The organism is Achromobacter pestifer (assembly GCF_902859625.1).
In the GTDB taxonomy this organism is placed as follows: domain Bacteria; phylum Pseudomonadota; class Gammaproteobacteria; order Burkholderiales; family Burkholderiaceae_B; genus Achromobacter; species Achromobacter pestifer.
Genome location: NZ_CADIJX010000015.1, coordinates 1 through 56,678 on the forward strand (window position 1 = coordinate 1; position 56,678 = coordinate 56,678).

Below are 56,678 nucleotides of genomic sequence, written 5' to 3' on the forward strand. Positions count from 1 at the left end.
GCCGTAGTCGCTGGGTTCTTCGGACAGGAAGTCGATGACTTCAAACGGGTGCTCCAGTTCGATGCCGTGTTCCTGCATGGTGCGCGCGACTTCGATGCCTGCCAGCACGCCGATGATGCCGTCGAAGCGGCCGCCGGCCATGACGGTGTCGCAATGCGAGCCGGTGGCGATGGGCTTGCGGGCGGGGTTGCGCCCGGCGCGGGTGCCGATCAGGTTGCCACCGGCGTCCAGCCGCGTGGCCAGGCCGGCGGCTTCAAATTCGCTGCGCAGCCAGGCGCGCGCGTCGTTGAACAGCGGCGAGAAGGCCCGGCGCGTCCAGGGCAAGTCGGGCAAGGTGAAGCGCGACAGGGTTTCGACGCGGGCCCAGAGACGTTCCGCATCAAGGGGCGGGAAGGGCTGCGAAGGGGTGGGCGAAGGGGAGAGCGAGGCGGGGGGTGTTGCGTGCGGCATGAAGATTCCTGAAGATGCGCTGGAGATTATGTCATGGCGGGCATCGGCGTCCCGGCGCATGGCGCAGTCGGCATCTTCAGGGTTTCAGCGCATCAAGAGGCCTGCCGCCAGGACGGTTCGCGCTTTTCCAGGAAAGCCGCGACCCCTTCACGGGCCTCATCCGTGCTGCGGCAAGCCGCGATGCGTTCTACGGTGTCTGCGATCAACGCGGCGTTGATCGGCTGGCCTGCAAAGTCCCGAACCAGCCGCTTGCTGGCCTGAACGGCGTCGGGGCCGTTTGCGCACAGCGTGCGGCAGATCGCGTTGGCTTCGTCATGCAGCCGTTCGGCCGGCACGACGTCATGCAACAACCCCAGACGCAGCGCCGTGGCGGCGTCGAAGCGTTCGGCCGTCAGGAAATACCGGTTGGCGGCCCGTTCTCCCATGGCCCGGATCACATAGGGGCTGATGGTGGCCGGCAGCAGGCCCAGCCGGGTTTCGGACAGGCAGAAGTGCGCTGTGTCCGCGGCGATGGCGATGTCGCAAGCCGACAGCAGGCCCATGCCCCCCGCGTAGGCATCTCCGTTCACGCAGGCCACCACGGGCTTGGGGCAGGCCCAGATTGTGTGCAGCATGTCCGCCAGCCGGCTGGCGTCCGCGCGGTTGTCGGCGTCGGTATGCGTGGCCATCTTGCGCATCCAGTTCAGGTCGCCGCCCGCGCAAAAGGCTTTGCCAGCGCCGGTCAGCAGCAGGACGCGCACGCGGGGATCCTGGGCGGCCTGCTTGACGGCGCTGGTCAACGCGGCGATCAGGGCTTCGTCGAAGGCGTTGCGCATGTCGGGGCGGTTCAAGGTCAGGCGGGCAATGGCGCCGTCGTGGGCGACGTCCAGTGGCGTTTGCAAAGTCATCCGTGATCTCCCATCGTATTGAATATTGCTCAATAAACTTGAATGGATTGTGGAACGATTCTAGGGCTATTTCTAGTATTTTGAGATTTATCTCCGACAAATATTGAGCTATCCTCAAAAAAATGGAGCGAGACATGAATCCACAAACGGGCGGCCCTGCCGCCGATCAGCGCTATGCGTCGGTATTCCGGCCCGGGCTCTACGACGGCAAGACCATTCTTGTGACGGGCGGCGGCAGCGGCCTGGGGCGGTGCACCGCGCACGAACTGGCGGCGCTGGGCGCCCGCCTGGCCCTGGTGGGCCGCAAGCGCGAGAAACTGGAAGCGGCAGGCGAGGAGATCGCCCGCGTATATCCGGAAGCCGCCGAACGCATCAGCCTGCATGCCTGCGATATCCGCGACGAAGCGGGTGTGCGCGGTGCGGTGGCGGACGTGCTGGCCCGCCATGGCGCCATTGACGGCCTGTTCAATTGCGCGGGCGGGCAGTTTCCGGCGTCCCTGGAGAACATCAGTTTCAATGGCTGGAATGCCGTCGTGCAGAACAACCTGCATGGCACCTTCCTGATGGCGCGCGAGGTCTATACACAGCACATGCGCCAGCACGGCGGGGCCATCGTCAACATGCTGGCCGACATCTGGGGCGGCATGCCGGGCATGGGGCATTCGGGCGCGGCGCGCGCCGGCGTCTGGAACCTGACGGAAACGGCAGCCTGCGAATGGGCGCACGCAGGGGTGCGGGTCAATGCGGTGGCGCCAGGCTGGATCGCCTCCAGCGGCATGGACAGCTACGACGATCAGTACCGCGCCGTGTTGCGCGAACTGAAAACCAGGGTGCCGCTGCAACGCTTCGGCACCGAGGCGGAATTGGCGGCGGCGGTGGTGTTCCTGCTGTCGCCGGCGGCGGCCTTCATCAATGGCAGCGTCATCCGCGTGGATGGCGGCGTGCCCAACGCACGGCATTCGTGGACCTTGCAGCCCGCCCAGCGCAGCGATGTGTACAACGGCTTTCCTCAGTACGTGCCGCCGTCCTTGTTTTCGGACGCTTCGGACGCCTGAAGGCGATGCAGGGCGTCGCGCACTTCACCGCGGAATCGGGCCAGCGCCAGCGCGTCCTGGCGCGGCGGTTGCAAGGCTTGCCACAGGAAGCCGACCAGTTGGTCGGCCGTGGCGGCCACGTCCACCCGCGCGCCGCGAAGAATGGCGTCCCACAGCACATGCTCCATCGGACCATAGACGGCCGAACGCAGCAGCCGCAGCGGCATGTCCCGGCGGATATCGCCGTCGGCCTGGCCTTGCGCCAGGATACGCATCAACGGCGCGGTGTAGCGGCGTTGCAGCCCGGCGTAGACTTCGCCGAAATCGTCATTGCGCGCACGTCCCTCGGACAGAATGAAGGCGCACAGCCCCGGTCCCTCGGCCAACAGATGGCGCAGGTGCGTGTGCACCAGATAGTGCAGCTGGGCACGCGCCCCTTGCACGTGCGGCAGGCTGTCTTCCACCTTGGCGATGATCTCGTCATACCAATCGCTGATGACCCGCACGCACAGTTCACGCTTGCCGCCGAAGTAGGTGAAGATCGTGGCTTCGGACACGCCCAGCCGCTGGGCGATCTCGGTGGTCGTGGCGGCCTGGAAGCCGGCTTCCGAGAACACCTGGCGGGCCATGTGCAGGATGTCGCGGATGCGCTGTTCGGACTTGGCGCTGGCCGGCGGGCGGCGAATCGGGACGGCGGCGGTTTTTTCCATGCGGATGGCAAAAGGGTCGGTAGGCGGGGCTTATTATTGAGCCAGGGTCAAGCCAGTTGAGCAACCCCTGGATGAACCATAACAACATCAGAGACAAAACCATGCTGTCCCGAGCCGAATCCTATAAGCAGCTTGTGTCCCAGTTCCAATGGCAGGTGCCGGCGGATTTCAACATTGGCGTCGATGCCTGCGATAAATGGGCCGACGGTAGCGGGCGGCTGGCCCTGATCTACGAGAAAAGCGACGGCGCGCAGACGCGCTACAGCTTTGATGACATCAAGGCGCAGTCCAACCGCCTGGCGCATAGCCTGGAGCGCCACGGTGTGCGCCGTGGCGACCGCGTGGCGGTGTATCTGCCGCAGGCGCCCGAGACTGCGGTGACGCATATCGCCGTCTACAAGATGGGTGCGGTGGCGGTGCCGCTGTTCACCCTGTTCGGCGTGGACGCCATTCAGTACCGGCTGGCCAACAGCGGTGCGGCGGCGTTGGTGACCGATGCCGAGGGCTGCCGCAAGTTGCGCGAAGTCCGCGCCAGCCTGCCCGACCTGAAGGTCATCTATTGCATAGACGGCGACGACGAGGGCGAGGCGGTGCCGTTTCACCCCGCGCTGGCCGCCGAGTCCGACGATTACACCCCGGTCCAGACGGCGGCAGACGATCCCGCCGTCATCATCTATACGTCGGGCACCACCGGCAAGCCCAAGGGCGCGCTGCACGCGCACCGCGTCCTGCTGGGGCATCTGCCCGGGGTGGAGATGTCGCACGAGTTTTTCCCGGAAAACGCCCGGCTGATGTGGACACCGGCCGACTGGGCCTGGATTGGCGGCCTGCTGGACGTGCTGCTGCCGTCCTGGCACCACGGCATCCCCGTGCTGGCACGCCGTTTCGAGAAATTCGACGGCACGTCGGCGCTGGAGCTGATGGCCCGCCATGGCGTGACGCACACCTTCCTGCCGCCCACCGCGCTGAAGATGATGCGCGGCGCGGCCTATCCCGATGCCGCCGGCCCGCTGGCGCTGCGTTCGGTGGCCAGCGGCGGTGAGTCGCTGGGGGCCGAACTGATCGACTGGGGAAGGCGCGTGCTGGGCGTCACCATCAATGAGTTCTACGGGCAGACCGAATGCAACATGCTGGTGTCGTCGTGCTCGTCGCTGTTTGACCCGAAAATCGGGTCGATCGGCCGGGCGGCCCCTGGCCACCGGGTGGCGATTGTGGATGAGCGGGGCGAGGAAGTGGCCGATGGACAAGAGGGCAACATCGGCGTATTGCGGCCGGACCCCGTCATGTTTCTGGGCTACTGGAACAACCCGCAGGCCACCGCCGAGAAATTCGTGGGCGACTACCTGCTGACGGGCGACCTGGGCGTGCGCGACGAGCAAGGCTTCATCCGCTTCGTGGGCCGCAACGACGACGTGATCACCAGCGCGGGCTACCGCATCGGCCCGGCTCCCATCGAAGACTGCCTGATCGGGCACCCCGCCGTGCGCATGGCTGCCGTGGTGGGCGTGCCGGACGAACAGCGCACCGAAATCGTGATGGCGTATGTGGTGTTGAACGACGGATTCGACGGTGACGATGCGCTGGTCAAGGCGTTGCAGGCCCATGTGCGCACCCGATTGGCGGCACATGAGTACCCGCGCGCGATCCGGTTTGTAACCAGTTTGCCGACGACCGCCACCGGCAAGATCATCCGCAGGGAGCTGCGCGACGGAAGCTATTCCTGATCCGTCTCAACCCGTGACAATCTCGTCCATGAGGATGGGTTGACGGGCTGCCCGGCGCTGCAAGTATGATGGCGCAAATTACATACGGCCCCAGAGCAATTGGGGCCGTATCACCATTTGTCTAAGTATGGAGATAGCCCCAATGAATAAGCCATTGGATGGGGGCCTTGCGGCGTTGAACGTGCCGGCCTACGTCAAGCATCGCGGCCTGATCGACTGGGTGGCCAGTTTTGTTGCGCTGGCCAAGCCGGATCGCGTCGTTTGGTGCGACGGTTCGCAAGAAGAATATGACCGCCTGTGCGAACAAATGGTGCAGTCTGGCACGATGCGCAGGCTGAATCCGGCCAAGCGCCCCAATTCCTTCCTGGCGTGTTCGGACCCGTCCGATGTCGCCCGCGTGGAAGACCGCACGTTCATCTGTTCGGATCGGCCCGAAGACGCCGGCCCCACCAACAACTGGGCAGACCCGGCCCAGATGCGCGACACGCTCAACGGCCTGTTCGATGGCGCCATGCGTGGCCGCACGCTGTATGTCGTGCCGTTCTCGATGGGCCCGCTGGGGTCGGATATTGCCCACATCGGCGTGGAACTCTCGGACAGCCCCTACGTTGCCGTGAACATGCGCATCATGACGCGCATGGGCAAGCAGGTTTACGACGTGCTGGGCACCGACGGCGATTTCGTGCCGTGCGTGCATTCCGTGGGCAGTCCCCTGGCCGACGGCGCAGCCGACGTGGCCTGGCCGTGCAATCCCACCAAGTACATCGTGCATTTCCCCAAGAGCCGCGAGATCTGGAGCTACGGCTCGGGCTATGGCGGCAATGCCCTGCTGGGCAAGAAGTGCTTCGCGCTGCGCATCGCCTCCACCATGGGGCGTGACCAGGGCTGGCTGGCTGAACACATGCTGATCCTGGGCGTGACGTCGCCCAAGGGCCGCAAGTATCACGTGGCCGCGGCGTTCCCGTCGGCCTGCGGCAAGACCAACTTCGCCATGCTGATCCCGCCGCAAGGCATGGACGGCTGGAAGGTCACCACCATTGGCGACGACATCGCCTGGATCAAGCCGGGCGCCGACGGCCGCCTGCACGCCATCAACCCGGAAGCCGGCTATTTCGGCGTGGCCCCGGGCACCAGTGAGCAAACCAATTTCAATGCCATGGCTACCCTGAAGGCCAATGTCATCTTCACCAACGTGGCGCTGACCGATGACGGCGACGTCTGGTGGGAAGGCATGACCGACACGCCGCCCGCGCACCTGATCGACTGGCAGGGCCAGGACTGGACGCCCGCCATTGCGCGCGAAACCGGCCGCAAGGCCGCGCATCCGAATGCGCGCTTCACCGCGCCGGCCGCGCAATGTCCGTCCATCGATCCTGAATGGGAAAACCCGGAAGGCGTGGTCATCGACGCCTTCATCTTCGGCGGCCGCCGCTCCACGACCGTGCCGCTGGTGACCGAAGCACGCAATTGGGTCGAAGGCGTGTACATGGCTGCCACCATGGGTTCGGAAACCACCGCCGCCGCCGTCGGGCAGCAGGGCGTGGTGCGCCGCGACCCGTTCGCCATGCTGCCGTTCTGCGGCTACAACATGAGCGACTACTTCAACCACTGGTTGAAGCTGGGCAAGCAGCTGGAAGCCACCGGCGCCACCTTGCCGCGCATCTATTGCGTCAACTGGTTCCGCAAGGGTCCGGACGGCAAGTTCGTCTGGCCTGGCTTTGGCGAAAACATGCGCGTGCTGCGCTGGATGCTGGGCCGCATCGACGGCCAATCCAAGGGCGTGGACCAGGTGTTTGGCGTGTCGCCCAGCTACCAGGACATCGACTGGACGGGGCTGGAGTTCACCCCCGACAAGTTCGATCAGGTCATGTCGGTGGACGCCGACGCCTGGCGCGACGAACTGGCGCTGCACGACGAGCTGTTCGGCCAGTTGGCCCAAGGCCTGCCGGAAGACCTGCCGGCTGCCAAGGCCAAGATTGAAGGGCGCCTGGCGGCCTGATAGCCCTTGCCCCAGGTTGAAAACCCGCATGCCGTCAATGGGATGCGGGTTTTTTATTTTTCACGGTTGACTGGCACAATCGATAGATGACACTTGATCCGGAAGACCTTGCAAAGATCACCGCGCTGACGCTCGCGCACTACGAAGAGAACGCGGAATCGTTCGAGGCCGGCACGCGCGACCATGACGTCAGCCAGAACATCTCGGCTTTGCTTCGCCATATCCAGGGCGAACCGCCCTATGACATCCTGGACTTGGGCTGTGGCCCCGGCCGCGATCTCAAGACCTTTGCCGCGTTGGGCCACCGGCCGGTGGGACTGGACGGCACGGCCAGTTTCGTGGAGATGGCGCGCGCGGCCAGCGGCTGCGAAGTCTGGCATCAGGACTTCCTGCAATTGGCCTTGCCGCCGGAGCGCTTTGACGGCATCTTCGCCAATGCGGTGCTGTTCCATGTGCCGGGTCAGGAACTCCCCCAGGTGCTGCGCGCCTTGCGCGCCACGCTCAAGCCCGGCGGCGTCTTGTTCAGTTCCAACCCGCGCGGCACCAATCAAGAAGGATGGAACCGCGGGCGTTATGGCGTCTACCACGACCTGGAAGGGTGGCAGGAATTGCTCACCGCAGCAGGCTTTGAAGCACTGGAACACTATTACCGCCCGACGGGTCTGCCACGCGATCAGCAGCCCTGGCTGGCCAGCGTCTGGCGGCGGCCGGGCTGATACCGCCCACTTGAACTGCCAGCGCCAAGGGCGGCGCCTTGGCAGAAAATGGACAGCGGCCGCGCATTCCGGCCAGCCGCTACGATCCCCCTTCATTTTCCCTCCAATAAACGCAGTCCGCGGATAGCGGTTGCCGAATCCGGCTACCGTGGTCCCGGCGCGCGGCGCCAGTATTCGCCTCACTCAGTCAGCAATGCGAGGTGATGCGATGAAGGGTCTGGAAAACAAGGTTGCCATTGTGACCGGCGGCGCCACGCTGATCGGCGCGGGCGTCGTCACGGCGCTGCGCAGCAAGGGCGTGCGTGTGGCGCTGTTCGATATCGACGCCGTCAACGGCGAACGGGTTGCGGGCGCGGATCCGGCCACCACGCGCTATTGGCAGGTGGACATCACGGACGACGCGCAACTGGCACGCGGCGTGGCTGACGTTGCGGCCCACTTCGGCCGTATCGACTACCTGGTCAATCTGGCCGCCACCTATTTGGACGACGGCGCCGCCTCGGGCCGTGCCGACTGGCTGCAAGCGCTGGACGTCAACGTGGTCAGCGCCGTGATGGCCGCCCGTGCGGTTCATCCTCATCTGGTCACCGCAGGCGGTGGCGCCATCGTCAATTTCACCAGCATCTCGTCGCGCGTCGCGCAAACGGGGCGGTGGCTGTATCCGGTTTCCAAGGCGGCGTTGTTGCAGGTGACGCGCAGCCTGGCGATGGACTACGCGCCAGACCGCATTCGCGTCAATTCCGTATCGCCGGGTTGGACGTGGTCGCGCGTCATGGACGAATTGACCCAAGGCGACCGCGCCAAGACAGACCGCGTGGCGGGTGACTACCACCTGTTGGGCCGCGCGGGCGATCCGGCGGAAGTGGCCGAGGTGGTCGCCTTCCTGCTGTCGGACCATGCCAGCTTTGTGACGGGCGCCGACTACGCGGTGGACGGCGGCTATTCCGCCATGGGCCCGGAGCAGGCGCGGCCTGCCATTCCGCGGTTGGCGGAATAGCCCTCAACACCATCTATCGGCTCGCGGCACGCGCGGCGGGCAATGCAAACGAAAGGAGAACAATCATGCGTCGAATCGCGATCGTGGGCGGCGGGCAGGCCGGACTGCCCCTGGCGTTGGGGCTGTTGGACAAAGGGTACAAGGTGACGGTGGTCACCAACCGAGATCCCGACAGCATTCGCGCTGGCAAAGTGATGTCCAGCCAATGCATGTTCGATGCGTCGCTACAGATCGAGCGTGACCTGGGCCTGAACCTGTGGGAAGCCGACTGTCCGACCGTCGACGGCATCGGCCTGGCGGTGCCGCATCCCGAGCATCCGGGACACAAGCTGATCGACTGGGTGGCCCCCCTGGACAAGTCCGCGCAGGCGGTGGACCAGCGCCTCAAGATGCCGGCGTGGATGGAATTGTTCGAGGCCCGTGGCGGCAGGCTGCTGATTCAGGACGGCGGGGTGGGTGAACTGGAACTGCTGGCCGCCTCGCACGATCTGGTGCTGTTGGCGGCCGGCAAGGGCGATGTCGTGAAACTGTTCGAGCGCGATGCCGAGCGCTCGCAATTCGACCGCCCGCAGCGGACGCTGGCCTTGACCTACGTGGCTGGCATGCGGCCCGCGCCCGACTATTCGCGGGTGGCCTTCAACCTGATTCCCGGCGTGGGCGAATACTTTGTATTCCCGGCGCTGACAACAGGCGGGCCGTGCGAAATCATGGTGTTTGAAGGCGTGCCCGGCGGGCCGATGGATTGCTGGCGCGACATCAAGACGCCGCAGGCGCATCTGGCGCAAAGCCTGGAGATCCTGCGCACCTACTTGCCTTGGGAAGCAGACCGTTGCAACGCCGTGGAACTGACGGATGCCAATGGCATCCTGGCCGGCAGCTTTGCGCCCACGGTGCGCAAGCCGGTGATGACCTTGCCGTCGGGCCGGCTGGTGTTCGGCCTGGGCGATGCGGTGGTGACCAATGATCCGATCACCGGGCAGGGGTCGAACAATGCGACCAAGGCCTGCGCGGTCTATCTGGAGGCGATCCTGGAACATGGCGATGCCGACTTCACCGCGGCCTGGATGCAGCGCACCTTCGAGCGTTTCTGGGAGTACGCCGGCGCGGTGGTGGAATGGACGAATTCGATGCTGTTGCCCCCCGCACCGCATTTGCTCAAGTTGCTGAAGGCGGCTGAAGACTCACCGGCACTGGCCAGCGCCATCGCCAACGGTTTTAATCATCCGCCTTCGTTTTTCCCCTGGTGGCGCGACGAAGTGGCTTGCGAAGCGTTCATCGCCGCCAAGGCGGCGCGGGCGGCGGCATGACGGCGCCGCTGGACTGGGGCAGCACCGACCTGCACCCCAAGGTCCTGCGCGGTGTGCTGGGCAGCTACCCGACCGGCGTGGCCATCGTGGCCACGCGCTGTCCGGATGGCCGCAAGGTCGGGCTGACCATCAATTCCTTCGCCTCGCTCTCGCTGGATCCGCCGCTGGTGTTGTGGAGCCTGGTGAACCATTCGCCCAATCTGGCGGCGTTTCGCGATTGCCGCCATTTCACCATCAGCGTGCTGGCCTGCGGCCAGGAAGCGCTGGCGCTGCGGTTTGCCAGTTCGGTGGTTCCCGACAAGTTCGACGGCACGCCGCTGCACGAGGTGCCGGAAGGCGTGCCCGCCATTGCCGGCGCGGTTGCCACGCTGGTTTGCGCCAATGACCAGCAGAACGTGGCCGGGGACCATCTGCTGCTGTTCGGCCGCGTATTGCGCGTGGCCAGCGTGGCGGCCACGCCGCTGGTCTTTCATGCCGGGCGCTTCACTGCGCTGACCGCCGCGTAGCGGCCTTTCCCGTTGGAGTGATTCATGGCCAAAGAGTCAGATGCGCAGGTCATCATCGTCGGCAGCGGGATGAACTCGTTGGTGTGTGCGGCGTTGCTGGCGCAGCGCGGCAAGTCGGTGCTGGTGCTGGAGCGCAACGATCGGCTGGGCGGCTGCATTCGCACCGAAGAACTGTTTCCGGGCTACCACCACGATGTGTTGTCCTGCTGGTATCCCTTGTTTGTCGGCAGCCCTGCGTATGCGGCGCTCAAGCCCGCCTTGGCCGAGGCGGGATTGGAATTCCTGCAAGGGGAATACGCGACCGGGCTGGTCCTGCCGGATGGCTCCGGCCTGGCGTTGAAGCAGGATTTGCAGGACACGGCAACACGGCTGGACGCCTGGGCGCCGGGTGACGGCGCGGCCGTTGGCACCATGGCTCAGCGGCTGTTCAGCGAAGACGCCGCGCTGACATTCGGCTTGCTGGGGCAGAACCCCTACGGCGTCGGCATGGCGAAGTTGCTGTTCAAGGAATGGCGCAAGCGCGGCATGGACGGCTTGGCCGCCTTTGCCGCGGATTCGATGGAGCCGTTTCGCCGCTGGGCGGAACGTGAGCTGCGATCCGATGCGGCACGTGCGCTGATCGCGCCTTGGGTGCTGCACACCGGATTGGGGCCCGATGATGCGTGCTCCGCCTTGATCGGCAAGCTGACGTTCGCGGCGGTCGTGGCCGGCGGCATGCCGGTCGTGAAGGGCGGCGGCAGCGGCGTGGTCAACGCGCTGGCGAAGGTGATAGAGCGGCACGGCGGCCGCTTGCTGACGGGCGCGGCGGTCGAACGCATTCTGACCCAAGGCGATGGACGCCGTCGCCGTGCGGTCGGCGTAGTGGCGGGCGGTCAGGCATATCGGGCTGCCGAAGCGGTGGTCTGCAATGTGACGCCGGGCCAGTTGTACGGCCAGTTGCTGCCCGATGCGCCGGAACCCGTGCGCCAGCGCGCCGCCAACTATCGCTTTGGCCGTGGCGGCATGCAGATTCACTTCGCGCTGAACGCGCCGCCGGATTGGTTGACGCCGGAACTGCGACACGTGCCGCTGGTGCACCTGACCGAGAGCATGGAACAGGTGTGCGCGTCGGTCACGGAAGCCAACAACGGCTTGCTGCCCGCGCGTCCCACGCTGGCCATCGGCCAGCCCGTTGCGGTGGACCCGTCCCGCGCCCCGGATAGGGGCTGGATCCTGTGGGTGCAGATGCAGGAGCTACCGGTGCGCATCAAAGGCGATGCCGCCGGCGAGATTGCCGCGCCTGCGGACGGACGCTGGAATGAAGCCGTGCGCGAGGCGGTCGCTGACCGCGTGCAGGCGCGGCTCGAGCAGGTCATGCCGGGATTGGCGCAGCGCATCGTGGGCCGCCGCAGCTATTCGCCGGCGGACCTTGAAGGGCTGAACTGCAATCTGGTTGGCGGTGATCCCTATTCGGGCGTGTGTTCGCCCGACCAGTTTTTCTGGTTGCGGCCCTTTGCCGGCAGCCAGGGCGCGCGCGGACATCGGACGCCGCTACGCAACCTTTTTCACATCGGCGCCACCACTCATCCGGGCCCCGGCCTGGGCGGCGGTTCCGGCTATCTCGTCGCGCAACATCTGGCGCCCCGTGGGGGCAGGAGCGAAACATGAGCAGACACCTTGAACGCCGGCAACTGGGCTGTGCCTTGGCAATGGCGCTGGCCTGCACGGCGGCCTCGGCCACCGAGGGCGGCGGACTGGGCATCTATCCCGACGGCCTGGAGAACTTCATGTCGGGCGCGTTGCCGCCACCGGGCGTCCACATGCTGGTCTATGGGGGCGGGGCGCGCTACGACACGCTGCGCGGCAACGACGGCGAACGGGTGCCGGTGCCGGGCTTCAAGGTGGATGTGAATGTGCTGGCACCGCGCCTGATCTGGGTGACCGAGCAGCAAGTGATGGGCGGGCAATTGGCCTTTCACGCGATCGCGCCGTTGCTGGACGTCACGTTCAAGGCGGGAGGTGAGCGCTACCGCAGCACCGGCCTGGGCGACATGACGCTGGGCGTGGCGCTGGGCTATCACGTGTCGCCAACGCTGCACTATGTGGTGGGGCTGGACATGTACGCGCCCACTGGCGAATACGACCGCAAAGACCCTTCCAGCCTGGGCAAGAACTACTGGACCGCGCAGCCCGTGTTCGCGCTCAGCCGCATCAGTCCGGACGGCTTCAACGCCGACCTGAAGCTGATGTATGACTTCAATTTCCGCAACTCCGCGACGGACACCCGTTCCGGCCAAGCGATCCATGCCGACTATGCGCTGGGCTGGGGCGTGGGCAAGGGCTGGGTGCTGGGCGTGGGCGGGCACGCCTTCCAGCAGGTGACGGATGATAACGGCCCAAACAGCGCCGCCGGCCGGGCCCGGGCGTTCGGGGTCGGCCCATCGGTGCGCTATTTGAACGACAAGGGTTGGCTGTTCACCGCGAAGTGGCAGCAGGAGTTCAAGGTGAAGAACCGGCCTGAAGGCTCGCAGTTGTACGTCAAGCTGGCGATTCCGTTCTAGACCCCGAGCCGTGCTTCCCGGCGGGCGCGCTATGTCCAGCGTGCCGTCAGCACATGGCGGAGCACGGTCGTGGCGGCGGCGACGGGAACCGACATATGCGTTTCCCCCGGCAATTCCGCGTAGTCGATGCCCAGCCCGCGCCCGGACAGCGCGGTGTCCAGGCGTTGCGCAAGCGAACGTGTTTCCTGGATGGTCTGCGGGCTTTCCGCGCCACCGGCGATCAACAGCAGGCGCTTGTTGCTGAGCGTGAATTCGGCCGCCTGGGCGCGGGCCACGAAGTCGCGTTCGCGTTCCAGCAGATAGTGGTCCTGCCACCAGAGTGACGGACTGATCGCCACGATCTGCCCGAACAGGGCAGGGTGGGCATACAGCAGCGCCAGCGCATACATGCCGCCGAATGAATGGCCCAGCAGGATCTGCCGGCGCGCATCCACCGGATGACGTGCTGCGATCTGGGGCAGCAGCACGTCCGCCAGGAAGGCATGCAAGGCCAGTTCGCCGCCCAGCGGAGGTTGGCCGGCGGGCGGGACGGCGCCGGGCGGTAGCGGCGGCGAAAAGTCATACGACCGGCGCAAGAAGTCGAACGGGCCATCGCTGGGATAGCCGACAGCCACGATGATGGCATCGCCAGCCAGCTCATCTTGCAGCCGTGCGGCATCGTAATAGGCGCCGAAGAAGGCGTTGCCGTCCAGCAGATACAGCACGGGATGGCCCGCTGCGCGCCGGGGTTCGCGGCGCGGCGCCAACACCTGGATGCGATAGGCGCCGCCAGGCGCATCCAGGTCGAACTGCTGGGTACCGGGCAGGCTGGCGCGTTTGGCCAGTGCCGGCCACGCCGCCAGCGCAGCGGCGCCCATCAGCCAGCGGCGGCGGGTCAGGCCGCTCACCAACGGTACCTCAGGCTGCCCATGATCTGCCGGCCAACGCCCAGATAGCAGTAGCCGCCGTCGCAAACGGTGGTTTCCTTGTCGGCGACGTTCTGAACACTAAGCATCGCCATCCATCCCTTCAAGGACGGGTGCCGATCGCCGGGTTCGTAGCTCAACGCCAGATCGAACAGCGTCGAGGCGTCGTTGTGCATGGTGTTCTGCGCATTGCCGTAGCTGCTGCCCACATAGCGCACGCCCGCGCCCAGCCCCACGCCCGCCAGCAGACCTTGCGGCAGGCGGTAGTCCAGCCACATCGCGGCGTTGTGGCGCGGTTGGTAGCTGGGCGTCTTGCCGACTTCGGTGGGGTCATTGCTGCTGGTGACCTTGCCCCGGTTGTAGCTGTAGTTGGCCACCAGTTGCAGGCCGGTTTGCAGCTCCGCCACGGCTTCCAGTTCGACGCCGCGCGAACGGATGCCGCCCGCCAGTTCCGAATAAGGGGTTGCCGGCACGACGCGCACGGCGTCCTTTTCCTTGATCTGATAGGCGGCCAGCGTGATGTAGCTGCGGCTGCCTTGCGGCTGGTACTTCACCCCGGCCTCGATCTGAGCGCCATGCGTCGGGTCCAGCGGTTTGCCGGAGGCATCCAGGCTGGTGTTGGGCGAAAAGGAAGTCACGTAGCTGACGTAGGGGGCCAGACCGCTGTCGCTCAGGTAGAGCGCGCCCGTCTGCCACGTGAAGGCATTGTCCTTCTTGCGCGTGGGGTCGCCGCCATTGAGCCGGTCTTGCGAATGCAGCTTTGCCACGTCAAACCGGCCGCCCAGGTTGAGGCGCCATTTGCCGACGCTGGCCTGCTCCGACACGTAGACGCCATATTGCGTGTTGCGCTGGTCCACCGACACCAGGTTGTAGGGCGGCGTCGGACCCGGCACGTAGCCGTATTGCGGGTTGTCCAGATTCAGTGCGGGGTAGCCGTTGGCCAGGTAGCCAACCCCCTGGTCCCAATTCAAGCGCTGGTAGTCGAATCCCGCCAGCACCTGATGGCCGACGTCGCCCGTATTGAAGCGCAGTTGAGCGTTGTTATCGACCAGCACATTCTGGACGGTGCTTTCGACGGACCAAGCCGTGCGGTTCAGCAGACGGGTGCCGGGTTGCAGGCCCGCGCCCGACAGATAGCGCGCGTTCAGGTCGATATGTCCATAGCGCACCTGTTGGCGCAGGGTCAGCGCGTCGTTGTGCCGATAGGCCAGTTCGTAGCCCATCTGGTATTGAGTCTGGCGCTGGTGATCGTACCGGGGGTCGCTGACGCGGATATCCGTGACCTTGCCGTTTTCGTCCGTATACATGCCGACGTTGGCATCCGTCTCGTCGCGGATGTATTGGCCCAGCAGGGTCAGCGTGGTCTTGTCGCCCAGTTTGAAATCGAAGACGGGTGCGAACACGTCGCGGTCGTCGGCAATCATGCGGTCATGGTCGCCCCGCCGCGTCAGGCCGGTCAGCCGGAAGCGGGCCGTGCCTTCCTCGTTGAACTGGTCGGCGATGTCGAAGGCGACCTGCTTGCGGTCCTTGGTGCCGGCCATCACCATGATTTCGCGCAGCGGCTCATCAAGCGGCCGCTTGGATACGCGGTTGACCAGCCCCCCGGGCGTGCCCTGGCCGTACAGCACGGACATCGGGCCTTTGACGATATCGACGCGCTCCAGCGTGTAGGGATCGGTACGGAAGTAGGCATACGAGCCAGGCGTCTGGCGCAGGCCGTTCAGGTAGTCGCCAGAGGTGTTGACCGGAAAGCCACGGATGGATATCTGGTCAAAGCGTGGATCGAAGCCCGCGCTGCCCGTGCCCACGCCGGCCGAATAGCGCACGGCTTCCGGCATGGTCACCACGCCACGCGCGTCCAGTTGGGCGCGCGTGACCACGCTGACCGAACGCGGCGTTTCCATCAGCGGGATGTCGGTCTTGGTGGCGCTGACGCTTTCTTCGGCCACGAACGGGCCGGTGGCGTCATTGGCGCCGGTGACGGTCACGGGCTCAAGGGTGGCGGTGCCGGAGATCTGCCGCAGCACATAGCGCCCCGGGGCGCTTTCGCGCGCCTCCAGCCCTGCGCCGGACAGCAACTGGGCAAGCGCCTGTTCCACGGTGTAGCGGCCTTTCAGGCCAGCGGTCTGGCGTCCCTCGGTCAGCGCGCCCGCGCCGCCCAGGTAGATGCCGGCCTGGCGGGCAAACTGGTTGAGCGCTGGGCCAAGCGGGCCGGACGGAATGGAGAAATCCAGCGTTTGGGATTGGCGGGCAGGGGCGGTCTGAGCCTGCGCGGACAAGGGGGCAAGCGTGGCGCTGGCCAGCATGGCGGTCAGCAGCAGGGCGGGACGGAAAGGCGGGTTCGGCATATGCAGGGCGTAGGTTCCTGGCGCCACGCTTTCGTGACGCCTTCCCATACAGATCGAACGAAAACGGAAAAAGGGAACCGCGCGTTCAACGCGGCTCGACGGTGACCCACCACGGCAGGGTGCGTTGCACGCGGATGGGCAGCGCTTCGCCCAGCATCGCCAGGGCGGCGTCGGTGTCGGGCACGGGAAAGGTGCCCATCACGCGCAAGTCCGCCACGTCGGGATGCGCGGCCAGATGACCGCGACGGTAGCGCGACAGTTGGGCAAGAAAATCCGCCAGGCGGACATTGTCCACGGTCAGCATTCCCGCTTGCCAGGTAGCCTGGGCGCCGTCGGCGGCGGCGTTCGGGCCGATGCGGTCGTATTGGAAATCCGCTTGCGCGCCGCGCGGCACGACGCGGCGTTCGCCATTGGCGGCCAGGCGTATTTCCACTGCCCCGTCGAACACGGCCAGATGGATCTGCTGGCCGGCATCGCGCCGGACCAGAAAGCGCGTGCCCAGCGCCTGCATCAAGCCCTGCGGGGTACAGACCACGAAGGGCCGTTCACTGTCGTGCGCCGTTTCAATAAGGACGGTGCCTTGGCGCAACGTCAGTCGGCGTTGCGCCGCGTCCATGGCGAAGTCCGCCGCGCTGCCGGTATCCAGCCAGAGCTGGCTGCCGTCGGGTAGCCGCAGATGGCGTATTTCACCGACGCCTGTGCGGTAGTCGGCGTTCCAGGCCAGCACCTGATCGCCCAGCGGGGTATGGCGCCAGGCCAACCAGCCCGACGCGCCCGCCACCGCCATGCAGGCCAGGGTGCGCAAGGCACGCCGTCGCGCCGGGGCAGGCGCCGCTGCCGCGCGCAGCCCGGCGGCCATGGCCTGCGGCGCTTCCTGTGCACGCAAGCCGGCAAAGCGCTGCCCCGTTGCGTTCACCTGATCCCAGGCCGCACGATGCAGGGCGTGGCCACGCAACCAGCCGTCCCAGGCCTGGCGGTCCTGGGGCGACACCTCGTCGTCATGCAGGCAGACATACCACTCGGCCGCCTCTTGCAAGGCTTGATGCCACGCGACGCTGTTCATTCGCTCTCCAGCATCGGCGTCCAGCGGGGGACGACCGCATCGAATTCGGCCTCGAGCAGCGCGCAATGCACCAGCGCCTGGGCCAGGTATTTCTTGATCATCCGTTCCGACACCGCCAGGCGTTCGGCGATCTCGCGATACTTCAGGCCTTCGACCTGCGCAAGCACGAATGCCTCGGCGACGTTGGGCGGCAGGCGCCGCAGCAGGGCGCCGACTTCCAGCAGGGTCTCAACCACGATGGCCTGCTGTTCGGGCGAGGGCGCCGCCGCGCTTTGCAGCAGTGTTTCGTGCCAGGCGCGTTCGACTTCACGGCGCCGCCACAGGTCAATGCACATGCCGTTTCCCATGGCGCGCAGATAGGCGCGGGCGCCTTGGGGCGTATCGAACCCGCGTGGCGCGGCCAGCAGCCGGACGAAGGCGTCCTGCGCCAGGTCGGCGGCGTCGCAGGCATTATTCAGCCGCCGCGTCAGCCAGCCGCGCAGCCAGCCGTGGTGCGCCTGATACAGGCCTTCGATCTCGGATTGGGGGTGGGACATGACAGCGCCAGCGGGACGGGGAATCAGGCGCCACTATAACAATATCAATTCTCATTACTGTTATTTCGCGACGAGTGCGGCTTTGGCGCGACAGTTTCCGGCCGGTAGCGCAACGCTTCGATCACCAGGGCCAACGCCGGGGAAATCTGGCGTCGATTCGCGTAATAAAGATGGTAGCCAGGGAATACCGGCCACCAATCCTCAAGAACGGGTATCAATCGCCCCTGTTCTATGTGCGGTTGCATCAGATCGAACGGGACGTAGGCCAGCCCCATGCCATCCAGCGCGGCCTGAAGCATCAGAAAGGTGTTGTTGAAGACGGTTTGCCCGCTGACGCGCACGTTCAGCGATTGGCCGTTCTTTTCAAAATCCCAGGCGTACAAGCCCCCGTGGGTGGGAAGGCGCAGATTGATGCAGCGGTGCCCGGTGAGATCGTGCGGCGTGACGGGAAGGGGCTTGCCTGCCAGGTAGCCGGGGGCTCCCGCTACCGCCATGCGCAACCCAGGGGCGATGCGCACGGCAATCATGTCTTTATCCACGCGATTCCCCACGCGCACGCCGGCATCGAAGCGGTGCGCGGCGATATCGGTGAAGGCATAGTCCACGCTGAATTCGACCTGGATATCGGGATATTGCTGCAAGAGCGGAAGTAGCCGTGGCCAGAGCACCGTTGAAATCGCGTGATCGTGCGCCGTGATGCGCACGGTGCCTGCCGGCTTGTCGCGCATCGCCGTCAGCGACGACAGTTCTTGCTCGATTTCATTGAGCCGGGGCGCCAGCACATTCAGCAAGCGGTCTCCAGCCTCGGTCGTCGACACGCTGCGCGTCGTGCGAGTCAGCAAGCGCACGCCAAGACGGGCCTCCAAGCCCAGCATGGCGTGGCTCAAGGCAGACCGGGACAGGCCTAGCCGCGCGGCGGCCCGCGTGAAGCTTCGCTCTGCTGCGACGGCCACGAAAGCCTGGAGGTCGTTGAGATTCTCTTTGGACATTGGTGAATATTACACACCATGGCATGCCGATTTTACTGTCTTCTCAGCTAATGGCCTGAACCATACAGTGTGAGCCATGACTCATGGCACTGCCATTACCTCCGGCATTTGGCGTCGCTGACCTTGAGATCTTGAAAGGAGCTTGTCCATGAACGCTTTCCTGAAATCCGCCATGTGCGTCTCGGCGCTGAACGCCACCGCCTTGGCCGCAGCCGCCGAGCCGTCGGCAGGCGCAGGCATTCAACAGATCACGCGCGCCGGTACGCAGCCTTCGATGGTTGGGCCGGCCGACTATTTCACCGGACATGTGCGGGTGGATCCCGTCTGGCCCGCGGATGAAGGCATCAATGCTTCTGGCGGCCTGGTCACCTTTGAACCCGGTGCGCGGTCGGCCTGGCATTCCCATCCCGCCGGGCAGCGCCTGGTGGTGGTCTCGGGCGTGGGCCTTACGCAAGAACGGGGCAAGCCCGTGCAGGAGATCCGTCCCGGGGACGTGATTTGGTGCCCGCCCGACGTCGAACACTGGCATGGCGCGGCATCCACGACCGCGATGACCCATTTGGCCATCACCGGCACGGTGGATGGCAAGAACGTTGCTTGGATGGAGAAAGTCACCGATGACCAATACCGCGCACGCTAAGCCTGCTGGGACGGGGCGCTATTCGGGCCTATTGGCCTTGGCGCTGAGCTTGGCCAGCACATTGACCCACGGCGCCCCGGACCCAAAGGAAGTCAACAACGGCACGAATCCTGTGCCGTCCACCGCACCGGTCGCTTCCGCCACGCTCACCGCCCGCCAGCAGGCCATCGTGCCCATCGCCGCCTTTGCCGCCGCGGGCAACATGGCAAAACTGGACATGGCCTTGCACCAAGGCTTGGACGCGGGCCTGACAGTCAGCGACACCAAGGAAATCCTGGTGCAGCTCTACGCCTACGCTGGTTTCCCCCGCAGCCTGAACGCGCTGGGCGGGCTGATGCAAGTGCTGGAAGCGCGCAAGCAGCGCGGCATCGCGGATGCGTCTGGCGCCTTGCCTGGCCGCGCCATTCCGAAGGGGGATGCGCTGATTGCCGCTGGCACGGCCAATCAGACGCGCTTGTCTGGCGGACCCGTCGGCGGCGCGTTGTTCGACTTCGAGCCAGCCATTGGCGAATACCTCAAGACGCATCTGTTCGGCGATATCTTTGAACGTGACAATCTCGACTGGCAAAGCCGTGAACTGGCGACCGTCGGCATGCTGTCCGCGCTGCCGGGCGCCGAATCGCAGTTGCAGGCGCACATGCGCATCAGCATGAATGTGGGCCTTTCGGCCGGGCAATTGCGTCAATTGACGCAGGTGCTGGACAAGCGGGTGGACGCCGAATTCGCCCAACGTGCAAGCCAAGCCCTGGACCGCCATCTGGCCAGTGTTTCCGGCAAGGGCTAGCGGTTGATTGCCGTCACTTGCTGCGCGTTTGTTGCGGTGTTTCACCAAACGCCTGGCGGTAGGCCCGTGAAAACTCGCCCAGATGGGTAAAGCCGGAACGCGCCGCGATTTCACTGATTTTTTCCGCATTGCCCGTCTGCGACAAGGCTTGCCGGACGGCTTGCAGGCGCTGCATGCGCAGCCACTGCAACGGCGATTGCCCGCATTCGTCCTGGAACAGGGCCTGCAAGCGCCTAACGGACAGGCCGCAATGGCTGGCGACCATGGCCACCGGCAGGCGTTCGCCCAGATGTTCGTGCATATAGGTTTGCGCGCGGCGGATGGCCTGCGGCGCGGACGGCGGCGGCGCAGGCCACAGGTGCGCTGCCATGCTGTGCGGTTGGTGCAGCAGCAGGGTGGTGGCAACCAGCATCTCGGTTTGGGCCAGCAAGGCCGCTTGGGCGATGTTCTCGCCCTGACCCAGGCCTGAGCATCGCGCCACCCATTGCAGCATGGGCAGCAGCGCTTGCCAGCCAGCCGTATGCAAGGGAATGACCGCATCGAAACAGATGTCGGGCGCCTGCTCTTCGGTAGTCAGGCGCTGCCAGGCGTCGGCGATGGCCGATTGGTCAAGGCGCAGCAGAATCTGTTCGTAGTCGTGGCTGGCCTGGAAGTGAAATCTTCTGTCCGGGCTGATGAGAAAGGCTTTGTTCGGAGAAGCCTCTATGCGGTGTCCATCGAAATGCAGCACCGCCTTGCCCTGGGTGGGAAGCACCAGCAGGTAATAGCCGTCCAGGCACTGGCAATCTGGGTCGATGCTGATATCGGCCCCCTGCCCATGGGTGAGCCTGATCAGTGACAAGCGGCCGCAGGGGACCAGATCCAAGCCGCCATGGAGGAACCGTCCGCGAATGACGTCCAGCCGGTAGGAATTGAGTACCTGGCCAATCTGATGTCGCGCCTCGTCCAGATCGGCGGTATGCACGATCCGATGCTGCTCGAAAGGCACCTGGGCAAACAGGGTAGCGATCATCTGATTTCACATGTGCAGGGTGTCCACATGTTAATGGACAAATATCGCACCGCGAAAAAAAGTGCTTTTTCCCGATAGCCGATGGCGCAAAACCGATAGACGGTCGGGAGGGCTGGCATAACCATAGCGCGCTGTGCATGTCGCCCTGAAATCCGTGTGCGGGACTCGCTCTTGTAGTCACCGCCACGCACCCGCTGGAAGCCTGAAGATGAAACGAACTACACGCGCTGTCGCCTTATCCACCGCAGATAGCGGCTTGACAAGCGGGCGGCGCAAGGGATTCCTGCGCAGCTCGGCCTCGATGCTCGGCTTTTGTGCGAAGTCTTCGCTGGATGCGCGGCTGACGTTGTCGCCGCTATTGCTGTCGCTTGCGGTCATGAGCCCGGTTTATGCCGGCGATACGGTCTATGACTACACCGACGGGAGCCGTTCCTCGACCGCGGGTGGAAGCGAAAAGGGCAGCAATGGATCACCGAACATCGGGCAGAGCGGCGGATCGCCCGCCGGCGTGACGGTCGGGCTTACCGGGAGTTCGACGGGCGTGATCATCACCACCAGCAATGCCCCGGGGGTGCTGGCCAGCAGCACGGGCGGCGTAGGGAGCAATGGGGCGCCGGAAGAGGGCGACGATGGCTCCGGCGGGGGTAATGGCGGAGCGGGCGGAGACGTCAGCGTTACCGGGGCCGGCGCGGTCGGGCTCGCGGTATCGGGCGACAATGCGATTGGCGTTCAGGCAAGCTCCACGGGTGGGGCGGGCGGGTTTGCCGGGTCCGAAGGCGGTAATGCCGGCTTCCAAGGGGGCTACGGCGGGTCCGCCGGGAATGTGACGGTCGATTTTTCGCAAGGCTCTGGCGCGATCACCACGAACGGCGCCAGCGCGTTTGGCGTGTTGGCGGCCTCTATCGCGGGTAACACCGGCAGCAACGGCACCAATTTCATCACGCTCGACTTTGGGGACCAGGCAAATGGCCGCCATGGCGGCAACTCTGGCGTGGTCACTGTGACGACGGGCAGCGCCATGTCGATTCTGACCACGGGAACCAACGCCATCGGCATTGTCGCCCGCAGCGTCAGCGGCAATGGCGGCGATGGCACCTCATCCGCGGGGCCGATCAGCACCGGCAAGGGCGGGACGGGCGGGAACGGAGGCGTCACGCAAAACGTCTATGTGACCAATGCGGGTTTGATCGGCACGACCAACACGGGCGCCATTGGCATCTTCGCCCAGTCCGTGGCGGGCAGCGGCGGCGCCGGCGGCGATTCCCAGGACGTCGGAGGCAGTGATGCGGGCCAGGCCGGCAACGGTGGAACGCCTGGCGAAATCACCGTTGCCAATTCAGGAACGATTACCACCGCCGGCATCTATGCTCCAGGCATCCTGGCGCAATCCGTCTCGGGCGCCGGCGGCATCGGAGGCAGCGCGGCAGGCCTGTTTGATGCCAAGGGCGGCCAGGGCGGCAACACCCCGGACGGCGGCACGATCACTGTCAATCAATCGGGTGCGATCTCCACCACCGGCGCGAATTCCCAGGGCATCGTCGCGCAGTCTCTGGGCGGCGGCGGCGGCATGGGCGGCGACGCTGGCGGCATGATCGACATCGATGGCGGCACGGGGGGCACGGGTGGGAATGGCGGCACCGTCAGGATTGACAACCTTGGCGGCACCATCCGCACCAGCAACCAGCTTTCGCAAGGCGTGGTGGCGCAGTCGATTGGCGGGGGCGGCGGCATGGGCGGCGTGGCCACGGCTGCCGGGGCCATCGGCGCCAGCGCGATTGGCGGCAATGGCGGCGTGGCCGGGGCGGGGGGCTACGCGGAAATCACCACCAATGGCCTGGGACTGAGCGCTGCGGGCACGGCGTCAAGTGGTCTCATCGCCCAGTCGATCGGCGGCGGCGGCGGCGCGGGCGGGGGCGCCTATTCCACGTCCGCAGGGCCGCTGCTGGATATCGCCGTGGCGGTGGGTGGCACGGGCGGCTCCGGAGGCGATGGGGGCACGGCGATCGTCACGGTACAGAACTCCAGTATTACGACGGGCCAGGATGGCCAGGAGGTCACGATCACGAGAAACGGCGAGGTGACGACGGTAAACCTGCCTGCCGCGGATTCCCACGGTGTCGTCGTCCAGGCGATAGGCGGTGGCGGCGGCAATGGCGGAGCGGGTTCGGCTGCGTCATATGCCATCGCGATTCCCACGGGTTCGGAAACCCCCGGTGCGAACATTACTTTCTCCGGCGCGTTCTCGACCGGCGGTTCCGGCGGCACGGGCGGCGGTGGAGGGCAGGCGACCGGGACCATCAGCAACGCCTCCTCGATCACGACCGCAGGCGACGGCAGCATCGGCGCCATCGTCCAGTCGATTGGCGGCGGCGGCGGCAATGGCGGCGACAGCTCGGCCATGGCGAGCTCCATCGGCTACGGCATACCGATACCCTTCGTCAGTGGCAGCATCACGCCATCGACCAACGCCATCAATGTCTCGCATAGTGTCGGGGGCTCGGGAGGTTCGGGCGGCAATGGGGGAACCACCGTCTTCACGCTTGGCGACAGCGGTAGCACGACCTCGCGCATCATGACGTCCGGCGACGGGGGCATGGGCGCGCTGGTTCAGTCGATTGGCGGCGGCGGTGGCAATGGCGGCATCGGTAATGCCGCCGTCAAAAGCTGGTCGACCAGCCAGAACGCCGACTTCAGCATCGGCGTGGGGGGCAGCGGCAGCGCCGGCGGCGATGGCGGTTCGGTCACCGCCACGATCAACGCCAACGGCAACATCGTGACCCATGGCCACGGCGCGGAAGGGCTGCTTGCCCAGTCGATTGGGGGCGGCGGCGGCGTGGGGTCGGGCTCGGCCATCAATGTCACCGGGCTCAACACTTGGGCAGACGCCGTGGGCAATATTCCCACGGGTAGCGAGGTTGACGAGCACGGCAACAAGATCGCCGTCGGCATGAATGTCAACCGGACCATCAATGTTGCCGCCCAAAATGGTGGCGGTGGACACGCCAATACCGTTACCGTGACGCATAACGGAACCATTGCTACCGATGGGGGCGACGCGGCCGGCATCGTCGCCCAATCCATCGGAGGCGGTGGGGGTTCTGCCGGATCTGCCGGCGCCGACAGTTCAACGGGTGTGCTTCCGGGGGCGTCGGGGGCGTCCGTCCTGACGCAAACCGCGCTGGTTGACGCCGTGACGGTCACGGTCCCCATCACCCTGAACAGCACGATAAATTTTGGCACCGCCGGAGCCAATACTGGCAGCGCCGGCACGGTTAACGTCAACAGCACCGGCGGAACGATCACCACGCTGGGGGATTATTCCGCGGGCATCATCGCCCAGAGCATCGGCAGTGGCGGTGGTCGCGGCCGCGTCGTGACAGTGGGTGCTGAAACGGGCGGCGCGCTCGACAACGCCGCCAAACTGTCGGTCAAGACCGACATCACACTGGGAAGCAAATTTGAGGCAGTAGATTTCAATCCGTCGATCGGACATGGCGATGATGTGCAGGTCGTTCTGAGTGGCGCGTCGATCTCGACCGGCCAACCAGGCGCCAGTGGCTCATCGGCATCAACGCCTAACAGCGGCCTTCATGCCTATGGCATTCTGGCCCAGAGCATTGGCGGCGGTGGCGGCTTGGGGATTGACGGTTCAGTGGACCCCAATGGTTCGGCATTGCTGGGGATGACCGTGGATGTGGCGAGCGGCATTCTGGGTGCTGTCCAGGGCGGAACCGGAGGCCAGGTGACGCTGCGGGTCGGCCAGGGTGAAACCCGCATTACGACTCATGGGGATGGCGCCCATGGCGCATTGCTTCAGTCGATTGGCGGCGGAGGCGGAGTGGCCAATTTTGGTTCGTCCGCGAGTACCGTGCCAGAGGGTTCCACACGCCGCATCGGACTCGAGCTGGGCGCGGTGAGCTCCGCCCAGCAGGGCGCGTACGGGCCCGAACTCAATGGCGACACCGTTCAGGTTATCTATGATCAGGGCGCGGCGCTGAATATTGCGACCTCAGGCGTCGGCGCCTTCGGCATGCTGGCGCAGAGCATTGGTGGCGGTGGGGGACTGGTCGGCGTCAGCCAAGGCGTTGAGGTGGAATATGGCCGGATCGGGATGGCCGACGGAATTGCCAGCGAGGCGACGGGCAGCGGCGGCGCTGTGTCCGTGGCGCTTGCCGCAGGCACCACGATCATCACGACCGGCACAGGTAGCCACGGCATCGTCGCCCAGTCGATTGGCGGCGGCGGCGGTCTGGTCATGTCGTATCAATCTGGCGAGGTTCCCAAGCTCATCGGCACCTTTGACACCTTGGCGCCCACCTATGCGCAGGGAAACGCCGCTGCCGTCACCGTGTCCACCAATGGCCAGATCAATGTCGCAGGCGCAGGCGCCTATGGCGTGCTTGCCCAATCCCTGGGGGGCGGGGGCGGCATGTTCACGGTTGGCAGCAATGTCTACCTTGGTCAAACCCCGGCTGTCGGGAGCGAGGGCGCCTCGGGAGCCGTTGCAGTCACGGTTCAGGGCTCGATTGTCGCAAGCGGTGAAAATGGCATTGGCATCGTGGCGCAAAGCCAGGGACCCTCGGGCGATGGAACCGTCACGGTCAATCTGGGGGCGGGCAGCCCCGGCACGGTCATGGGGGGTTCTGGCGAACAAGGCGTCGGCATCCTGATCGCAGGCGGCAACAGCAGCAACAAGATCACCATCGGCCAGAATTCGTGGGTTGGGGCCTCGTCAGGCAGCGCCATCAAGGCGGTCGGCACGCAAGGCAGCCAGAAGGTCGATGTTGACAACCAGGGCCAGATCTACGGAAACACCTGGCTTCAAGGGGGCTCAATATCGGGCAATTTCCAGAACCCCACCGGGACTCCTCCCAGCGCGCAAAGCGGCACACTGACCAACTCTGGCTCTCTGATGGCCGTGCCAGGCAAGACGTCCTATATCGACGGGCACCTGGTTCAGACGGCTGCGGGCCGCATCGTTCCGCATCTGGACTATAGCAACGGCCTCAGCGGACAGTACGTCGTCACGGGGTCGGCCGTGCTGGATGGCACGATCGAACCCACGCTGGCCAGCGCGATGCCGAACAGGTTCCTGCCTGTGCTCAGGACGGAAGGGCCGACCACGGGGACCCTGCGCGCACCAGACAGTCCCTTGTTCGCATACACGGTGCGGCAGACCGGCAATCAACGCGACATGGCCATCACCGGCACGCACTTCAATGCTCCCGCGCTGGGGCTGAACAAGCACAAAGGCGAAGTGGCGCGCACGCTTGAGAACGTGTTCGCCTCGGGCAACGCCAACCTGGGAAGATTCTTCGCGGGCCTGGATGCCACGGCGCGGACGGACGTGGGCGCGTATCAAGACGCGATCGGGGAACTGTCGCCGCGCAGCACCATGACGCTGCTATCACGGGTGGCGGCCGATGCCTCGCGCATCGCCGATGCATCGATGAGTTGCCCCCAATTCGCTTCTGGCGCGGCGCAAGAGAACGCGATCTTGGTCGAAGGCGAATGCGCGTATCTGACCACGCGCGGCAACATCACGTCCCTGAGCGGCGATGCCGACCGCGGCTCGTCCCGATTGAAGTCGTTTGCCCTGCAAGGCGGCGGCCAGCGGGAAGTGCGGCCGGGCCTGTTGTTGGGCGGGTCGCTGGCGTACCAGGCCGATGATTTCAGCGGCCATTCCGATGGCGTGTCCGCGGATGGTAACAGCGTGCAAGGGGCCTTCACCCTGAAACAGAATCTGGGCGCCTGGCAGGCAAGCGGCGCGTTGTTCGGCAACTACGGTGAATACGACATCAAGCGCCGCATTGCCGCGCCCGGTTTTTCGGTGACAGCCAAGGGGGATGCGCCGATGTATTCGGTGGGCATCCGAGGCCGGCTGGCCTACACGGCAGGCACAGCGCAGCTGTACCTGCGCCCCTCGGTGAATCTTGACTTGATCCACACGGGCAGCGGAGCCTTTACCGAGAAGGGCGCGGGTGACTTGGGGCTGAAGGTGGCGTCCTCGACATACAACACGGCCGTGCTCACTCCTGAAATCGAGATCGGTGGCCGCACCGATCTCAAGGACGGAGGCGTCCTGCGCAGCTTTGCGCTCGCGGGGGTGAGCATTCGTTCCAACGATGACTGGCGCGGGCGCGCGTCGTTCGTGGGAGGCGAGCGTTCGCCCAGCTTCGGCATGCAGGCGCCTCTTGACCGGGTTGCGCTACGCCTGGGCGCCGGCGTCCAACTGTTTGCGAACGAGCGGGTGGATGTGCAGATTCGATACGATGCCGAGCTGGGAAGCGAGGCCAAATCGCACAATGCCATGGCGAAGTTCGCTTACCGCTTCTAGCCTTCATCCACAGCGGCGCAAGCTCTGGCTGGGGCTTTCGCCGTACCTTGCCTTGTAGCTGGCGCTGAAGCGGCCCATGTGCGCGAAGCCCCAGCGCAGCGCCACGCTGGCGATGTTGTGGCTATCGCCCGCCAGCAATTCGGCGCGCGCGCGCTCCATGCGCAAGTCACGCAGGTAGTGCATGGGGCTGACGTCCAGGAATTCCTTGAAGCCCGCGTACAGGCTGCGCACGCTGACGCCCGCAATGCGGGCAAGCTGCTCGGCGCTGATGGGCTCGTGCGCGTGAGCCTGTAGATAATCTTGCACGCTGCGCACGTGGCGCGGCAGTACCGCCGCGCGACGGCCTTGCGGCACACAGGTGTAGTTGTGCGGATGGGCCGACAGCAGGGTGGCGGCCACCAGCTGTTCCATCTGGTGCACGATGAGCTTGTGCATGGACAGGTTCGCGTGCTGCGACGAACAGTCCAGCAGGTAGGTCATCAGGCAGCGCCAGGCCGGGCATTCGCGCCAGCGGAATCCCAGCTGAAAGCGCAGCGGTCGGTCCAGCGCACAGCCCAGGCTGCCCACCAGCGTGCGCTCCAGCAGTGAACGGGCCACCCGCAGCATGAATTGATCGCTGTCGTCGCTCCAGCGCATGGCCAGGTCGTCGTCGGGGCTGACCACGGAGGCGACGTCGAACGTGGAGTCCACTTGTTGCGGGCCGCTGCTGATGCGGGCCGAACCGGACAAGGGCATCTGCACCAGAAAGAAGTCTTCCAGCGGGCCGGGCCGGATCTCGACCTGGGCACCGTAGCGCAGGCGGTTCAGCGAGACGTCGCCCAGCGCCTGGTGGTGCATGCGGGCGTCCAGCCGTTGCATCGCGCCGACCACGCCCAGATGGTGCGGCCGCATCACCCGGCCGACCATGGAGCGCGCTTCGTCCAGATCGCCTGAGGCGAACAGCTGCTGCGCGGGCAACCCCAGGACGGACTCGATGCGCGGCCCGGCGGGCGGCCAGGTCGTGCTGGTGGCGGACGGCATCGGGTTGAGCATGGCAGGGGTTTCCTTGCGGGTGTTCACATTCCCGGTTGGCGTGCGCCGCCATGGTCCCGGTTTGCCAGCGTCTGCGACGGGGTGGCGGCCTCCCGCGCGGGGGCCTTGAAGGCTTTGATAGTAAAGCTGTGCGGGGCCCGGCGGACTGGTGGAAAACCCGTCCCGGGACGGGGCAGGCTATCCGCTTTTTGCACCCGCTATCCACGGAATGCAGAAAACCGCGGCATGGGCCGCGGTTTTCCGTGGATGGCTTTGTCAGCCGTCAAAGACGAATGCTATGCCAGGGGCGGGCGACAAGACGCCCGCGCCATGACGTTAGTGCATCTTCCCGTAGCGGCCGGCATTGAAGTCCTGGATGGCTTCAACGATTTCCGCTTGCGAGTTCATCACGAACGGGCCGTATCCCACCACGGGCTCGTCGATCGGTTCGCCGCTAAGGATGAGGAACACGGCGTCGTTGTTGGCTTCGACCGTGATGTCTTCCCCGTCCTGCGAGAACAATGCCAATTGCGCGTCGCGGGCAACGGATTCACCGTTCACCATCACCGTGCCGCGCAGCATCACCAGCATGCTGTTGCGGCCAGCGGGGATGGGGAAGGTCGCCGCCTTGCCCCCGTTCAGGCGCACGTCCCACACGTCGATGGGCGTGAAGGTGCGCGCCGGACCCGTCTGGCCCGCGAATTGGCCTGCGATCAGCCGCAGCGAACCCGCGTCGTCAGGCAGCGGCACCACGGGGATGTCCGCATTGAGGATCCCCTGGTAACCCGGTGCCGCGGTCTTGTCCTTGGCAGGCAGGTTGACCCACAACTGCACCATCTCCAGCTCGCCACCCGATTGGGTGAACGCGGGGGAATGGAATTCCTCATGCAGGATGCCCGAGGCCGCCGTCATCCACTGCACGTCGCCGGGACCGATGACGCCACCGTTGCCGGTGGAATCGCGGTGCTCGACTTCGCCGCTATAGACGATGGTCACGGTTTCAAAGCCGCGATGCGGGTGCTGGCCCACGCCGCGCGGATGGTCGGCTGGCTCAAATTGAGCCGGGCCGGCGTAGTCCAGCAGCAGGAACGGGCTGACGTTCTTGCCTTTGTCGTTGTAAGAGAACATCGAGCGCACGGGAAAGCCGTCGCCGACCCAGTGGGGGCGGGGAGCAGCGTGCAAGCCGAGGATCTTCTTCATGGCGTCTATTCCTATTGCGCGGCCCCTGCGGGGCCGTTCGTCATAGGGTTAAAGATAAGGGCAGAACAGCGGTTTCGGTAGTCCCTGGGTTTGATAAGCAGTGTTCCATGTATCGGACGATGGCCGCGTTCGTTTCAGGCGCAATCCGCCAGGGTATTCTTTCGCGATGGAACAACACGTGGAAGCCGCGCCGCTTGAGCGCAACGATCAGGTCTGGGGTTTTTCCCCCGTCGCAACCCCCGCAGCCCGGGTACTGGTCCTGGGCTCCATGCCCGGGGTGGCCTCGCTCAAACAGGCCCGCTATTACGCCCACCCGCGCAACGCATTCTGGCCCATCGCCGCCCAGGTCCTGGGCTTTGATCCCCAGTTGGACTACCCCCGGCGCCTGCTTGCCTTGCAAGCCGCGGGCGTGGCCCTGTGGGACGTCCTGCAAGCCTGCGAACGCCCTGGCAGCCTGGATGCCAACATCCGTGGCGACAGTCTTGTTCCCAACGATTTCACCTCGTTTCTGCACGCCCATCCCGCCATCACCCGCATCTGCTTCAACGGCGGCAAGGCGGCGGCGCTGTACCGTCGCCACGTGTTGCCTGGTCTGGCCAGCGCCACGCTGGAATACGTCGATCTGCCATCCACCAGCCCCGCTCACGCGGCGGCGTCGTTCGAGCAGAAATTGGCTGCCTGGCGGCAAGCGTTGCGGCCGTAGGTCGTGATTTCGGGGGCTCTCTGTCCCCTAATTGATGCAAATCAACTTTCCATATAACCAGGAGTGATAAGTTAATAACAACAAAAAGTTACCAGTCCGGAGTTCCACGCAATGCCCCCTTCACCTGCCCCCCCTGAGCCTCCCCTAGCCGGAAAAAGAGGTTTCCTCAAAGGCCTTCTGGGCCTTGGCGCTGCCGCCACCATCATCCCCATCCATGCTGAAGCCACTGGCCTGAACGGCCAGCCGCCGCGCCGTCCCGGCATTCCCGGCAAGCGCTACGGCATGGTCGTCGACATGCGCAAATGCATCGGCTGCCAGTCCTGTACGGTCAGCTGTTCGCTGGAAAACCTGCCTCCCATCGGGCAGTTCCGCACGACCGTCCTGCAATACGAAGTGACGCCTGAAGATGGCAGTCCCTGTTCCATGGTGATGTTGCCTCGCCTGTGCAACCACTGTGACAACCCGCCTTGCGTGCCCGTCTGTCCCGTGCAAGCCACCTTCCAACGGGAGGACGGCATCGTGCTGGTCGACAACGAACGCTGCGTGGGCTGCGCCTACTGCGTGCAAGCCTGTCCCTACGACGCCCGCTTCATCAATCACGACACGCAGACGGCCGACAAATGCACGTTCTGCGAGCATCGCCTGGAAGCCGGCCTGCTGCCCGCCTGCGTGGAAAGCTGTGTGGGCGGCGCGCGCGTCATCGGCGACATGAATGATCCCGACAGCGCCATCTCCCAGTTGCTGGTCGAGCACAAGGCCGACATCAAGGTCTTGAAGCCCGAGATGAAGACCGATCCCCACGTCTATTACATCGGCTTGCCCGACGCATTCGTTCACCAGGTCGACGGCCAGGCTGGCGTGCGCCTGGCTGGCGGACATTGAGCCATCGAAGGGGATATTCATGCAGATCTCGGAATTGCTTACGCCGGTCTACGACGCCGCCTGGTTGCCTTGGGCGGTGCAGTACTTCTTTCTCATCGGCATCAGTGCCACCACCGCGCTGACCGCCGCCTGTGCCGCCTTCGGCGCGGCGGAGTCGCCCGCGCGGCGGCTGTTGCCCGCCGCCGCGACAGTGCTGCTGGTGACGGCCATCGCCGCGCCGGTGTCGCTACTGGCTGACCTGCATCAGCCCGGCAGGTTCTGGCACTTCTACGCGCATTTCACGCCCTGGTCGTGGATGTGGCTGGGCGCCTTGCTGCTGCCCGTGTTCGTGGGCCTGGCCGTGCTGTTCTGCGCGGCCTGGTGGTGGGGCCGCATTGCCTGGGTGCGCGTGCTGGGCGTGGCCCTGGCGCTGTCCGCCATGTCGATCCTGGTCTACACCGGCGCCGAAGTCATGGTGCTGCGTTCGCGGCCCTTGTGGCACACCGTGTTCCTGCCTGTGAACTTTGCGCTGACGGCCTGGATGGGCGCGTTGGGCGCCATGTTCCTGGTGGGGCGCTGGCTGCCGGGTGGCATGAAGGCCTTGCCGGTGGAATTGCTGCGCCAGCTGAGCCTGGCCGCGGTGGTGTTGATGGCACTGGGCGCGGGCGCCTGGGCCGTGCTGGGCACGCTGGGCGTGGACCCGTCGTTTGACGCGGCGTTGCGCCTGTTCGCGGATTTCCCGATCTGGCGCATCAGCCTGGCGGGCGCGGTCATCACGGCCTTTTGCATGATCGCGCTGTTGCAGCGCCCAGCGGCGGCGCTGGCGGCGCCGCTGCCCTCGGCCACGCTGGCGCTGACCCTGCTGGGCGCCGCGTGGATTTTCCGCTGGGTCGTATTCATGAGCGTGCAGGGCGTGCCCAAGTACGGCGCCGGCCTGTATCTGTACGACATGCCTTGGGGCAGCGACGGATTGCTGGGCATGGTCGGCGTGCTGGGCCTGTGCGTGGCGCTGGTCACCATGGTGACCTGGGCGCTGGAATGGTTCCCGGCCCGCGCGCGTGGGATGGCGGCTTGAACTGGGCGGTCTGAACCCGACCGCAAGACGAAAGCACATGGAAGACAAGGCAATGAACAAGCAACACACAGACGACAAGCCTGGCGCGGGCGCCAGTGGCGTGCCGGACACGCCGGCAGAGAATTCGAAAGATGACGTGCAGGATGCGGCGCGGCGCAAGCTGATGGTGCGTGGCGGCATGGTTGCCGGCGGCATGGCGGCATTTGCGGCCGGTTACGGTGAAACCGTCACCCGAGCAGTCAAGGGCCTGGCGCAGGGCACCGCGGGCGTGCCCACGGCGCATGCCGTGCGTGGCAATTCGCTGACGCCGGAATTCCGCATCGACCCGCTGACGGGCGTGCTAAGCGCGCAGCCCGGCCAGACGGTCAGCCCATCCAGCTGCCTGGGTTGCTGGACCCAATGCGGCGTGCGCCTGCGCGTGGACACGAAAGAGAACCGCATTCTGCGCGTGGCGGGCAATCCGTACCATCCGCTGGCGACCACCCGCCCCGCCGCCATGGAAACGCCGGTGCGCGAGGTCTATGCGCAGTTAGGCGGCGACAACGGACTGGAAGGCCGCGCGACCTCGTGCGCGCGCGGTTCGGCCATGCTGGAGCAGATGAGCAGCCCGTTCCGCGTGCTGCAACCGATGAAGCGCGTGGGCGGACGAGGCGAGGGCAAGTGGGAAAGCATCACGTTCGAGCAACTGGTGCAGGAAGTGTGCGAAGGCGGTGACCTGTTCGGTGAAGGGCATGTGGAAGGTCTGCGCGCCGTCTTCGACCGCGACACGCTGCTGGACCCCGACAATCCCGAGTACGGCGCCAAGGTCAATCAGTTCCTGTTCACGGACGCCTCCAACGAAGGCCGCACGCCGTTGATCCAGCGCTTTGCCGCGCAATCTTTCGGCACGGTCAACTTCAGCAACCACGGCTCTTACTGCGGACAGAGCTTCCGCGTGGGCGCGGGTGCCGCGTTGGGGGATTTGAAGGGCATGCCGCATGGCAAGCCCGATTGGGACAACGCCCGCTTTGGACTGTTCATCGGCGCGTCCCCGGCGCAAGCGGGCAATCCGTTCCAGCGCCAGGCCCGCCAGTTGGCCGAAGCGCGCGTGCGGCCGGAAGCCGAGAGCTTCACCTACGTGGTCGTGTCCCCCATGCTGCCCGCATCCTCCAGTCTGTCGGCGGGGCCGGGCAACGAGTGGCTGCCGGTGAATCCTGCTGGCGACCTGGCACTCGCGATGGGGCTGATCCGCTGGATTCTGGACCACGAACGTTTTGATGCACGGATGCTGGCGCAGCCCGGTCCCAACGCCATGAAGGCGGCGGGCGAGGCCGCCTGGACCAACGCCACGCATCTGGTGGTGGCGGAACCCGGCCATCCGCGTCTGGGCAGTTTTGTGCGGGGCGCGGACCTGGGCTGGCCACGGCCGGCCGACGCCGACGAAAAATGGGAAGACGTCTACGCCGTGCGCCTGGAAGACGGCACGCTGGCGCCGCACACGGCCGAGGCATCCGCGACGGTGTTCGTGGACGAGCGCATCGCCGTGCCCGGCATGGCGGGCGGCGCCCAGACGGTGCGCGTCTGTTCGTCGCTGGCGCTGCTGCGCGAGGAATCGCACCGCAAGTCGCTGGACGAATACGCTGAGCTAAGCGGCGTGCCGGCGGCCAAGATCGCCTCGCTGGCCGAACGCTTCACCAGCTATGGCAAGCGCGCGGTGGCGGACGCGCACGGCGGCACGATGAGCGGCGCGGGCTTCTACACGGCCTACGCCATCGCCATGCTCAATACGTTGGTGGGCAACCTGAACGTGGACGGTGGCCTGGTGTTGGACGCGGGTCCGTTTCCGCCCTATGGGCTCGGGCCGCGCTACAACATCGCCGGCTTTGCCAACAAGGCCACGCCCAAGGGCGTCGCCTTGTCGCGCAACCGGTTCCCGTATGAGAAGTCCAGCGAATTCAAGCGCAAGAAGGCGGCGGGGCAACCGGCGTATCCGGCGTCGGCGCCCTGGTATCCCGCCACGGGCGGTCTCAGTTCCGAGATGCTGGCGTCCGCCTTGGCGGGTTATCCATACCGCGCCAAGGTCTGGTTCAACCACATGAGCAACCCGATCTACGGCATTGCGGGCTTGAAGAGCGTGATCACCGAAAAGATGAAAGATCCGCGCATCCTGCCGCTGTCGGTGTCGATCAACCCGTTCATCAATGAAACCAATGCGCTGGCCGATTACATCGTGCCGGATACCGTCACCTACGAAAGCTGGGGCGTATCCGCGCCCTGGGCCGATGTGGTTGCCAAGGCGTCCACGGTGCGCTGGCCCGTGGTGCAGCCGCGCGTGGCACGCACGGCCACCAATGAACCGGTCTGCCTGGAGACCTTCCTGATTGCCTGCGCCAAGCGCCTGGGCATGCCGGGTTTTGGCGACAACGCGATCTCGGACAAGGATGGCGCCAAGTATGCGCTGGACACGCCCGAGGACTTCTTCCTGCGCGGCATGGCCAACATCGCGTTCTCGGCCGGCCGGGCCGTGCCCGAGGCCACTGATGACGACATGACGATGACGGGCGTGGATCACTATCGCAGCCTGTTGCAGCAAAAGCTCAAGCCCGGTGAATGGCGCCAGGTTGCCATGTTGATGAGCCGGGGCGGCCGGTTCGACAAGATGGAGGACGCCTGGGTCGACAAGGGCCAGCACCGGCATACACGCCATGCCCATGCCAAGCCCTTGCAGGTATGGAGCGAGGAACTGGCGGGCTTTCGCCACGCCATGACGGGCGAACGCTATAGCGGTTGTCCGACCTGGTATCCGGCACGGCTGGCGGACGGCCGCGACATCAGGGTGGAATACCCGGCGCAACAGTGGCCCTTCCTGCTGAGCTCGTTCAAGTCGAATCTGATGAGTTCCCTGTCCATCGGCGTGAACCGCTTGCGCCAGGTGCATCCGCACAATCCCGTGTCGATCAACCGGCAGGATGGCGAACGGCTGGGCATCCGCAACGGCGACGCCGTGCGCATCGTGACGCCAGGCGGCGCGGTGACGGGGCTGGCCTTGCTGCGCGACGGCATCCAGCCCGGCGCGGTGGGCATCGAACACGGCTACGGCCATACCGAGCTGGGTGCGCGCGCCCATGTGGTCGACGGCAAACCCATGCCGCACGACCCTGCGCTGGCCGCGGGCGTCAACCTGAACGATCTGGGTTTTGGCGATGTCACGCGGGGCGAACACGCCAACGTCTGGATCGACTGGGTGTCCGGCGCCGCCGTGCGCCAGGGCCTGCCGGCGCGGATCGAACGGGTCTAGGCCTGGATCATCCGGCCCGGTTTGGGGCCGATGCCACGGTGCTTCAGCGCACCACGGTGTCGGCCACCAGTTCCAAGCCGTCCGCGTGGATGCCGACATCAGGCAGCACGCCGCTCAGGTCTCCGGGCCGGGCGGCGGCCGTGCCTGAGCGGCTGATACGGATCTCCACCCGCACCTTGCTGGCCTTTGACAATGTGGCGTCCGGAGACATGGCGCTGCTGTCGTCCAGCACAAAGGTACGCGGTAGGTCCGATACGCGCCATTGCAGGATGGCCAATGGCATGCGCGACCCCTCGACTGGCCGCGCCAGGATGAAGACGGTATCGCCGGGCTGCACCTGGCTGCGCAAGGCGTCGGCAATGCGGGCTTGTCCGCTGATGCGGGCGGCGCCGCTGGCGGGCTTGGCCATGGACGCCGGGTTCGGCGCTGAAGTCGGTGCTGCGGCCGTGTTGGCGCCGGGCGTTGATGCCGGGGCGGGTGGCGTGCCTGATGCCATCGCACGGGCTTGGGCGATATTGGATTGGATCTGCTGCGCGGCTTCGGAGTCAGGCGGCAGCAGGGCTTGCAAGCGTTCCCAGTGGGCCAGCGCCTCGGCGGCGTCACCGCGCCGCAACGCCATCATGCCCGCCAGCGCCAAGGCCTTGGGTTGGTCTGGCTGGGCGGCCAGTGCTTGCGCGACCGCGGCGATCGAATTGGCGTCCGGCGTACCCTGATTCGCCGATAGCAGCGCGTCGGCCATGTCGGCCAACACGGCGGGTTGTCCCGGCACCAGCCGCAGCACCTGCTGATAGGCGGCCACCGCGTCGTTGTAGCGGCCCAGCGTCTCATAAGACCGTGCCAGCGTGTACCAACCGTCGGCGTCGTCCGGTGCGCCGCGCAGGCGCTGCGCCAACGCATTGATGGCCAGGGCCATGTCCTCGCCGGCGTCCTCGGCATGGGGTTCGGCGGCGCGCGCCATGACGGTATCGGCGGCCGCGCGCGGATTGCCCAGCTTGCCATAGAGCAGCACGGCCGCCACGGGGATCAGCACGCTAAGCAGGCAGGCGGTTGCCACCCCCGCGCGCTGGCCCCGTAGGGGCGCGGCCTGGTGCTGGCGCAGGGCCAGGTCTTGCAACAGGTCGCGCTGCAATTCCTCTTCCGCGCGCGCTTGCGCGTCCGCGCTCAGGCTGCCATTGCGCAGGTCGCGCCGCAATTGTTCGCGCTGCGCCAGGTAGAACGCGCGCACATTGTCGCTGGATGCGGGGTCCGTGGACGGCGCGCGCCGCACCAGCGGTGGAATCAGGCACAGCAATGTTGCCAGCAGCAGCAACAGGACGACGATCCACAGCGTTGTCATGATCCGGTATCCAGAAAACGGGCGGCGCGGGCGCGTTCATCGGCGGTCAAGGGCGCGCGGCGGCCGGATCGGCGCTTCAAGGTGCGCAGCAATACCCAGAAGCCCAGCGCCAACAGGGCGAATGGGCCCAGCCACAACAGCCAGGTGATGGGTTTGAAGGGCGGGTCATATCGCACGAAATCGCCGTAGCGGTCTTCAAAGAAGCGCATGATCTGCGCGTCGCTGCGGCCGTCGGCCAGCTGGGCGTGGATCAGGTTGCGCATATCGTGCGCCAGCGGTGCATTGGAATCAGCCAGTGTCTGATTCTGGCAGACCAGGCAGCGCAAGCCGTGCGCCAGTTTGTCGGCGCGTTGTTGGTCTGCGGGTGACAGCGCGGGCAGGGCGGGCGACGGTTCCGCCGCCCATGCCTGACCCGTCGTCAGAAGCAGCGTCAGCCCCAGCAACACGATGGCCAGAAGCTGGCGTGGCGCGCTCATCGCAACCCCTCGATCAAGGGCTGGATCCGGGTGCGCCAGATGTCGGGCGTGATCAGGCCCAACTGCTTGTAGCGGATACGGCCATCGCCGTCGATCACAAAGGTCTCGGGCACGCCATAGACGCCATATTCGATGCCGACGCGCCCGTCCGTGTCGCTGGCCGAGGCGATGTACGGATTGCCGTTGCGGGCCAGCCAGACCAGCGCATCTTCAGGCTTGTCCTTGTAGTTCAGCCCGTACAGCGGAATGCCATGCCGTTGGGCGACATCTTTGAGCACGGGCAATTCTTCGCGGCATGGCGCGCACCACGACGCCCATACGTTCAGCAGCCAGACCTTCCCGCGCAGCGACTGCACGTCCAGCCGTTGCTCGGGGGCTTGCAGCAGCGGCAGGCCGATGGCGGGGGCAGGCTTGTCGATCATGGCGGAAGGCACCGCGCGCGGATCTCGCGACAGGCCCATCGCCAGGAACACGGCCATCGCCACGAACACGCCCAACGGCAGCAGGTAGCGCAGCATCAATACCCCTCCCGTGGCGTATGGGCGGACGGCGCCATGCCGGTCTGGGGCTGACGTGCCAGGGCCTCTTGCATGCGACGGTAGCGCTTGTCGCTGGCGGCCAGCAGGCCGCCCAGGGCCATCAACAAACACCCCGACCAGATCCACGTCATGAAGGGCTTGACCTGGATGCGCACGGTCCAGGCGTTGCCGCCCACGGGTTCACCCAGCGCCACGAACAGGTCGCGGGTAAATCCGCTGTCGATGTCGGCCTGGCTTAGCGCCATGTCCTGCACGGTGTACAGGCGCTTTTCGGGATACAGCGTCACGACAGGCTTGCCATTGCGCGCGACGGGGAACACCGCGCGCTGCGCGCTGTAGTTGGGGCCGGTGGCAGGGGCCAGGCTGGCAAAGGTGAATTGATAGCCGCCCGCTTCCTGCGTGGCGCCCAATTCCATGCGCAGTTCGTGTTTGACCTCATAGCCGTTCGCCAGCGTGACGCCGGCGATGAAAATGCCCACGCCGGCATGCGCCAGCAGCATGCCATACCAGGCGCGCGGCTGACGGCCCAGGCGGCGCAGCCATTGACCGCCGCCGTCGTTCAGGCGCTGCCAGGCGTGCGCGGCGGCGCTGGCAACCGACCATGCCGCCAGCCACAGGCCCAGCACGATCATGGGCGAGCCCAGCCGCAGCGGGCCTGGCATCGCCAGCGGCAGCAATACCGCAGTGGCCACGCTGACCCCGAACGCGGCGCGCAGCCGCCGGCCCAGCTCTGGCACTTCGGCCTGTTTCCAGCGGGCCATGGGACCCACGCCCATCAGGAAGATGGCGGGCGTCATCAACGGCACGAAGACGGCCTCGAAGTAGGGCGGGCCGATGGATATCTTGCCCCAATCCAAGACGTCCAGCACCACCGGGTACAACGTGCCCAGCAGCACCGAGCCCGCCGCGACGGTCAGGACGACATTGTTCGACAGCAGCAGGGATTCCCGGGACAGCAACGAAAAGCCGCCGCCCAGTCCAACCGTCGGCGCGCGCCAGGCGTAAAGCGTCAGGGACCCGCCCACGATCACCGTCATGAAGGCCAGGATGTAAAGGCCCCGGCCCGGGTCCACCGCGAAGGCGTGGACAGAGGTCAGCACGCCCGAACGCACCAGGAAGGTACCCAGGATGCTGAGTGAAAACGTGCAGATCGCAAGCAGTACCGTCCAGCTGCGGAACGCGCCACGACGCTCGGTCACGATCAGCGAGTGGATCAGGGCGGTGCCCGCCAGCCATGGCATGAATGAGGCGTTCTCCACCGGATCCCAGAACCACCATCCCCCCCAGCCCAGCACGTAGTAGGCCCAGGCGCTGCCCAACAGAATGCCGACGGTCAGGAAGGTCCAGGCAGCCAGCGTCCAGGGCCGGACCCAGCGCGCCCACAGCGCATCCAGTTCGCCCGACAGCAGTGCGGCGATGGCGAAGGCGAAGGCCACGGAGAATCCCACGTAGCCCATGTAGAGCATCGGGGGATGCACGATCATGCCGGGGTCTTGCAACAGCGGGTTCAGGTCGCGGCCGGCCATGGCCGGCGGCATCAGCCGTTCAAAGGGATTGGACAGAAACAGCAGGAACAGCAGAAAGCCCACGCTGATCCAACCCATCACGGCCAGCACGCGCCCGGCGAAAGCCAGGGGCAGGCGGCGGCTGAACACGGCGACGGCCAAGGTCCAGGCCGTCAGCAGCAGCAGCCACAGCAGCAGCGATCCTTCGTGTCCGCCCCAGACCGCCGCGAAGCGGTAGGCGGCAGGCAGGTCAGCATGGGAGTTGCCCGCCACGTACAGCACCGAGAAATCGTTGTGCACAAAGGACCATGCCAGGCAGCCGAAGGCCAGCGCGGTCAGGCAGAACTGTCCCACGGCGGCCGGCCGCGCCATCCGCAGCCCGGCCTGCCAACCGGTGGCGGCTCCGATCAGCGGCAGGGTGCCCAGCGCCAGCGCCGTCAGCAGGGCCAGGATCAGGCAGAACAGTCCGATCTCGGGAATCATCGGGCCTCCGTCTGCATCGTGTTGGCGGCAGTGGCCTGGCCGGCGCGCTTTAGCGCATCAGCGGCCTCGGGCGGCATATAGTTTTCATCGTGCTTGGCCAGCACTTCGGTGGCGCGGAACACGCCGTTCGCATCCAGCTTTCCTGCCACGACCACTCCTTTTCCCTCGCGGAACAGATCGGGCAACAGGCCCTGATAGGCCACCGGCACGGTGTGCGCCGTATCCGTCACGATAAAGCGCAAGGTCAGTCCGTCGGCTTCGCGGCGCACCGACCCTTGTTCCACCAGTCCGCCCACGCGGAAAGTGCCGCTATGCGGCGCCTCCTTGGCCACGACCTGGCTGGGGCTGAAGAAGAACACCAGATTGGATTGCAGCGCATTGAGCACCAGCGCGGTTGCCAGCGCAAGCAGGCCCAATCCGCCAGCGATTGCCAAGGCGCGGCGTTTGCGCGGGGTCATTGGGGCTCCCTGGTGTTACCGGGCTGATCACGGCTGGCCAGGCGTCGGGCGCGGGCGCGACGCCACAACACCAAGACCTCCAGGCCCATCAGCACGAACGTCACGCCGTAGGCGCCCAGGATGTAAGGGCCGTGGCCCTGCAAGGAAAACAGCGCATCCCAGCTCATCGGGCCTCCTTGCCATGCCTGCGCAGCGCACCGGGTTCGCGTTGGGCGATCAGGCCGCGCACGCGCGCCAGCGCCGTCGCCGCGCCATACAGCCAAAACGCGGCCACCATCAGCAGCATGGCGGCGATCATGATGCGGGCCATGCTGGGCGCGGAGGTCAAGTTGATGGACGCCCCTTGGTGCAGCGTGCTCCACCATTGCACCGAGAAATAGATGATGGGCACGTTGACGACGCCCGCCAGCAGCAGAATGGCGCCGCCGCGATCGGCCCGCTGGGCATCGTCGGTGGCGGATTGCAACGCCATGAAGCCCAGGTACAGAAACAGCAGGATCAGTTCCGAAGTGAGGCGCGCGTCCCACACCCACCATGTGCCCCATGTCGGCTTGCCCCAGAGCGCGCCGGTCCACAAGGTCAGAAAGGTGAAGAGCGCGCCCGTCGGTGCCAGTGCGCGCATCATCATGAACGACAGCCGCGTGTTGAAGACAAGGCCCAGCGCGGCATACAGCGCCATCACCAGATACAGGAACATGGACATCCACGCTGCCGCCACGTGGATGAAAAGAATGCGGTAGACCTCGCCTTGCTGGCTGTCGCTGGGCGCCACGACCAGCCCCACGTACAGGCCCGCGCAAGCGAACAGGGCGGCCGCCACTGCCAGGAAGGGAATCAGCCGGCCGGCCAGGGGGTAGAACACGGCGGGCGACGCATAGCGCATCCAACCCGTGCCGGACGCCGTGGGCGCGGCAGCGTAGGGGGGATCGAAGGCAGATTGCTTTTGCATGGGGCCTCTTAGTCCAGCGCCACGCGCAGCGCGGCGGACGCGCTCCAGGGGCATAGCAGGATCGCCAGGCACAGGCACGCACCCAGCAACGACAACTGCGGCGCGGCGCCCAGGCCCGCATGGGTGGCGGACACGGCGCCTGCGCCGAAGATCAGGACCGGCACGTACAACGGCAGCACCAGCAGCGGCAGCAATGCACCGCCACGCAGGCCCAGCGTCAGCGCGGCGCCCAGTCCGCCCACCAGCGCCAGCGTGGGCGTGCCCAGCAGCAGGGACAGGACCAGCACGCCGATGGCTTTCGCGGACAGACCGAATTGCAGCGCCAGGACAGGGCTGGCCAGAATCAAGGGCAGGCAGGCGCTGAACCAGTGGGCGGCCAGCTTGACGCCCACCAGCATCGGCAGCGGGTGCGGCGACACCAGCAATTGCTCCAACGCGCCGTTGTCGTAGTCGGATGCGAACGGGCGGTGCAGGCTTAGCAAAATGCCCAACAATGCGCAGACCCACAGCACGCCTGGCCCGATCGCCAGCAGCAAGGCGGGATCGGGGCCAACCGCCAGCGGGAACATCGAGCCCGTGACGATGAAGAACAGCGTGGCGCCCAGCGTATCCGCCGGCCGCCTCCAGGCCAGCCGGATATCACGTAGTGCCAACTGAGACAGCGTAGCCAGCATCCGCGTAGTCATCCATGTTCAGGGTTTGCGTGCGCGCGACGGCAGTGCTGGGTGTGCGGTGCGAGGCCATCACGACCGCGCCGCCCGCGTTCAGGTGTGTGTCCAGCGTGGCCCACAGCAGCTCCAGGCTGGCCGTGTCCAGCCCGGCATCGGGTTCATCCAGCAGCCACAACGGCTTGCCGCCCAGCACGACGGCTGTCAGGGCCAGCCGGCGGCCTTGACCCTGGGACAAGCGTGCCGCCGGGGTGTGCAGGCAGCCGTCCAGGCGCCAGGCCCGCAAGCCCGCCGCAATCGCGTCGTCATCTTTTGGCGTGCCGGCCACGTACAGACCGCAGCGCAGATTCTCCAGGGCGGTCAACTCGGCCGACAGGCCGTTGGCGTGGCCCAGGAATGCCACGCGCGCAAAGTAGCCGGCCGGGTCGCGCCGGACATCCTGACCCCGTGACCGCAGCGTGCCATCGCGGGGGCGCAACAGCCCCGCCAGCGTGCGCAGCAGGCTGGTCTTGCCGCTACCGTTGGCGCCATGCACGTGCAGGAGTTGGCCCGCGTGCAGATCGAAATCCACCGGGCCCAGTCCGTCGGGCCCGCCGCGCCGGCTGCGCAGCCCGCAGGCGGCGAGCATGGGCGGGGGAACGTCAGCGGGCCGCATTCGCGACCTCTTTGGGCGCCCGACCCGGCGGCGTCGCATCAGAGGTCTGGCCAGGCGGGATGTGCGGCAAGGTATGGGCGATGCCCTTGTGGCAATCGATGCAGGTCTTGCTCTTGTCCGCCAGGTAGGTGGAATGCATGTTCTGCGCGCGCACGCTCTGGCGCGTGAAGTCCATGTATTCGTAGTTGTGGCAGTTGCGGCATTCCAGCGAGTCGTTGGCCTTGAAGCGCGCCCATTCGTGCTGGGCCAGTTCCAGGCGCTTGTCCACGAACTTTTCGCGCGTGTCGATGGTGCCGAAGATCTTGCCCCACACTTCCTTGGACGCCTGCATCTTGCGGGCGATCTTGTCCGTCCAGTTATGCGGGACGTGGCAGTCCGAACACAGTGCGCGGACGCCCGAACGGTTGGTGAAGTGAATGGTGCCTTTCAGTTCCGCATACACGTTGTCGCGCATTTCGTGGCAGCCCGTGCAGAACTTCTCGGTGTTGGTCAGTTCCATCGCGGTGTTGAAGGCGCCCCAGAACAGGATGCCGCCGATGAAGCCGCCAATCGTCAGAAAGCCCAGGCTGAAATGCACGCTGGGGCGGCGGATGATGTTCCAGTAGCGCTTGAGGAGCTTGAACATGGCGGCATCCCATCCTTACTTCTTGTCGGTCGCAGGTGCCGTCAGGCGCTTGAGAATCACGTCGATATCCTGATAGGTGTTGGACACCAGCGGTTTGGCTTCGGCTTGCGGCACATGGCATTGCACACAGAAATAGCGCCGCGGCGACACCTCGGCCAGCACGTTGCTGTCGCGGTCCATGTAGTGCGTGACGCTCAAGGGAGGCGCCTGGGTTTCCTCGGTATTCACCCGTGCATGACAGGCCAGGCAGCGGTTGTAGTTCTTGTCGATCTGATAGCCGTCGATCTTGTGCGGGATGGTGGGCGGCTGCATCGAATACGTGCGCATCCGCTTGATGTCCTTGTTCTCGATCGGGCTGATCAATGGCGGGTCGGTTTCCTCGGCGATGGGGGTGGGTCCGCGCATGGGGTCTTCGACCTCCAGCGGCGGGGCGGCCCAGGCGGCCGAACTCAGCAGTAGGCCGATGGCGATGGCGGCGGCGCGTATGTTCATGGCTGTCTCCCTGGCGCCGTTCAGACCTTGACGATCTTGACCGCGCACTTCTTGAAGTCGGTCTGGAACGAGATCGGGTCAGTGGCGTCCAGCGTGACCTTGTTGATCAACTGGCCGGCGTCGAACCACGGCACGAAGACCAGGCCGCGCGGGGGCTTGTCGCGTCCCCGGGTTTCCAGCCGGGTGCGCATCTTGCCGCGCCGCGACACGATTTCCACCTCCACGCCGCGTCGCAGGCCCATGGCCTGCGCGTCATCGGGATGCATGAAACAGACCGCATTGGGAAACGCCCGGTATAGCTCGGGCACCCGCCGCGTCATGGACCCGGAATGCCAATGCTCAAGCACCCGGCCGGTGGACAGCCAGAAGGGGTATTCCTTGTCGGGTGATTCGGGTGGCGGTTCGTACGGCAGGGCGTAGATGACGGCGCGGCCGTCCGGATTGCCATAGAACTCAAAGCCCGCGCCCGCCTTCACGTAGGGATCGCTGCCTTCGCGATAGCGCCACAGCGTCTCCTTGCCATTGACGACCGGCCAGCGCAGGCCGCGTGCCTCGTGGTAGGTGTCAAAAGGCGCCAGGTCGTGGCCATGGCCACGGCCGAACTCGGCGTATTCCTCGAACAGTCCCTTTTGCGCATAGAACCCAAAGGCACGGGCTTCCTGATTTTCGTATTCCGGGTTCAGTTCGCTATTGGGGAATTTGTTGACGCGGCCGTTGGCGTACAGCACGTCGAACAGGGTCTTGCCCCGGTACTCGGGCTTCTTGGCCAGCAAGTCGGCGGGCCAGACTTCCTCTACCTTGAAGCGCTTGGAGAACTCCATCAGCTGCCACAGGTCCGACCGCGCATCGCCCGGCGCATTCACCAACTGGTGCCAGAACTGCGTGCGCCGTTCGGCGTTGCCATAGGCGCCTTCCTTTTCCACCCACATGGCGGCGGGCAGGATCAAATCGGCGGAAATGGTGGTGACGGTGGGGTAGGCGTCCGACACCACGATGAAGTTGTCGGGGTTGCGGTACCCCGGCAGCCCTTCGTTCATCAGATTGGCCGCCGCCTGCATATTGTTGTTGACCATCACCCAGTAGGCGTTGATCTGGCCGTCCTTCAGCATGCGGTTCTGCAACACCGCATGGGCGCCCACTTTGTCGGGAATGGTGCCATCGGGCAGTTGCCAGATCTCTTCCGCGTGTGCGCGGTGCTTGGGGTTGGTCACCACCAGATCGGCCGGCAGCCGATGCGAAAACGTGCCCACTTCGCGCGCCGTGCCACAGGCCGAAGGCTGGCCCGTCAACGAGAACGGGCTGTTGCCCGGGGTGGATATCTTGCCGGTCAGCAGGTGGATGTTGTAGACCATGTTGTTGGCCCACACGCCGCGCGTATGCTGGTTGAAGCCCATGGTCCAGAAGGACGTCACGCGCACTTTCGGGTCGGCGTAAAGCTCCGCCAGGTCCCGCAACTGCTTCTGCGGCACGCCGGTCAGCTTGGACGTGTATTCCAGGTCGTACTTCGAGACGAACTTGGCAAACTCGTCGTAGGTGATGGGCTTGGAGCCGCCTGCCTTGTCGGCGTTCTTGGCGGCCTTTTGCAAGGGGTGATCGGGCCGCAGGCCGTAGCCGATATCGGTGTTGCCTTCGTGGAACACGGTGTGCTTGTCCACGAAGTCGCGGTTCACGCGCTTGGTCTCGATGATGTAATTGGCGATGTAGTTCAGGATCGCCAGATCGGTCTGGGGCGTGAAGGTCAGCGTCAGGTCGGCCAGCTCATACGAGCGATGCTCGAACGTGGACAGCACCGCCACCTTGGTCTTGGGCGCGGACAAGCGCCGATCGGTCACGCGCGTCCACAGGATGGGGTGCATCTCGGCCATGTTCGACCCCCACAGCACGAAGGCATCGGCGTTCTCGATGTCGTCGTAGCAGCCCATCGGTTCGTCGGCGCCGAAGGTCCGCATGAAGCCCACGGCCGCCGAGGCCATGCAGTGCCGCGCGTTCGGGTCCAGGTTGTTGGACCGGAAGCCGGCCTTCATCAGTTTCAGCGCGGCGTAGCCCTCCCAGACCGTCCATTGGCCCGAGCCGAACATGCCTACCGCCGTCGGCCCCTTGTCTTTCAGCACCCGCTTGAATTGTTCGGCCATCACGTCGAAGGCCTGGTCCCAGGAGACCGGTGCGAATTCGCCGTCCTTGGCGTACTTGCCGTCTTTCATGCGCAAGAGCGGCGTGGTCAGCCGGTCATTGCCATACATGATTTTCGACAGGAAATAGCCCTTCACGCAGTTCAGGCCCTTGTTGACCTCGGCGTTGAAATCGCCGTGCGTGGCCACGACCTGGTTGTCCTTCACCGCGACGTTCACGCCGCAGCCGGTCCCACAGAACCTACAGGGTGCCTTCGACCATTTCAGCTTGGCCGCCTCGGATTCGGTCACGATGTTCTGCGTGTAGCCGACGATGGGAATGCCGGCCACCGTGGCGGCGGCAGCAGCCGCGGATTGTTTGATGAAGTCTCTACGAGCCATGGGCATCGCCAATCTCCTCATTCATCGCGGCCAGCGTATCGGCATGCTGATACACCAGCGCCGAAGCCAGTACGCCATCCAGGCGCTGGATCTCGGAGATCCGCGCCATCATGTCGTCGGTGGAGGGCGCTTCCAGCGTGACCACCAGCTTGCCGGTGTCGGACGCGCCATGGATTTCCGAACCCGCGATCGCCAGAATGGCGTCGCGGACGTCGGGAAGGCGTTGAGGCAGGGCATGCACCACCATGCTGGTGATGTGCAGCTCTGGAGGCGCCACGGTCGGCGCGAGGGGGGAAAGCGTGGGCATGGAGGCGGCTCCGTCGGGTGTCATCAGCTGCCCGGAGGGCCGGCGATCAACTGATAGAACCAAACGATGAAGCCGTAGCCCGCCACGATGATGACCGTAAGAACGGGGGCCATGACAGCCGTCAGAAACAGGAAACTTCTTAGTTCCTGAGGCTTGGTGTAGCCATCAGACTCGTTTTGCACACACCACCTCACTGCGAAAGTTGGGGCATTGCGTTTAACGTGCGGATGTCGAACTTTTTAGCAGTGGTTTTACATCGCGTCAATGTTGCATCACGGCGAAACAATCCTGCCTTGGCGCTATATACAAAGGTGCCTGACGCTTTCCGGATGGCAATCCGGTAGGCGTCAGGCACCTGGTGTTGAGTCGCGTTGCGATTTAGCCGATGGCGCCGTAGATGCGCCGCGCGTCGGCCGCCGTCGCTTGCGGCCGGCCCAGCGCCCGCGCGCCCTCGGCGGCCTGGCGAACCAGAGCCGCGTTGTTCGGCGCCGTGCCGCCGTCGCGCAGTTTCAAGTTGTTCTCGAAACCCACGCGCATGTGACCGCCAAAGGCGGCCGCCGTCGTGACGCAGGCGTTTTCCTCGGGGCCGAACGCGCACACCGCCCAAGGCAGTGAGTGGTCGTAGGCGGACAGAAAGGGCAGCAGGTCATAGGCTGACGAGGTTTGGCCCGCGCTGTAGCGGCCCAGCACGAACAGCACCGACCACGCACCCGGCGGCACCAGGCCGCGCGCGCACAAGGACAGCCAGCGCCGGACATCGCCTTCGTCGTAAAGAATGATCTGCGTCATGATGCGGCGCTCGGCAAGCCAGGCCAGGAACGCCGCCAGTTCCGTTTCGGGAATGTCCGGCACGGCGATCTCGCGCAGGCCGATGGACACGGCTTCGGGTTGCAGTTCGCGCACCAGCGCGATCTGTTCCGCCGCCTGGTACACGCCAGCGGCTTCGCTGGTGACCTGCACCAGCAGTTCGCGGCCCACGGCGCGGTCCACGGCGGCCAGCGCTTCGCGGTAGGCGTGCGCGTCCAGCAAATGACTGCCGTCGGGCTTGCGCACATGCATGTGCATCATGCCGGCGCCCGCGTCCAGGCAGGCGCGGGCTTCCCGCGCCAAGTCAGCGGGGGTGAGCGGCACGGCCGGGTGGTCGGCGGCCTTCTTGTAGGCGCCGTTGGGCGCCACGGTGATGATGACCGGGGAATCGGCCAGGGCCGCGCGCGGCAGGGCGGAAGCGTTCACGGTTGAATCTCCGGCAGTTCGGGGCTGATCAAGTCCAGGCCGGCGCGCAGCAAGCGGTCATAGCGGGCGCGTTCGGCGGCGATGGTCTCGGGCGTCCAGGCATAGAAGCCTTCGCCCGCTTTCATGCCATGGCGGCCGTCGGCGGCGCGTTCGGTCAGGCAGCGCGCGGGATGGTCCGCGTTGCAGAACGTGGGGTACATCGTGGCGCCCGCGGCGGCGTGTACGTCGATGCCCGCATGGTCGCGCTGCATGACCGGGCCGGCTGCCAGAAAGCGGAAACCGAAGCCGAAGCGCACGGCCGCGTCCACGTCTTCTGGCGAGGCGATGCCGCGATCGATCAGATCGAAGGCCTCGCGCGACAGCGCGTGCTGCAAGCGGTTGGCCAGGAAGCCTGGCAGGTCCTGCTTGACCTTGACTGGCACGCTGCCGCAGCGGCGCATGAAGGCGATCAACGATTCCGCGCAGGCGTTGTCGCTGGCTTCGCCCAGCACCACTTCCACCAGCGGCACCAGATGCGCGGGCATGAAGAAGTGCAGGCCGAGCATGCGGCCGCGTGTATCCAGGCCTTGGCTGATGGCGCTGATCGGGAAGCTGGAGCTATTGCTGGCCAGGATGGCGTCCGGGCGGGCACGCCGCGCCAGGTCGGCGAACAGCGCTTGCTTGATGTCCAGGCGTTCGGGGATGCACTCGATCACCAGGTCCACGGTGGACCAGTCCACGGCGTCCAGGCTGGGCGCGGTGGCCAGCAGCGAGGCATGGGCTTCACGGCCAATGGTCTTCAGGTTTTCTGCGACGCGGGCGGGCAGGCCGGCCGCGCGTTCCGCGTTGGATTCGATCACGGTCGTGCGGCAGGCCGCGCGGGTCAACACCACCGCCACGTCGGCGCCCATCGTGCCGCCGCCCACCACCACTGCATGCGCCGCGCCCGGGTTGGGCAGGGCTGTTGCGTCTGTCTGCATGGTTTGCTCCTTTCTCTGCATCGTCGTTGGGGGCGAGTGTAGAGAAGCCGCTTTGATTGATGAATCAGATTTTTTGGATAGAATGATCGATAAAACAGATCAATAAGCTCGGGCAGGATGACATGCAGATCAATCTTTCGATGCGCGATATCGATACCACGTTGGTGTTGGGCCGCACGCTCAACTTCCGTCAGGCCGCGGCGCAGCTACACCTGTCGCAATCGGCGTTGTCCACGCAGATCCAACGCATCGAAGAGGCTTTGGGCGTCAGGCTGTTCGACCGCACGACGCGCACCGTGCGCCTGACGGCTGCGGGCGAGGTCTTCATGCAGCAGGCGGCCACCTTGCAGGTCGCGTTTCGTGACGCGATCGCGGCGGTCAGCGGCGTCACCAGCGCGGAGCAGGGCCAAGTGTCGGTTGCCGCGCTGCCTTCATTGGCGGCTCGCTTGCTGCCGCGCGTGCTGATGGCCTACCGCCAGGCACATCCACAAGTGGCGCTGAAGGTACGCGACACCTTGTCGGGGCCTGCTTTCGACCTGGTGCGCGCGGGCGAGGTGGATTTCGCGCTGACCGCAGCCGACCCTCAACACGCCGACTTGCACTACGTGCCGCTGATGTCCGACAGCTTCCTGTTGCTGATCCCTGAGTCGCACCCGCTGGCCAAGACGCGCGGCCCGTTGCGTTGGGCCGACACCGCCACGGCGGCGCATGTGTCGATGGTGCAACCCAGCAGCGTGCGCCAATACACCGAATGGGCCTTTCTGCAGAATCGCATCCGTTTCGCGCCCGCGTTTGAAGCCGAGCACCTGACGACGATCGTGGCGATGGTCGAGTGCGGTTTCGGCGTGGCCGCCTTGCCGGAAATCGCGGCGGGAGCGGTCGCGCAGACCGCCATCGTCCAGCGTCCGCTCATCGGGCCGGTGGCCGAGCGGTCAATCGGCTTGGTCACCTCGCGCAACCGCAGCCTGTCGCCGGCTGCGGCGGCGTTGGTGCAGACCTTGAAAGCGTCCCTGGCGGCCCATCCGCGCTAAGGCGCCGAGGCTTGTTGCATTGCAGCTTTGATTTCTCTCAAGCGCCCACGCCAAGCCGCTCGACACGGCGAGGCCGATGGTATTATCCTCAGTGCACTAACTAATTGGAGCTGCCTCAACGTGCCGGATGTACAGAAAAAGACGACGTCCCAGAAGCGCGTCGCAACGCAGAAGCCAGAGAGTCACATTTTCGATCCGGCCAAGCAGGTGCTGTGGTCGCGCCCCGGCTATCTGGTGCGGCGCTTGAACCAGATCCACTACGCCATGTTCTACGAAGAGTGCAAGACGCAGAACGTGACGCCCGTGCAGTATGGCGTCCTGACGGCGTTGTCACTCAGCCCTTGGCTGGACCAGACCGCCATCGGCATGGAACTGGGGCTGGACCGCACCACCACCGCCGACGTCGTCAAGCGCTTGCAAGAGCGCGGCTTGGTCGAGCGCCGGGTCAATCCCACCGATAAGCGTTCGCGCCAGGCGGTGATCACTCAGGAAGGCTTGCGCATCATGGGGCTGTTGCAGGAAGGCATGGCCCGCGCGCAACAGCGCTTGCTGGAACCCTTGTCCGTGCGCAACCAGGAAATCTTCATGAAGCTGCTTTCCACGTTGGTGGAAGCCAATAACCAGTACAGCCGTACGACCCTGAAGCCGATGTAAGGCGGAAAGGCGGCGGCGCGCAGCGCCAACGGCCGCCTTTCGCTTTCAGTCCTTCAGTGCATTCATCTGGGGCACGCTGCGAGAAGCTTGCCCGTCTCCCAGCGTATTGCGCACCCAGATCAATTCGGCGGCAATCGCCACGGCGATCTCGGCCGGCGTCTTGCTGGCGATGCGCAAACCCACCGGGCCGTGCAGCCTGTCTATCTGGCTGTCATCCAAGTCAAACAGCCGCAGCCGTTCGCGCCTTTTCTCCTGGTTGGCGCGCGAGCCCAGCGCGCCCACGTAGAAGGCACGGGACTTCAATGCTTCCAACAGCGCCATGTCGTCCAGCTTGGGATCATGCGTGACGGCGACGATGGCGGTGCGTTCATCGGTGCCGATTTCCAGCACGGCGTCGTCGGGCATGCTGGTCAGCAACGTGGCTTGGGAAGCGTCCCAATCGCCGAAGAACTCTTCGCGCGGATCGCACACCGTGACGTGGAATTCCAAGGTCGCGGCAATGTTCGCCAACACGCGCGCGGTCTGGTTCGCGCCAATGATCAGCAGCCGCCAGCGCGGGCCATAGACGCTGCGGAAGATCCGGCCGTCGAAATCAGGGCCGTCCGCAGGACCGGCGGCGGAAATGGAAGTGTGGCCATCCAGCAGGTCCACCGTGCGTTGGATCAGGCGATGGTCGCGGATTGACGCCAGCACCCGGTCCAGCCACACCGTGTCGTGCAACCGTTCGCTGATCAGGCGTAGCGTGCCGCCGCAAGGCAGGCCAAAGCGCGCAGCCTCGTCCCGCGTGACGCCGTAGGTCAGGCGGGCAGGGGAGTCCTCAAGCGCGCTGGCGCGGGCGCGCGCAATCAAATCGTCCTCGATGCAGCCCCCGGACACTGAACCCACCACCCGGCCGTCGTCGCGCACGGCCAGCATGGCACCCGCTTGCCGGGGCGCCGAGCCCCAGGTTTGCACCACGGTCACCAGGTGCACGCGGCTGCCTGCGGCAACCCAGTCGCGGGCAAGTTGCAGTACGTCCAGATCCAAAGGGTTCATCGGCTTCTCACAGAGGAAAGGTCGTGGTGGCTAGTGGGCGTCAGCACGACTTATGCTCACTGTACTGATGATTATGGTGAGTGTCTCTAGTGTCTATCCCTACCTTGGCCGCCTGAGTTTCAGGTGGACTTTGCTTGAGCCCCGGGGTTTCCCTAATTGGTCAGTACGCTGATTATAAAGTCAGTATACTGACGTAAATTTGGAAGCCGCGACGGCCCCGCCTCCCATGGGAGAGGTTGCCGTCAGGAGTTCCGGTCGTTCCGATCTAATAGTCAGTGTACTGATAATAGAGGCTGACATGCCGTGGCGAGGCTGGCGTCGCGCCATCAAACTGGGAGTAGGGGAATGAGCAAAGTGCGCAAGATCGCGTTTGAGGAGCACTACACCGCGGTCGGATTCAAGGATTATTCAAAAAGTTTCGCGCAGCATATCGATCCTGTCGTGCTGGCCGACCTGGCTGCGCGCCTGGTGGATTTCGATGAGGTCCGGCTGGGTGAAATGGACCGTGCCGGCATCGACTACGTCATCCTGTCGCAGACCGGTCCCGGCGTGCAGGCGGAAACCGATGCGGCGGTGGCGCTTGGCCGTGCCAAGGAGAACAATGATTTCCTGGTCAGCCAGGTCGCCAGGCATCCGACGCGATACGGCGGGTTTGCCACGTTGCCGATGCACGACCCGAAGGTCGCCGCGGCGGAATTGGAACGCTGCGTCAAGCAGCTGGGTTTCAAGGGCGCCCTGATCAATGGCCACACCAACGGCGTCTACTACGATGACCGTGCCTATGACCCGTTCTGGGAACGGGTTCAGGAACTGGATGTGCCCATCTATCTGCACCCCTCGGATCCCTATGTGATTCCGCAGGCCTATTCAGGCCACCCCGAACTGGTGGGCGCGTCCTGGGGCTGGGGCGTCGAGACCGCCACGCATGCACTGCGTTTGTTGTTTGGCGGCGTGTTCGACCGTTATCCAGGCGTCAAACTGATTCTGGGTCACATGGGCGAGGGCCTGCCGTTCCAGCGCTGGCGTTTCGACAGCCGCTTCGCGGTTTACTCGCATGGCATCAAGCTGTTGCGCGCGCCTTCGGAATATCTGGGCAGCAACATCGTGATCACCACATCCGGGGTCTGTTCCCCTCCCACGCTGACGGCCGCCATTGCGGAAATGGGCCGCGAGGCGGTGATGTTCTCGGTGGACTATCCCTACGAATCGACCGCGCTGGCGGCCGAATTCATCGAGCAGACACCGATGGACGACGCGACCCGCGCGCTGATCTGCCACGGCAATGCGCAGCGTCTGTTCAAACTCTGAATCCCTGGGAAAAAGGAGCAATCATGCAGAGACCCTTCCGTATCGGCCAGATCGTGCCCAGTTCCAACACGACGATGGAAACTGAAATACCCGCGATGCTGCTGGCACGCCAGCAGATCCGTCCGGAACGTTTCACGTTCCATTCCAGCCGCATGCGCATGAAGAAGGTGGTGAAGGAGGAACTGGCCGCGATGGACGGCGAGTCCGACCGTTGTGCCGTCGAGCTGAGCGACGCGCGGGTGGACGTGCTGGGCTACGCCTGCCTGGTGGCGATCATGGCGATGGGCCATGGCTATCACCGGGTGTCGGAAAAGCGGCTGCAAGCCCACACCGCCGCCAATGGCGCGGACGCGCCGGTGATCACCAGCGCGGGCGCGCTGGTGGATGCCCTGAAGGTGATCGGCGCCCGCCGCATCGTGGTGGTGGCCCCCTACATGAAGCCGTTGACCGAACTGGTGGTGGACTACATCCGCAACGAAGGCTATGAGGTGGTTGACTACCGGGCGCTGGAGATTCCGGACAATCTGGAAGTCGGCCGCCACGACCCGGCCCGGCTGCCGGAAATTGTCGCGCAGATGGACACCCGCGATGTCGATGCCATCGTGCTGTCGGCCTGCGTGCAAATGCCTTCGCTGCCTGCCATCGCCAAGGTCGAGGCCCAGACGGGCAAGCCGGTGATCACCGCCGCCGTGGCCACGACCTACGCCATCCTGAAGTCGCTGAACCTGGAACCGGTCGTTCCCGGCGCGGGTGCGCTGTTGTCGGGCGCTTACTGAGGAAAACGGCCATGAGCACGATTCCTGAAAGCACCTTTCTGTATGGCGGCAACGTCCATGCCAACGGCATACGCCAACACTACCTGCGCTACGGAGGCGCCCACACGGCAGGCCGCGATGCGGTCGTGATCGTGCCGGGCATCACCAGCCCGGCGATCACGTGGGGGTTCGTCGGCGAGCGATTCGGCAAGACGTTCGATACGTACATTCTGGACGTGCGGGGCCGAGGCCTGTCGGAAGCCGGCGCGGCGCTTGACTACAGCCTGGACGCGCAAGCGGCGGACGTGCTGGCTTTTGCGCAGGCGCTGGGATTGGAGCGCTACAGCCTGGTCGGCCATTCCATGGGCGGACGCATCGGCGTGCGCGCAGGCCGAACCCAACCCGCCGGCTTGCGTCGTCTGGTCCTGGTGGATCCGCCGGTGTCCGGCCCCGGACGTCGGCCGTATCCGGCCAAGTTGCCCTGGTACGTCGACTCCATGGCGCAGGCCCGCCACGGCATGGACGCCGACGCGATGCGCGCCTTCTGCCCCACCTGGACTGAAGCCCAACGCCAGTTGCGCGCCGAATGGCTGCATACCTGCGACGAACGCGCCATCGTCCAGAGCTTCGAGGCGTTTCAGACCGACGATATCCATGCGGACCTGCCTCGGTTGAAGGTGCCGGTCCTGCTGATTACCGCCGAAAAGGGCGATGTGGTGCTGGATGCGGACGTGGCCGAGATCGCGGGCTTGGTGGCGGGCACGCAACATCATCGAGTGCCCGCGGCGGGCCACATGATCCCGTGGGACAACGAGGAAGGCTTCTATGCGGCATTCGGCGAATTCCTGGGTGCGCCGCTGGTGCGAGCCTGAATTTCCGGACCCTAGACCCTGGACCTTCTGGCAAGGAGAGAATCATGCCTGTAAGCGACTATGAAATGGTGAAGGCCTGGCAGCAGGTGCTGACCCTGTCCAAACTGCAAGCCGGCCAGAGCGTGACGGTGCTGACCAGCGCGGCGACCCACCCGCAGACGCTGTCGACGGCGTTGATCGCCGCGCAATCGATGGGCGCGGTGATCAACCGCCTGGACTTGCCGCCCGTCAATGGCGAGAAGGCCCTGAGCCGCGATTCGCTGGCCTATCTGGGCACCACGCCATTGACCGGCAACAAGCCGGCGATTGCGGCGCTGAAGGAAAGCGACTTGGTGCTGGACTTGATGACGCTGCTGTTCTCGCCTGAGCAGCACGAAATCCTGGCCACGGGAACCAAGATCCTGCTGGCCGTGGAGCCGCCCGAGGTGTTGGCGCGGCTGGTGCCCACCGAAGCGGATCGCACCCGGGTGAAGGCCGCGGCCGCGCGCATCGGCGCCGCCCGAGAGATGAGCGTGGTGTCGGCGGCGGGCACGGACCTGCGTTGCCCGCTGGGTGAATTTCCGGCGATCAGTGAATATGGGTTCGTGGATGAGCCGGGGCGATGGGACCATTGGCCCAGCGGCTTCGTGCTGACGTGGCCGAACGAACGCGGCGCCAACGGCAAGATCGTGATCGACGTGGGCGACATCCTGCTGCCGCAGAAGCTGTACGTGCGGTCGGCCATCGAACTGACGGTAGAGAACGGCTTCGCCACGCGGATCGACGGCGGCGTCGACGCGGAACTGCTGCGCGAATACGTGGCGTCATTCCGGGACCCCGAGGCCTATGCCATATCGCACATAGGCTGGGGCCTACAGCCGCGCGCGCACTGGACCACCCTGGGGTTGTACGACCGCGAGGCCACCATCGGCATGGATGCGCGGGCGTACGAGGGAAACTTCCTGTTTTCGCTAGGGCCGAACAACGAGGCGGGCGGCAGCCGCACCACCACCTGCCATATCGACATTCCGTTGCGCGGGTGCACCGTTCGGCTGGATGGCGAAGACGTGGTGCGCCAGGGCAGGGTGCTGGACGGCACCGCCCGGCAGGAATAAGCAATGATCCGGCAACGACCCCGGCAATCACCGAACAAGGAATCCGCCGCATGAATGACGATATTTCCGCCTACGAGCGCCAGGGTTTTGGCGCGGCGATGTCCCCCAAGCCGCCCTACGGTCTGCTGATCGTGGATCTGGTCAACGGCTTTGCCGACCCAGCGGTATTTGGCGGGGGCAATATTGCACCGGCCATCGAGCAGACAACGCACTTGCTGGCGCATGCGCGCAAGCAGGGCTGGCCGGTGGCGCACAGCCGCATCGTGTTCGCGGACGATGACGCCGACCACAACATCTTCACGCTGAAAGTCCCTGGCATGCTGACGTTGAAAGAGGCGGACCACAACAGCGCGATCGTTCCGCAACTGACGCCGGTTGCGGGAGAGCTGGTGGTGCGCAAGACCGTGCCTTCGGCCTTCTTCGGCACCAGCCTGGCGGCGTGGCTGTCGCAACGCGGGGTGCAGACGCTGCTGGTGGCGGGCGCGGTCACCAGCGGCTGCGTGCGGGCAAGCGTGGTGGACGCCATGCAGTACGGCTTTCGGCCGCTGGTGGTGTCCGACTGCGTGGGCGACCGCGCCCTTGGACCGCACGAGGCCAACCTGTTCGACATGCGCCAGAAATACGCAACGGTGCTGACGCGCGAGGAAGCGGTGCGCGCGACGCACGGTTGAGAAGAGGTATTTACCAAGAACAAGGGGTTGCATCGTGGGATGCAACCCCTTGTTCTTGGTGCGCCGATTGCCTACACGGGATACACCAGGTCGTTGGCCAGGATGGTGGTGTCATACACCACCTGCCGTTCCTTCAGCTTCAGCACGCCATCCTGCCGCGTGAAGCGGTCGTAGTAGGTGCCGGCCAGATGCAGGGTCGTGGGGCCTTCCACCAAGGTCTGCATCAGCATGAAAGCCGCCTGGGCGAGGATCTCGCCTTCGGCCGATTCACTGATGACGCGGGTGTTGCTGACCAGATGCAGCATGTAGCGCGGGGCGAACATCTGGGTGCGTGAGATGGCCACGGCGCGGTCGTGCATCATGGCGCGGCCTTCGGAATAGACCAGCCCAACCGGCAAGCCCAGTTCGGCGTTTTCGCGCGCCGTCACGCGGTACAGGCCGTCTTCGGTAAA

At 65.5% G+C, this 56,678-nt stretch carries 51 protein-coding genes and 1 pseudogene (1 of these 52 running past the window's edge); 23 read left to right on the top strand and 29 right to left on the bottom strand.

From position 1 onward, the window contains the following. Together HV753_RS29505 and HV753_RS29510 are read right to left on the bottom strand one after the other, a co-directional pair. Positions 1–450: pseudogene (locus HV753_RS29505) on the bottom strand (Zn-dependent hydrolase); the annotation flags it as partial. Positions 451–542: 92 nt separating this feature from the next. After that, positions 543–1,337 carry an enoyl-CoA hydratase/isomerase family protein gene (locus tag HV753_RS29510; protein ID WP_175178118.1) on the bottom strand — a complete coding sequence of 265 codons (795 nt, stop codon included), beginning with the start codon at positions 1,335–1,337 and terminating at the stop codon, positions 543–545. A gap of 134 nt (positions 1,338–1,471) precedes the next feature. On the opposite strand from HV753_RS29510, the gene HV753_RS29515 reads away from it, so the two are divergent. Then, positions 1,472–2,392, top strand: a complete 921-nt coding sequence (locus tag HV753_RS29515; protein WP_175178119.1) for an SDR family oxidoreductase — start codon at positions 1,472–1,474, stop codon at positions 2,390–2,392. On the opposite strand, the gene HV753_RS29520 is transcribed toward HV753_RS29515, so the two are convergent. After that, positions 2,347–3,081, bottom strand: coding sequence for a TetR/AcrR family transcriptional regulator (locus HV753_RS29520; RefSeq protein ID WP_175178120.1), 735 nt, complete (start codon positions 3,079–3,081; stop codon positions 2,347–2,349). The two genes, HV753_RS29515 and HV753_RS29520, sit on opposite strands and share 46 nt — an antisense overlap. Positions 3,082–3,182: 101 nt before the next feature. Here HV753_RS29520 and HV753_RS29525 point away from each other — a divergent pair, with 101 nt between their 5' ends. The 8 genes from HV753_RS29525 to HV753_RS29560 all read left to right on the top strand — a co-directional run bounded on the left by HV753_RS29525 (position 3,183) and on the right by HV753_RS29560 (position 12,870). Beyond that, positions 3,183–4,805 (top strand): acyl-CoA synthetase, encoded by a 1,623-nt coding sequence (locus tag HV753_RS29525; RefSeq protein WP_175178121.1) that lies wholly within the window; start codon positions 3,183–3,185, stop codon positions 4,803–4,805. A gap of 142 nt (positions 4,806–4,947) precedes the next feature. Continuing rightward, positions 4,948–6,804, top strand: a complete 1,857-nt coding sequence (locus HV753_RS29530) for a phosphoenolpyruvate carboxykinase (GTP) (protein ID WP_175178122.1) — start codon at positions 4,948–4,950, stop codon at positions 6,802–6,804. 86 nt (positions 6,805–6,890) lie between these two features. Beyond that, complete coding sequence (locus tag HV753_RS29535) at positions 6,891–7,520, top strand: class I SAM-dependent DNA methyltransferase (protein WP_175178123.1); 630 nt, start codon at positions 6,891–6,893, stop codon at positions 7,518–7,520. A 208-nt stretch (positions 7,521–7,728) separates the two neighbouring features. Then, positions 7,729–8,517: an SDR family oxidoreductase gene (locus HV753_RS29540; RefSeq protein WP_175178124.1), complete on the top strand. Its 789-nt coding sequence runs from the start codon at positions 7,729–7,731 to the stop codon at positions 8,515–8,517. Between the two features lie 65 nt (positions 8,518–8,582). Continuing rightward, positions 8,583–9,824: a styrene monooxygenase/indole monooxygenase family protein gene (locus tag HV753_RS29545; protein WP_175178125.1), complete on the top strand. Its 1,242-nt coding sequence runs from the start codon at positions 8,583–8,585 to the stop codon at positions 9,822–9,824. Further along, on the top strand, positions 9,821–10,330 hold the full coding sequence (locus HV753_RS29550; RefSeq protein WP_175178203.1) for a flavin reductase family protein: 510 nt from the start codon (positions 9,821–9,823) through the stop codon (positions 10,328–10,330). The genes HV753_RS29545 and HV753_RS29550 overlap by 4 nt, the downstream gene beginning before the upstream one ends. Positions 10,331–10,354: 24 nt before the next feature. Then, complete coding sequence (locus tag HV753_RS29555) at positions 10,355–11,977, top strand: phytoene desaturase family protein (protein ID WP_175178126.1); 1,623 nt, start codon at positions 10,355–10,357, stop codon at positions 11,975–11,977. Continuing rightward, a complete protein-coding gene (locus tag HV753_RS29560) occupies positions 11,974–12,870 on the top strand; it encodes a SphA family protein (protein WP_175178127.1) in 897 nt (298 codons plus the stop codon). Before HV753_RS29555 ends, HV753_RS29560 begins: the two co-directional genes overlap by 4 nt. A gap of 29 nt (positions 12,871–12,899) precedes the next feature. On the opposite strand, the gene HV753_RS29565 is transcribed toward HV753_RS29560, so the two are convergent. The 5 genes from HV753_RS29565 to HV753_RS29585 form a co-directional block, all read right to left on the bottom strand. Next, the gene (locus HV753_RS29565; protein WP_175178128.1) at positions 12,900–13,757 is read right to left on the bottom strand and encodes an alpha/beta hydrolase; all 858 of its coding nucleotides are present in this window, start codon (positions 13,755–13,757) and stop codon (positions 12,900–12,902) included. Beyond that, on the bottom strand, positions 13,754–16,123 hold the full coding sequence (locus HV753_RS29570) for a TonB-dependent siderophore receptor (protein WP_175178129.1): 2,370 nt from the start codon (positions 16,121–16,123) through the stop codon (positions 13,754–13,756). The genes HV753_RS29565 and HV753_RS29570 overlap by 4 nt, the downstream gene beginning before the upstream one ends. 85 nt (positions 16,124–16,208) lie before the next feature. Then, the gene (locus HV753_RS29575; protein WP_175178130.1) at positions 16,209–17,186 is read right to left on the bottom strand and encodes a FecR domain-containing protein; all 978 of its coding nucleotides are present in this window, start codon (positions 17,184–17,186) and stop codon (positions 16,209–16,211) included. Then, entirely contained in the window at positions 17,183–17,722 is a 540-nt protein-coding gene (locus tag HV753_RS29580; protein ID WP_175178131.1) for a sigma-70 family RNA polymerase sigma factor, read from the bottom strand. The genes HV753_RS29575 and HV753_RS29580 overlap by 4 nt, the downstream gene beginning before the upstream one ends. Positions 17,723–17,766: 44 nt before the next feature. Beyond that, positions 17,767–18,711 (bottom strand): LysR family transcriptional regulator, encoded by a 945-nt coding sequence (locus tag HV753_RS29585; RefSeq protein WP_175178132.1) that lies wholly within the window; start codon positions 18,709–18,711, stop codon positions 17,767–17,769. A gap of 148 nt (positions 18,712–18,859) precedes the next feature. Here HV753_RS29585 and HV753_RS29590 point away from each other — a divergent pair, with 148 nt between their 5' ends. Both HV753_RS29590 and HV753_RS29595 read left to right on the top strand, forming a co-directional pair. Then, positions 18,860–19,351 (top strand): (R)-mandelonitrile lyase, encoded by a 492-nt coding sequence (locus tag HV753_RS29590; RefSeq protein ID WP_175178133.1) that lies wholly within the window; start codon positions 18,860–18,862, stop codon positions 19,349–19,351. Next, the gene (locus tag HV753_RS29595; protein ID WP_175178134.1) at positions 19,329–20,135 is read left to right on the top strand and encodes a carboxymuconolactone decarboxylase family protein; all 807 of its coding nucleotides are present in this window, start codon (positions 19,329–19,331) and stop codon (positions 20,133–20,135) included. Before HV753_RS29590 ends, HV753_RS29595 begins: the two co-directional genes overlap by 23 nt. 13 nt (positions 20,136–20,148) lie before the next feature. On the opposite strand, the gene HV753_RS29600 is transcribed toward HV753_RS29595, so the two are convergent. Continuing rightward, on the bottom strand, positions 20,149–21,147 hold the full coding sequence (locus HV753_RS29600; RefSeq protein ID WP_175178135.1) for an AraC-like ligand-binding domain-containing protein: 999 nt from the start codon (positions 21,145–21,147) through the stop codon (positions 20,149–20,151). Positions 21,148–21,355: 208 nt separating this feature from the next. On the opposite strand from HV753_RS29600, the gene HV753_RS29605 reads away from it, so the two are divergent. Then, entirely contained in the window at positions 21,356–27,484 is a 6,129-nt protein-coding gene (locus tag HV753_RS29605; RefSeq protein WP_175178136.1) for an autotransporter outer membrane beta-barrel domain-containing protein, read from the top strand. Between the two features lie 3 nt (positions 27,485–27,487). Here the strand turns inward: HV753_RS29605 and HV753_RS29610 are convergent, their stop codons facing one another. Beyond that, positions 27,488–28,516, bottom strand: a complete 1,029-nt coding sequence (locus HV753_RS29610; RefSeq protein ID WP_175178137.1) for an AraC family transcriptional regulator — start codon at positions 28,514–28,516, stop codon at positions 27,488–27,490. Positions 28,517–28,831: 315 nt separating this feature from the next. Next, positions 28,832–29,695 (bottom strand): pirin family protein, encoded by an 864-nt coding sequence (locus tag HV753_RS29615; RefSeq protein ID WP_175178138.1) that lies wholly within the window; start codon positions 29,693–29,695, stop codon positions 28,832–28,834. Between the two features lie 166 nt (positions 29,696–29,861). Here HV753_RS29615 and HV753_RS29620 point away from each other — a divergent pair, with 166 nt between their 5' ends. The 4 genes from HV753_RS29620 (at position 29,862) to HV753_RS29635 (ending at position 35,611) form a co-directional block, all read left to right on the top strand. Then, on the top strand, positions 29,862–30,398 hold the full coding sequence (locus tag HV753_RS29620; RefSeq protein ID WP_175178139.1) for a DNA-deoxyinosine glycosylase: 537 nt from the start codon (positions 29,862–29,864) through the stop codon (positions 30,396–30,398). A 111-nt stretch (positions 30,399–30,509) separates the two neighbouring features. Next, the gene (dsrO, locus tag HV753_RS29625) at positions 30,510–31,280 is read left to right on the top strand and encodes a sulfate reduction electron transfer complex DsrMKJOP subunit DsrO (RefSeq protein ID WP_175178140.1); all 771 of its coding nucleotides are present in this window, start codon (positions 30,510–30,512) and stop codon (positions 31,278–31,280) included. A 19-nt stretch (positions 31,281–31,299) separates the two neighbouring features. After that, positions 31,300–32,334 (top strand): NrfD/PsrC family molybdoenzyme membrane anchor subunit, encoded by a 1,035-nt coding sequence (nrfD, locus tag HV753_RS29630; RefSeq protein ID WP_175178141.1) that lies wholly within the window; start codon positions 31,300–31,302, stop codon positions 32,332–32,334. Between the two features lie 52 nt (positions 32,335–32,386). Continuing rightward, positions 32,387–35,611: a tetrathionate reductase subunit A gene (locus HV753_RS29635; protein WP_175178204.1), complete on the top strand. Its 3,225-nt coding sequence runs from the start codon at positions 32,387–32,389 to the stop codon at positions 35,609–35,611. Between the two features lie 43 nt (positions 35,612–35,654). On the opposite strand, the gene ccmI is transcribed toward HV753_RS29635, so the two are convergent. The 16 genes from ccmI to HV753_RS29715 form a co-directional block, all read right to left on the bottom strand. Next, positions 35,655–36,947 carry a c-type cytochrome biogenesis protein CcmI gene (gene ccmI, locus HV753_RS29640; RefSeq protein WP_175178142.1) on the bottom strand — a complete coding sequence of 431 codons (1,293 nt, stop codon included), beginning with the start codon at positions 36,945–36,947 and terminating at the stop codon, positions 35,655–35,657. Next, positions 36,944–37,423, bottom strand: a complete 480-nt coding sequence (locus HV753_RS29645) for a cytochrome c-type biogenesis protein (RefSeq protein WP_175178143.1) — start codon at positions 37,421–37,423, stop codon at positions 36,944–36,946. Before HV753_RS29645 ends, ccmI begins: the two co-directional genes overlap by 4 nt. After that, positions 37,420–37,941 carry a DsbE family thiol:disulfide interchange protein gene (locus HV753_RS29650; RefSeq protein ID WP_175178144.1) on the bottom strand — a complete coding sequence of 174 codons (522 nt, stop codon included), beginning with the start codon at positions 37,939–37,941 and terminating at the stop codon, positions 37,420–37,422. The genes HV753_RS29645 and HV753_RS29650 overlap by 4 nt, the downstream gene beginning before the upstream one ends. Then, positions 37,941–39,950: a heme lyase CcmF/NrfE family subunit gene (locus HV753_RS29655; RefSeq protein WP_175178145.1), complete on the bottom strand. Its 2,010-nt coding sequence runs from the start codon at positions 39,948–39,950 to the stop codon at positions 37,941–37,943. The genes HV753_RS29650 and HV753_RS29655 overlap by 1 nt, the downstream gene beginning before the upstream one ends. Continuing rightward, positions 39,947–40,408, bottom strand: coding sequence for a cytochrome c maturation protein CcmE (gene ccmE, locus HV753_RS29660; RefSeq protein WP_175178146.1), 462 nt, complete (start codon positions 40,406–40,408; stop codon positions 39,947–39,949). The genes HV753_RS29655 and ccmE overlap by 4 nt, the downstream gene beginning before the upstream one ends. Beyond that, complete coding sequence (gene ccmD / locus HV753_RS29665; RefSeq protein WP_175178147.1) at positions 40,405–40,575, bottom strand: heme exporter protein CcmD; 171 nt, start codon at positions 40,573–40,575, stop codon at positions 40,405–40,407. Before ccmD ends, ccmE begins: the two co-directional genes overlap by 4 nt. After that, positions 40,572–41,357: a heme ABC transporter permease CcmC gene (gene ccmC / locus HV753_RS29670; protein WP_175178148.1), complete on the bottom strand. Its 786-nt coding sequence runs from the start codon at positions 41,355–41,357 to the stop codon at positions 40,572–40,574. Before ccmC ends, ccmD begins: the two co-directional genes overlap by 4 nt. Positions 41,358–41,365: 8 nt before the next feature. Continuing rightward, entirely contained in the window at positions 41,366–42,031 is a 666-nt protein-coding gene (gene ccmB, locus HV753_RS29675) for a heme exporter protein CcmB (RefSeq protein WP_175178149.1), read from the bottom strand. Beyond that, positions 41,997–42,680, bottom strand: a complete 684-nt coding sequence (gene ccmA, locus HV753_RS29680; protein ID WP_175178150.1) for a heme ABC exporter ATP-binding protein CcmA — start codon at positions 42,678–42,680, stop codon at positions 41,997–41,999. The genes ccmB and ccmA overlap by 35 nt, the downstream gene beginning before the upstream one ends. Next, entirely contained in the window at positions 42,667–43,305 is a 639-nt protein-coding gene (locus tag HV753_RS29685; protein ID WP_175178151.1) for a cytochrome c3 family protein, read from the bottom strand. Before HV753_RS29685 ends, ccmA begins: the two co-directional genes overlap by 14 nt. A 15-nt stretch (positions 43,306–43,320) precedes the next feature. Then, positions 43,321–43,797 (bottom strand): nitrate reductase cytochrome c-type subunit, encoded by a 477-nt coding sequence (locus tag HV753_RS29690; RefSeq protein WP_175178152.1) that lies wholly within the window; start codon positions 43,795–43,797, stop codon positions 43,321–43,323. Positions 43,798–43,817: 20 nt separating this feature from the next. Then, the gene (napA, locus tag HV753_RS29695) at positions 43,818–46,313 is read right to left on the bottom strand and encodes a periplasmic nitrate reductase subunit alpha (RefSeq protein ID WP_175178153.1); all 2,496 of its coding nucleotides are present in this window, start codon (positions 46,311–46,313) and stop codon (positions 43,818–43,820) included. Beyond that, positions 46,297–46,614, bottom strand: coding sequence for a chaperone NapD (locus tag HV753_RS29700; RefSeq protein WP_175178154.1), 318 nt, complete (start codon positions 46,612–46,614; stop codon positions 46,297–46,299). Before HV753_RS29700 ends, napA begins: the two co-directional genes overlap by 17 nt. 23 nt (positions 46,615–46,637) lie before the next feature. Further along, a complete protein-coding gene (napE, locus tag HV753_RS29705) occupies positions 46,638–46,796 on the bottom strand; it encodes a periplasmic nitrate reductase, NapE protein (RefSeq protein WP_035212934.1) in 159 nt (52 codons plus the stop codon). A gap of 196 nt (positions 46,797–46,992) precedes the next feature. Further along, the gene (locus HV753_RS29710) at positions 46,993–47,847 is read right to left on the bottom strand and encodes a beta-keto acid cleavage family enzyme (RefSeq protein WP_175178155.1); all 855 of its coding nucleotides are present in this window, start codon (positions 47,845–47,847) and stop codon (positions 46,993–46,995) included. Continuing rightward, positions 47,844–48,806, bottom strand: a complete 963-nt coding sequence (locus tag HV753_RS29715; RefSeq protein WP_175178156.1) for a 3-hydroxyacyl-CoA dehydrogenase family protein — start codon at positions 48,804–48,806, stop codon at positions 47,844–47,846. Before HV753_RS29715 ends, HV753_RS29710 begins: the two co-directional genes overlap by 4 nt. A 122-nt stretch (positions 48,807–48,928) precedes the next feature. On the opposite strand from HV753_RS29715, the gene HV753_RS29720 reads away from it, so the two are divergent. Together HV753_RS29720 and HV753_RS29725 are read left to right on the top strand one after the other, a co-directional pair. Continuing rightward, positions 48,929–49,837 carry a LysR family transcriptional regulator gene (locus tag HV753_RS29720; RefSeq protein WP_175178157.1) on the top strand — a complete coding sequence of 303 codons (909 nt, stop codon included), beginning with the start codon at positions 48,929–48,931 and terminating at the stop codon, positions 49,835–49,837. A 186-nt stretch (positions 49,838–50,023) separates the two neighbouring features. Further along, positions 50,024–50,491, top strand: coding sequence for a MarR family winged helix-turn-helix transcriptional regulator (locus HV753_RS29725; RefSeq protein WP_425485950.1), 468 nt, complete (start codon positions 50,024–50,026; stop codon positions 50,489–50,491). Positions 50,492–50,536: 45 nt separating this feature from the next. Here the strand turns inward: HV753_RS29725 and HV753_RS29730 are convergent, their stop codons facing one another. Next, positions 50,537–51,526: an XdhC family protein gene (locus HV753_RS29730; RefSeq protein WP_175178159.1), complete on the bottom strand. Its 990-nt coding sequence runs from the start codon at positions 51,524–51,526 to the stop codon at positions 50,537–50,539. Positions 51,527–51,871: 345 nt separating this feature from the next. Between HV753_RS29730 and HV753_RS29735 the strand changes: the two genes are divergently transcribed. The 5 genes from HV753_RS29735 to HV753_RS29755 are packed head-to-tail and all read left to right on the top strand — an operon-like array spanning position 51,872 to position 56,226. Then, positions 51,872–52,834: an amidohydrolase family protein gene (locus HV753_RS29735; protein WP_175178160.1), complete on the top strand. Its 963-nt coding sequence runs from the start codon at positions 51,872–51,874 to the stop codon at positions 52,832–52,834. A gap of 23 nt (positions 52,835–52,857) precedes the next feature. Then, positions 52,858–53,610 carry a maleate cis-trans isomerase family protein gene (locus HV753_RS29740; protein WP_175178161.1) on the top strand — a complete coding sequence of 251 codons (753 nt, stop codon included), beginning with the start codon at positions 52,858–52,860 and terminating at the stop codon, positions 53,608–53,610. A gap of 11 nt (positions 53,611–53,621) precedes the next feature. After that, positions 53,622–54,461, top strand: coding sequence for an alpha/beta fold hydrolase (locus tag HV753_RS29745; protein WP_175178162.1), 840 nt, complete (start codon positions 53,622–53,624; stop codon positions 54,459–54,461). 44 nt (positions 54,462–54,505) lie between these two features. Further along, positions 54,506–55,555, top strand: a complete 1,050-nt coding sequence (locus tag HV753_RS29750) for a 2,5-dihydroxypyridine 5,6-dioxygenase NicX family protein (RefSeq protein ID WP_175178163.1) — start codon at positions 54,506–54,508, stop codon at positions 55,553–55,555. 50 nt (positions 55,556–55,605) lie between these two features. Continuing rightward, positions 55,606–56,226 (top strand): N-carbamoylsarcosine amidohydrolase, encoded by a 621-nt coding sequence (locus HV753_RS29755; RefSeq protein WP_175178164.1) that lies wholly within the window; start codon positions 55,606–55,608, stop codon positions 56,224–56,226. Positions 56,227–56,297: 71 nt separating this feature from the next. Here HV753_RS29755 and HV753_RS29760 read toward each other — a convergent pair whose 3' ends face one another. Beyond that, positions 56,298–56,678 carry the 3' portion of an aromatic-ring-hydroxylating dioxygenase subunit beta gene (locus HV753_RS29760; protein ID WP_175178165.1) on the bottom strand. The gene runs 138 nt beyond the window's last position, so the window shows 381 of its 519 coding nt (coding positions 139–519); its start codon lies off the right edge, out of view; it ends in the stop codon at positions 56,298–56,300.

Excerpts from the sequence above, each read along its gene's own strand:
- HV753_RS29510 (WP_175178118.1), bottom strand. The coding sequence starts at position 1,337 with ATGACTTTGCAAACGCCACTGGACGTCGCCCACGACGGCGCCATTGCC.
- HV753_RS29515 (WP_175178119.1), top strand. The coding sequence starts at position 1,472 with ATGAATCCACAAACGGGCGGCCCTGCCGCCGATCAGCGCTATGCGTCG.
- HV753_RS29520 (WP_175178120.1), bottom strand. The coding sequence starts at position 3,081 with ATGGAAAAAACCGCCGCCGTCCCGATTCGCCGCCCGCCGGCCAGCGCC.
- HV753_RS29525 (WP_175178121.1), top strand. The coding sequence starts at position 3,183 with ATGCTGTCCCGAGCCGAATCCTATAAGCAGCTTGTGTCCCAGTTCCAA.
- HV753_RS29530 (WP_175178122.1), top strand. The coding sequence starts at position 4,948 with ATGAATAAGCCATTGGATGGGGGCCTTGCGGCGTTGAACGTGCCGGCC.
- HV753_RS29535 (WP_175178123.1), top strand. The coding sequence starts at position 6,891 with ATGACACTTGATCCGGAAGACCTTGCAAAGATCACCGCGCTGACGCTC.
- HV753_RS29540 (WP_175178124.1), top strand. The coding sequence starts at position 7,729 with ATGAAGGGTCTGGAAAACAAGGTTGCCATTGTGACCGGCGGCGCCACG.
- HV753_RS29545 (WP_175178125.1), top strand. The coding sequence starts at position 8,583 with ATGCGTCGAATCGCGATCGTGGGCGGCGGGCAGGCCGGACTGCCCCTG.
- HV753_RS29550 (WP_175178203.1), top strand. The coding sequence starts at position 9,821 with ATGACGGCGCCGCTGGACTGGGGCAGCACCGACCTGCACCCCAAGGTC.
- HV753_RS29555 (WP_175178126.1), top strand. The coding sequence starts at position 10,355 with ATGGCCAAAGAGTCAGATGCGCAGGTCATCATCGTCGGCAGCGGGATG.
- HV753_RS29560 (WP_175178127.1), top strand. The coding sequence starts at position 11,974 with ATGAGCAGACACCTTGAACGCCGGCAACTGGGCTGTGCCTTGGCAATG.
- HV753_RS29570 (WP_175178129.1), bottom strand. The coding sequence starts at position 16,123 with ATGCCGAACCCGCCTTTCCGTCCCGCCCTGCTGCTGACCGCCATGCTG.
- HV753_RS29575 (WP_175178130.1), bottom strand. The coding sequence starts at position 17,186 with ATGAACAGCGTCGCGTGGCATCAAGCCTTGCAAGAGGCGGCCGAGTGG.
- HV753_RS29580 (WP_175178131.1), bottom strand. The coding sequence starts at position 17,722 with ATGTCCCACCCCCAATCCGAGATCGAAGGCCTGTATCAGGCGCACCAC.
- HV753_RS29585 (WP_175178132.1), bottom strand. The coding sequence starts at position 18,711 with ATGTCCAAAGAGAATCTCAACGACCTCCAGGCTTTCGTGGCCGTCGCA.
- HV753_RS29590 (WP_175178133.1), top strand. The coding sequence starts at position 18,860 with ATGAACGCTTTCCTGAAATCCGCCATGTGCGTCTCGGCGCTGAACGCC.
- HV753_RS29595 (WP_175178134.1), top strand. The coding sequence starts at position 19,329 with ATGACCAATACCGCGCACGCTAAGCCTGCTGGGACGGGGCGCTATTCG.
- HV753_RS29600 (WP_175178135.1), bottom strand. The coding sequence starts at position 21,147 with ATGATCGCTACCCTGTTTGCCCAGGTGCCTTTCGAGCAGCATCGGATC.
- HV753_RS29605 (WP_175178136.1), top strand. The coding sequence starts at position 21,356 with ATGAAACGAACTACACGCGCTGTCGCCTTATCCACCGCAGATAGCGGC.
- HV753_RS29610 (WP_175178137.1), bottom strand. The coding sequence starts at position 28,516 with ATGCTCAACCCGATGCCGTCCGCCACCAGCACGACCTGGCCGCCCGCC.
- HV753_RS29615 (WP_175178138.1), bottom strand. The coding sequence starts at position 29,695 with ATGAAGAAGATCCTCGGCTTGCACGCTGCTCCCCGCCCCCACTGGGTC.
- HV753_RS29620 (WP_175178139.1), top strand. The coding sequence starts at position 29,862 with ATGGAACAACACGTGGAAGCCGCGCCGCTTGAGCGCAACGATCAGGTC.
- dsrO (WP_175178140.1), top strand. The coding sequence starts at position 30,510 with ATGCCCCCTTCACCTGCCCCCCCTGAGCCTCCCCTAGCCGGAAAAAGA.
- nrfD (WP_175178141.1), top strand. The coding sequence starts at position 31,300 with ATGCAGATCTCGGAATTGCTTACGCCGGTCTACGACGCCGCCTGGTTG.
- HV753_RS29635 (WP_175178204.1), top strand. The coding sequence starts at position 32,387 with ATGAACAAGCAACACACAGACGACAAGCCTGGCGCGGGCGCCAGTGGC.
- ccmI (WP_175178142.1), bottom strand. The coding sequence starts at position 36,947 with ATGACAACGCTGTGGATCGTCGTCCTGTTGCTGCTGCTGGCAACATTG.
- HV753_RS29645 (WP_175178143.1), bottom strand. The coding sequence starts at position 37,423 with ATGAGCGCGCCACGCCAGCTTCTGGCCATCGTGTTGCTGGGGCTGACG.
- HV753_RS29650 (WP_175178144.1), bottom strand. The coding sequence starts at position 37,941 with ATGCTGCGCTACCTGCTGCCGTTGGGCGTGTTCGTGGCGATGGCCGTG.
- HV753_RS29655 (WP_175178145.1), bottom strand. The coding sequence starts at position 39,950 with ATGATTCCCGAGATCGGACTGTTCTGCCTGATCCTGGCCCTGCTGACG.
- ccmE (WP_175178146.1), bottom strand. The coding sequence starts at position 40,408 with ATGACCCCGCGCAAACGCCGCGCCTTGGCAATCGCTGGCGGATTGGGC.
- ccmD (WP_175178147.1), bottom strand. The coding sequence starts at position 40,575 with ATGAGCTGGGATGCGCTGTTTTCCTTGCAGGGCCACGGCCCTTACATC.
- ccmC (WP_175178148.1), bottom strand. The coding sequence starts at position 41,357 with ATGCAAAAGCAATCTGCCTTCGATCCCCCCTACGCTGCCGCGCCCACG.
- ccmB (WP_175178149.1), bottom strand. The coding sequence starts at position 42,031 with ATGCTGGCTACGCTGTCTCAGTTGGCACTACGTGATATCCGGCTGGCC.
- ccmA (WP_175178150.1), bottom strand. The coding sequence starts at position 42,680 with ATGCGGCCCGCTGACGTTCCCCCGCCCATGCTCGCCGCCTGCGGGCTG.
- HV753_RS29685 (WP_175178151.1), bottom strand. The coding sequence starts at position 43,305 with ATGTTCAAGCTCCTCAAGCGCTACTGGAACATCATCCGCCGCCCCAGC.
- HV753_RS29690 (WP_175178152.1), bottom strand. The coding sequence starts at position 43,797 with ATGAACATACGCGCCGCCGCCATCGCCATCGGCCTACTGCTGAGTTCG.
- napA (WP_175178153.1), bottom strand. The coding sequence starts at position 46,313 with ATGCCCATGGCTCGTAGAGACTTCATCAAACAATCCGCGGCTGCTGCC.
- HV753_RS29700 (WP_175178154.1), bottom strand. The coding sequence starts at position 46,614 with ATGCCCACGCTTTCCCCCCTCGCGCCGACCGTGGCGCCTCCAGAGCTG.
- HV753_RS29715 (WP_175178156.1), bottom strand. The coding sequence starts at position 48,806 with ATGCAGACAGACGCAACAGCCCTGCCCAACCCGGGCGCGGCGCATGCA.
- HV753_RS29720 (WP_175178157.1), top strand. The coding sequence starts at position 48,929 with ATGCAGATCAATCTTTCGATGCGCGATATCGATACCACGTTGGTGTTG.
- HV753_RS29730 (WP_175178159.1), bottom strand. The coding sequence starts at position 51,526 with ATGAACCCTTTGGATCTGGACGTACTGCAACTTGCCCGCGACTGGGTT.
- HV753_RS29735 (WP_175178160.1), top strand. The coding sequence starts at position 51,872 with ATGAGCAAAGTGCGCAAGATCGCGTTTGAGGAGCACTACACCGCGGTC.
- HV753_RS29740 (WP_175178161.1), top strand. The coding sequence starts at position 52,858 with ATGCAGAGACCCTTCCGTATCGGCCAGATCGTGCCCAGTTCCAACACG.
- HV753_RS29745 (WP_175178162.1), top strand. The coding sequence starts at position 53,622 with ATGAGCACGATTCCTGAAAGCACCTTTCTGTATGGCGGCAACGTCCAT.
- HV753_RS29750 (WP_175178163.1), top strand. The coding sequence starts at position 54,506 with ATGCCTGTAAGCGACTATGAAATGGTGAAGGCCTGGCAGCAGGTGCTG.
- HV753_RS29755 (WP_175178164.1), top strand. The coding sequence starts at position 55,606 with ATGAATGACGATATTTCCGCCTACGAGCGCCAGGGTTTTGGCGCGGCG.